General features: G+C 71.1%; 50 protein-coding genes and 1 pseudogene (2 of these 51 running past the window's edge). 31 read left to right on the forward strand and 20 right to left on the reverse strand.

Annotation, left to right across the window (positions count from 1 at the left end; translation table 11 throughout):
* The 4 genes from AZE13_RS02695 to AZE13_RS02710 all read left to right on the forward strand — a co-directional run.
* Nucleotides 1-49, forward strand: partial view of an SPOR domain-containing protein gene (locus AZE13_RS02695; RefSeq protein WP_066926371.1) — the final stretch only. It extends 131 nt beyond the left edge of the window; the window shows 49 of its 180 coding nt (coding positions 132-180); the start codon falls outside the window, past its left edge; the stop codon is at nucleotides 47-49.
* 73 nt (nucleotides 50-122) lie between these two features.
* Nucleotides 123-551: a (deoxy)nucleoside triphosphate pyrophosphohydrolase gene (locus AZE13_RS02700; RefSeq protein WP_181690232.1), complete on the forward strand. Its 429-nt coding sequence runs from the start codon at nucleotides 123-125 to the stop codon at nucleotides 549-551.
* Between the two features lie 443 nt (nucleotides 552-994).
* Nucleotides 995-1456: an ATP-binding protein gene (locus tag AZE13_RS02705; RefSeq protein WP_066926375.1), complete on the forward strand. Its 462-nt coding sequence runs from the start codon at nucleotides 995-997 to the stop codon at nucleotides 1454-1456.
* A 191-nt stretch (nucleotides 1457-1647) separates the two neighbouring features.
* Nucleotides 1648-4371 carry a SpoIIE family protein phosphatase gene (locus tag AZE13_RS02710; RefSeq protein ID WP_079123688.1) on the forward strand — a complete coding sequence of 908 codons (2724 nt, stop codon included), beginning with the start codon at nucleotides 1648-1650 and terminating at the stop codon, nucleotides 4369-4371.
* Nucleotides 4372-4593: 222 nt separating this feature from the next.
* Here AZE13_RS02710 and AZE13_RS02715 read toward each other — a convergent pair whose 3' ends face one another.
* The 5 genes from AZE13_RS02715 to AZE13_RS02735 all read right to left on the reverse strand — a co-directional run bounded on the left by AZE13_RS02715 (nucleotide 4594) and on the right by AZE13_RS02735 (nucleotide 10450).
* A complete protein-coding gene (locus AZE13_RS02715) occupies nucleotides 4594-6051 on the reverse strand; it encodes an amidohydrolase family protein (protein ID WP_066926377.1) in 1458 nt (485 codons plus the stop codon).
* A 7-nt stretch (nucleotides 6052-6058) separates the two neighbouring features.
* Nucleotides 6059-6967, reverse strand: coding sequence for a succinate dehydrogenase/fumarate reductase iron-sulfur subunit (locus tag AZE13_RS02720; RefSeq protein ID WP_258527545.1), 909 nt, complete (start codon nucleotides 6965-6967; stop codon nucleotides 6059-6061).
* Nucleotides 6964-8967: a fumarate reductase/succinate dehydrogenase flavoprotein subunit gene (locus tag AZE13_RS02725; RefSeq protein ID WP_066926378.1), complete on the reverse strand. Its 2004-nt coding sequence runs from the start codon at nucleotides 8965-8967 to the stop codon at nucleotides 6964-6966. Before AZE13_RS02725 ends, AZE13_RS02720 begins: the two co-directional genes overlap by 4 nt.
* 63 nt (nucleotides 8968-9030) lie before the next feature.
* Nucleotides 9031-9858 carry a hypothetical protein gene (locus tag AZE13_RS02730; protein ID WP_066926381.1) on the reverse strand — a complete coding sequence of 276 codons (828 nt, stop codon included), beginning with the start codon at nucleotides 9856-9858 and terminating at the stop codon, nucleotides 9031-9033.
* A 277-nt stretch (nucleotides 9859-10135) separates the two neighbouring features.
* On the reverse strand, nucleotides 10136-10450 hold the full coding sequence (locus AZE13_RS02735; protein WP_066926383.1) for a hypothetical protein: 315 nt from the start codon (nucleotides 10448-10450) through the stop codon (nucleotides 10136-10138).
* Nucleotides 10451-10935: 485 nt separating this feature from the next.
* Between AZE13_RS02735 and AZE13_RS02740 the strand changes: the two genes are divergently transcribed.
* Nucleotides 10936-13524, forward strand: coding sequence for an ABC transporter substrate-binding protein (locus tag AZE13_RS02740; RefSeq protein ID WP_066926385.1), 2589 nt, complete (start codon nucleotides 10936-10938; stop codon nucleotides 13522-13524).
* A gap of 207 nt (nucleotides 13525-13731) precedes the next feature.
* A complete protein-coding gene (gene typA, locus AZE13_RS02745) occupies nucleotides 13732-15639 on the forward strand; it encodes a translational GTPase TypA (protein ID WP_066926387.1) in 1908 nt (635 codons plus the stop codon).
* Between the two features lie 181 nt (nucleotides 15640-15820).
* On the opposite strand, the gene AZE13_RS02750 is transcribed toward typA, so the two are convergent.
* Nucleotides 15821-16246, reverse strand: coding sequence for an ATP-binding protein (locus AZE13_RS02750; RefSeq protein WP_066926389.1), 426 nt, complete (start codon nucleotides 16244-16246; stop codon nucleotides 15821-15823).
* 232 nt (nucleotides 16247-16478) lie between these two features.
* Between AZE13_RS02750 and AZE13_RS02755 the strand changes: the two genes are divergently transcribed.
* The 7 genes from AZE13_RS02755 to AZE13_RS02785 all read left to right on the forward strand — a co-directional run bounded on the left by AZE13_RS02755 (nucleotide 16479) and on the right by AZE13_RS02785 (nucleotide 23548).
* Nucleotides 16479-17363, forward strand: coding sequence for a helix-turn-helix domain-containing protein (locus AZE13_RS02755; RefSeq protein WP_066926391.1), 885 nt, complete (start codon nucleotides 16479-16481; stop codon nucleotides 17361-17363).
* A gap of 10 nt (nucleotides 17364-17373) precedes the next feature.
* Nucleotides 17374-17577: a DUF397 domain-containing protein gene (locus tag AZE13_RS02760; protein ID WP_066926393.1), complete on the forward strand. Its 204-nt coding sequence runs from the start codon at nucleotides 17374-17376 to the stop codon at nucleotides 17575-17577.
* A gap of 137 nt (nucleotides 17578-17714) precedes the next feature.
* The gene (locus AZE13_RS02765) at nucleotides 17715-19340 is read left to right on the forward strand and encodes an ABC transporter substrate-binding protein (protein ID WP_066926395.1); all 1626 of its coding nucleotides are present in this window, start codon (nucleotides 17715-17717) and stop codon (nucleotides 19338-19340) included.
* A 94-nt stretch (nucleotides 19341-19434) separates the two neighbouring features.
* Nucleotides 19435-20358, forward strand: a complete 924-nt coding sequence (locus AZE13_RS02770; protein ID WP_066926396.1) for an ABC transporter permease — start codon at nucleotides 19435-19437, stop codon at nucleotides 20356-20358.
* Nucleotides 20351-21361 (forward strand): ABC transporter permease, encoded by a 1011-nt coding sequence (locus tag AZE13_RS02775; protein ID WP_066926398.1) that lies wholly within the window; start codon nucleotides 20351-20353, stop codon nucleotides 21359-21361. Before AZE13_RS02770 ends, AZE13_RS02775 begins: the two co-directional genes overlap by 8 nt.
* A gap of 14 nt (nucleotides 21362-21375) precedes the next feature.
* The gene (locus AZE13_RS02780) at nucleotides 21376-22422 is read left to right on the forward strand and encodes an ABC transporter ATP-binding protein (RefSeq protein ID WP_066927176.1); all 1047 of its coding nucleotides are present in this window, start codon (nucleotides 21376-21378) and stop codon (nucleotides 22420-22422) included.
* Nucleotides 22409-23548 carry an ABC transporter ATP-binding protein gene (locus AZE13_RS02785; RefSeq protein WP_079123634.1) on the forward strand — a complete coding sequence of 380 codons (1140 nt, stop codon included), beginning with the start codon at nucleotides 22409-22411 and terminating at the stop codon, nucleotides 23546-23548. The genes AZE13_RS02780 and AZE13_RS02785 overlap by 14 nt, the downstream gene beginning before the upstream one ends.
* 16 nt (nucleotides 23549-23564) lie before the next feature.
* Here the strand turns inward: AZE13_RS02785 and AZE13_RS02790 are convergent, their stop codons facing one another.
* The 7 genes from AZE13_RS02790 to AZE13_RS02820 all read right to left on the reverse strand — a co-directional run bounded on the left by AZE13_RS02790 (nucleotide 23565) and on the right by AZE13_RS02820 (nucleotide 32991).
* Nucleotides 23565-23966 (reverse strand): MerR family transcriptional regulator, encoded by a 402-nt coding sequence (locus tag AZE13_RS02790; protein WP_066926401.1) that lies wholly within the window; start codon nucleotides 23964-23966, stop codon nucleotides 23565-23567.
* Between the two features lie 120 nt (nucleotides 23967-24086).
* The gene (locus AZE13_RS02795) at nucleotides 24087-25214 is read right to left on the reverse strand and encodes an ABC transporter ATP-binding protein (protein ID WP_066926402.1); all 1128 of its coding nucleotides are present in this window, start codon (nucleotides 25212-25214) and stop codon (nucleotides 24087-24089) included.
* A gap of 12 nt (nucleotides 25215-25226) precedes the next feature.
* On the reverse strand, nucleotides 25227-26288 hold the full coding sequence (locus AZE13_RS02800; protein ID WP_066926405.1) for an ABC transporter ATP-binding protein: 1062 nt from the start codon (nucleotides 26286-26288) through the stop codon (nucleotides 25227-25229).
* An 11-nt stretch (nucleotides 26289-26299) separates the two neighbouring features.
* Nucleotides 26300-27271: an ABC transporter permease gene (locus tag AZE13_RS02805; protein WP_066926407.1), complete on the reverse strand. Its 972-nt coding sequence runs from the start codon at nucleotides 27269-27271 to the stop codon at nucleotides 26300-26302.
* Nucleotides 27272-27406: 135 nt separating this feature from the next.
* The gene (locus tag AZE13_RS02810; RefSeq protein WP_066926408.1) at nucleotides 27407-29209 is read right to left on the reverse strand and encodes an ABC transporter substrate-binding protein; all 1803 of its coding nucleotides are present in this window, start codon (nucleotides 29207-29209) and stop codon (nucleotides 27407-27409) included.
* Nucleotides 29210-29318: 109 nt separating this feature from the next.
* Nucleotides 29319-30353, reverse strand: coding sequence for an ABC transporter permease (locus AZE13_RS02815; RefSeq protein ID WP_079123635.1), 1035 nt, complete (start codon nucleotides 30351-30353; stop codon nucleotides 29319-29321).
* A 439-nt stretch (nucleotides 30354-30792) separates the two neighbouring features.
* Nucleotides 30793-32991 (reverse strand): prolyl oligopeptidase family serine peptidase, encoded by a 2199-nt coding sequence (locus AZE13_RS02820; protein ID WP_107288221.1) that lies wholly within the window; start codon nucleotides 32989-32991, stop codon nucleotides 30793-30795.
* 367 nt (nucleotides 32992-33358) lie between these two features.
* On the opposite strand from AZE13_RS02820, the gene AZE13_RS02825 reads away from it, so the two are divergent.
* The 9 genes from AZE13_RS02825 to AZE13_RS02865 all read left to right on the forward strand — a co-directional run bounded on the left by AZE13_RS02825 (nucleotide 33359) and on the right by AZE13_RS02865 (nucleotide 43329).
* Complete coding sequence (locus AZE13_RS02825; protein ID WP_066926411.1) at nucleotides 33359-33553, forward strand: hypothetical protein; 195 nt, start codon at nucleotides 33359-33361, stop codon at nucleotides 33551-33553.
* Between the two features lie 236 nt (nucleotides 33554-33789).
* Nucleotides 33790-34818: an N-acetyl-1-D-myo-inositol-2-amino-2-deoxy-alpha-D-glucopyranoside deacetylase gene (mshB, locus tag AZE13_RS02830; RefSeq protein ID WP_066926413.1), complete on the forward strand. Its 1029-nt coding sequence runs from the start codon at nucleotides 33790-33792 to the stop codon at nucleotides 34816-34818.
* A complete protein-coding gene (locus AZE13_RS02835; protein WP_066926415.1) occupies nucleotides 34815-35333 on the forward strand; it encodes a DUF6113 family protein in 519 nt (172 codons plus the stop codon). The genes mshB and AZE13_RS02835 overlap by 4 nt, the downstream gene beginning before the upstream one ends.
* A 248-nt stretch (nucleotides 35334-35581) precedes the next feature.
* Complete coding sequence (locus AZE13_RS02840; protein ID WP_066926417.1) at nucleotides 35582-37972, forward strand: hypothetical protein; 2391 nt, start codon at nucleotides 35582-35584, stop codon at nucleotides 37970-37972.
* Nucleotides 37973-38134: 162 nt separating this feature from the next.
* The gene (locus tag AZE13_RS02845; protein ID WP_066926419.1) at nucleotides 38135-39139 is read left to right on the forward strand and encodes an ABC transporter ATP-binding protein; all 1005 of its coding nucleotides are present in this window, start codon (nucleotides 38135-38137) and stop codon (nucleotides 39137-39139) included.
* Between the two features lie 57 nt (nucleotides 39140-39196).
* On the forward strand, nucleotides 39197-39934 hold the full coding sequence (locus AZE13_RS02850) for an ABC transporter permease (protein WP_066926421.1): 738 nt from the start codon (nucleotides 39197-39199) through the stop codon (nucleotides 39932-39934).
* Complete coding sequence (locus tag AZE13_RS02855) at nucleotides 39931-41235, forward strand: sensor histidine kinase (RefSeq protein ID WP_079123636.1); 1305 nt, start codon at nucleotides 39931-39933, stop codon at nucleotides 41233-41235. The genes AZE13_RS02850 and AZE13_RS02855 overlap by 4 nt, the downstream gene beginning before the upstream one ends.
* Before the next feature lie 94 nt (nucleotides 41236-41329).
* Nucleotides 41330-41935, forward strand: a complete 606-nt coding sequence (locus AZE13_RS02860; protein WP_066926423.1) for a response regulator transcription factor — start codon at nucleotides 41330-41332, stop codon at nucleotides 41933-41935.
* Between the two features lie 227 nt (nucleotides 41936-42162).
* Nucleotides 42163-43329: a PP2C family protein-serine/threonine phosphatase gene (locus AZE13_RS02865; protein ID WP_079123637.1), complete on the forward strand. Its 1167-nt coding sequence runs from the start codon at nucleotides 42163-42165 to the stop codon at nucleotides 43327-43329.
* Here the strand turns inward: AZE13_RS02865 and AZE13_RS02870 are convergent.
* Complete coding sequence (locus AZE13_RS02870) at nucleotides 43296-44156, reverse strand: transglutaminase-like domain-containing protein (RefSeq protein ID WP_066926425.1); 861 nt, start codon at nucleotides 44154-44156, stop codon at nucleotides 43296-43298. The genes AZE13_RS02865 and AZE13_RS02870 overlap by 34 nt on opposite strands.
* Before the next feature lie 295 nt (nucleotides 44157-44451).
* A complete protein-coding gene (locus AZE13_RS02875) occupies nucleotides 44452-45615 on the reverse strand; it encodes a GNAT family N-acetyltransferase (protein ID WP_066926428.1) in 1164 nt (387 codons plus the stop codon).
* Between the two features lie 140 nt (nucleotides 45616-45755).
* Here AZE13_RS02875 and fdxA point away from each other — a divergent pair, with 140 nt between their 5' ends.
* Entirely contained in the window at nucleotides 45756-46076 is a 321-nt protein-coding gene (fdxA, locus tag AZE13_RS02880; RefSeq protein WP_066926429.1) for a ferredoxin, read from the forward strand.
* 258 nt (nucleotides 46077-46334) lie between these two features.
* Nucleotides 46335-47456, forward strand: a complete 1122-nt coding sequence (gene dapC, locus AZE13_RS02885; RefSeq protein ID WP_066926430.1) for a succinyldiaminopimelate transaminase — start codon at nucleotides 46335-46337, stop codon at nucleotides 47454-47456.
* Nucleotides 47457-48226: 770 nt separating this feature from the next.
* Here the strand turns inward: dapC and AZE13_RS39200 are convergent.
* Together AZE13_RS39200 and AZE13_RS02895 are read right to left on the reverse strand one after the other, a co-directional pair.
* Nucleotides 48227-48386, reverse strand: a pseudogene (locus AZE13_RS39200) (ATP-binding protein); the annotation flags it as partial.
* Nucleotides 48387-48717: 331 nt separating this feature from the next.
* On the reverse strand, nucleotides 48718-49650 hold the full coding sequence (locus AZE13_RS02895; RefSeq protein ID WP_066926432.1) for a heavy metal transporter: 933 nt from the start codon (nucleotides 49648-49650) through the stop codon (nucleotides 48718-48720).
* A gap of 40 nt (nucleotides 49651-49690) precedes the next feature.
* On the opposite strand from AZE13_RS02895, the gene dapE reads away from it, so the two are divergent.
* Together dapE and AZE13_RS02905 are read left to right on the forward strand one after the other, a co-directional pair.
* Nucleotides 49691-50791 (forward strand): succinyl-diaminopimelate desuccinylase, encoded by a 1101-nt coding sequence (gene dapE, locus AZE13_RS02900; protein WP_066926434.1) that lies wholly within the window; start codon nucleotides 49691-49693, stop codon nucleotides 50789-50791.
* A gap of 79 nt (nucleotides 50792-50870) precedes the next feature.
* Entirely contained in the window at nucleotides 50871-51620 is a 750-nt protein-coding gene (locus tag AZE13_RS02905; protein ID WP_066926436.1) for a TIGR00730 family Rossman fold protein, read from the forward strand.
* Between the two features lie 15 nt (nucleotides 51621-51635).
* Here AZE13_RS02905 and folP read toward each other — a convergent pair whose 3' ends face one another.
* A complete protein-coding gene (gene folP, locus AZE13_RS02910) occupies nucleotides 51636-52496 on the reverse strand; it encodes a dihydropteroate synthase (protein ID WP_066926439.1) in 861 nt (286 codons plus the stop codon).
* A 92-nt stretch (nucleotides 52497-52588) separates the two neighbouring features.
* Between folP and AZE13_RS02915 the strand changes: the two genes are divergently transcribed.
* Both AZE13_RS02915 and AZE13_RS02920 read left to right on the forward strand, forming a co-directional pair.
* A complete protein-coding gene (locus AZE13_RS02915; RefSeq protein WP_066927181.1) occupies nucleotides 52589-53101 on the forward strand; it encodes a DivIVA domain-containing protein in 513 nt (170 codons plus the stop codon).
* Entirely contained in the window at nucleotides 53098-53703 is a 606-nt protein-coding gene (locus tag AZE13_RS02920; protein WP_066926441.1) for a DNA-3-methyladenine glycosylase I, read from the forward strand. The genes AZE13_RS02915 and AZE13_RS02920 overlap by 4 nt, the downstream gene beginning before the upstream one ends.
* Before the next feature lie 50 nt (nucleotides 53704-53753).
* On the opposite strand, the gene AZE13_RS02925 is transcribed toward AZE13_RS02920, so the two are convergent.
* Nucleotides 53754-54554 (reverse strand): enoyl-CoA hydratase/isomerase family protein, encoded by an 801-nt coding sequence (locus AZE13_RS02925; protein WP_066926443.1) that lies wholly within the window; start codon nucleotides 54552-54554, stop codon nucleotides 53754-53756.
* 324 nt (nucleotides 54555-54878) lie between these two features.
* On the opposite strand from AZE13_RS02925, the gene AZE13_RS33640 reads away from it, so the two are divergent.
* Nucleotides 54879-55046 carry a DUF3117 domain-containing protein gene (locus tag AZE13_RS33640; protein ID WP_079123638.1) on the forward strand — a complete coding sequence of 56 codons (168 nt, stop codon included), beginning with the start codon at nucleotides 54879-54881 and terminating at the stop codon, nucleotides 55044-55046.
* 135 nt (nucleotides 55047-55181) lie between these two features.
* Here AZE13_RS33640 and AZE13_RS02930 read toward each other — a convergent pair whose 3' ends face one another.
* Nucleotides 55182-55865 carry an O-methyltransferase gene (locus AZE13_RS02930; RefSeq protein ID WP_066926445.1) on the reverse strand — a complete coding sequence of 228 codons (684 nt, stop codon included), beginning with the start codon at nucleotides 55863-55865 and terminating at the stop codon, nucleotides 55182-55184.
* 315 nt (nucleotides 55866-56180) lie between these two features.
* Here AZE13_RS02930 and sigE point away from each other — a divergent pair, with 315 nt between their 5' ends.
* Together sigE and AZE13_RS02940 are read left to right on the forward strand one after the other, a co-directional pair.
* Nucleotides 56181-56852, forward strand: coding sequence for an RNA polymerase sigma factor SigE (gene sigE, locus AZE13_RS02935; RefSeq protein WP_066926447.1), 672 nt, complete (start codon nucleotides 56181-56183; stop codon nucleotides 56850-56852).
* Nucleotides 56849-57186: the 5' end (the start) of an anti-sigma factor family protein gene (locus tag AZE13_RS02940; protein ID WP_066926449.1), read on the forward strand. 664 nt of this gene lie beyond the right edge of the window; only the first 338 of its 1002 coding nucleotides appear in the window; it begins with the start codon at nucleotides 56849-56851; its stop codon lies off the right edge, out of view. The genes sigE and AZE13_RS02940 overlap by 4 nt, the downstream gene beginning before the upstream one ends.

Below are 57186 nucleotides of genomic sequence, written 5' to 3' on the forward strand. Positions count from 1 at the left end.
CAGCCGGCAGCTCTACGTGGTCGAGAAGGTCGACCGCGCGACGACGTGAGACGGGCCGGAGGGCGGCCTGAGGGGCGGCGGGCGAGAAGCGGGACGGGAGCGGGGGACGTAGGCTGCCGCGCATGACGACCGTGCGCGTAGTGGTCGGCGCGGCGGTGTGCGACGGCGGGCGGCTGCTGGCCGCCCGGCGCAGCGCACCGCCCGCGCTGGCCGGCCGCTGGGAGCTGCCCGGCGGCAAGGTGGAGGACGACGAGACGCCGGAACAGGCGCTGGAGCGCGAGCTGCGCGAGGAGCTGGGCGTCGAGGCGGCGGTGGTGGAGCGGATTCCGGGGGAGTGGGTGTTGCGCCCCGGCTATGTGCTGCGGGTGTGGACCGCCCGGCTGGTGTCCGGGGAGCCGCGGCCCCTGCAGGACCACGACCGGCTGCGCTGGCTGCTGCCCGGTGAGGAGGATCAGGTCGACTGGCTGGACCAGGATCGCCCGGCGGTCGCCGAGGCGATGCGCCGGCTGGCCGCCAGGGCGGGGGTGCCGGGCATCCTGCCGCAGCGGTAGGCCTGGTGGCCGTGGCGCCGTGAGGCCCGCCCTGGCGCCGCCCTGAGGTGCCGCCCTGAGGCCCCGTACGTGGCCGTCCCCGGGCCCGTGAGGGCGGCGCTGTGCGCGTTCGCCCAGGGGTCGTGCGCCCGCGCGTGCCCGCGCCCCACCGGCGTGCGTTCTTCCGGCGCGTACGGACTCCCGGCGCGTACGGACTTCCAGCGCGTACGGAGGTCCGTCCTCTTCGTCATCCTGGCCCCGATCTTCCCCTATGAGGCATTTGCAGCACAGCACCCCATTTGCTCCACAACGCTCCCTTCTGCGCGGTACTTCGGGCCAGATATCGGGTATGTCCAGATTGACCCTTCCATGCGGGCAATCCATGCGGGCAATCCGTCGGAGATTCCCCGAGTTTCCCGGGTTCCCCGGGTTTCCTGGATTCCCCGAGTTCCCCGGGCTGGGATGTGATCGGCGTGAGCGACAGCGCAGCGGCAGGGGTCCCGCAGACCGGCTCCCGTACCGTCCGCAGGCGCGGCGTGGCCACCGGTTCCCCGATCGCCGAATGGAGCTTTCCGGCCGACCCCGGCGCGGTCCGCACCGCCCGCACCGCGGTCCGCCGCGTCCTGGACGACTGGGGGCTGAACGGCGCCGCCGATGTGGCCGTCCTCCTGGTCAGCGAGCTCGTCACCAACTCCCTGCGCTACGCCAGCGGTCCGATCGGCGTCCGTATGGTGCTGCTGGGCTCCGGCGGACTGCTCGTCGAGGTCTCCGATCCGCTGCCCGACCCGCCGCAGGAGCGCACCGCCGCCCCCGACGACGAGGGGGGCCGCGGGTTGCAGCTGGTCGCGGGCGTTTCACGGCGCTGGGGGACCCGGTACGGAAAGAGCGGTAAGACAGTGTGGTTCGAGCTGTCTGTGGCTGGTTAGCCGGGTCGGTGGCTGGTTAGGAGACAGGTGGGGTCCTGATCGTTGCCGTTCCACCGACATTCCGTCGATGGCCTGCGATCGAGACTGTGCTGTGATCGTGAAGACCGTGTTCCGGACAGTCCGGGTGCTGGATACTCAGGCTGGTCCGGTCCGGGCACGATGAGCTGGAGGGGACGGGGCTCGTGAGCAAGATGTCATCCGGCGGGGCGGAACCCGCGCAGGCCGATGGTCAGGGCGGTGCGGACGGCCCCGGTGACCCGAGTGGCCGTCCGCGGGCAGCCGGCCCGCAGGGTCCGCCCGTATGGCAGAGCAGCCGGCCCGGTTCGATCTACGACTACATCCGGGTGGCCTCCTTCTCCCTCGGCTCCGACGGGCGGATCGACCAGTGGAGCGAGCGCGCCGAGCAGATGCTCGGCATCCCCGCCCGCCGCGCCCTCGGCAAGGACCCCATCGAGGCCTTCGTCCCCAGCGAGTTGCGCGACACCGGACACCGCAAGGTGTCCGAGATCCTCGACGGCCGCGAATGGACCGGCCTGGTGCCCTACCGCAGGGCGGAAGGCGCCACCGCCGACGGCCTCGCCGAGATCTATGTGATGCCCTCGCGCGGCGAGGACGGTGAGCGCGCCGCGGTCTGCGTCGTCGTCGACGTCCGGGCGCTGCGCGGCATCGAGACCGACCTCGCCGCCTCGCAGGCCGTTTTCGGTCAATCTCCCATGGGCTTCACCCTGTTCGGCACGGACCTGAGGCTGCTGCGCGTCAACGAACGCTTCGCCACCGTCTTCGGCGGCCCGGCGAGCAAGTACCGCGGCCGCACCCCGCACGACTTCCTGCCGCGCTCCGAGGCCGAGCGGATGACCGCCGCCCTCGCCCGCGTCCTGGAATCCGGCGAACCGGTCACCGAGCTGCAGCTGGTCGGCGGGGTGCCCGGCGAGGAGGAGCGCCGCCGCTGGTCGGTGTCGCTCTACCGGCTGCACGGCGCCAGCGGCCGCCCCATCGGCGTCGCCGCCCTCGCCGCCGACGTCACCGGCCGCCGCCGGGCCGAACGCGAGGCCGCCAACGCCCGCCGCAACCTCGCCCTGCTCAATGAGGCCGGCGCCCGGATAGGCAACTCCCTCGACCTGGAGACCACCGCCCGCACCCTCCTGGACGTCGCCGTACCGCAGTTCTGCGACCTGGCGTCGGTGGACCTCTACCAGGGCCTGCTCTCCGGCGACGAGACACCGCCCGGCATGAGCGACGGCAGCGCCGAGCTGCGCAGGGTGGCCTTCGCCAGCGCGGTCTCCGACGCCCCGTTCGCCGGCGCCGCCTGCCGCGTCCCCGAGGACGGACCGGACCCGGTCGAGGTCGGTGCCGTCCACCGCTACCCCTTCAACTCCCCCTGCGCGGGCGCCCTGCGCACCGCCCGGGCGCAGATCATCCCGGGCCGGGAGAGCGACGAGGGACCGGAGCTGGGCGCCGTGGTGCACTCCACCCTCGCCGTCCCCATGGTCGCCCGGGACACCGTCGTCGGCCTGGTGCAGTTCTCCCGTACGAAGGGCAGCGAGCCGTTCGGCGAACGCGACACCGCCCTCGCCGTCGAACTGGCCGCCCGTGCCGCCGTCTGCATCGACAACGCCCGCCTCTACCGCCGCGAGCACGAACGCGCCCTGATCCTCCAGCGCAGCCTGCTGCCGCCCGGCGACCCGGAAGCGGCCGGCCTCGACATCGCCTGCCGCTACCTGCCCGGCACCACCGCCACCGAGGTCGGCGGCGACTGGTTCGACGTCATCGAACTCCCCGGCCACCGCACCGCGCTGGTCGTCGGCGACGTCATGGGCCGCGGCCTGCGCGCCGCCGTGGCGATGGGCGAACTGCGCACCGCGGTACGGACCTTGGCGCTGCTGGACCTGGAGCCCGCCGAGGTACTCTCGGCGCTGGACGAGATCGCCCGCGGGCTCGGCGGCACCGGCGGCGGCCGGACCTCCGCCCGGACCCCCGCCCGGACCTCGGCCCGGACCTCGGCCCGGACTGCCGTCCGCGGCCCGTCCGGACCCGCCAGAGGCGCCCTGGAACCCGGCGCCGCCACCCGCACCGCCGGTACCGCCGACCTCTCCGAGGTCTACCTCGCCACCTGCGTCTACGCCGTCTACGACCCGGTCACCCGCCGCGCCACCTTCGCCAACGCCGGGCACCTGCCGCCGGTGCTCCTCCAGGAAGGCGAGGAGGCGCGGCTGCTCGACGTACCACCGGGGATGCCGCTGGGCGTCGGCGGCGAGCCGTTCGAGGAGACCGAGGTCGAGCTGCCGGACGGCGCGCTGCTCGCCCTCTACACCGACGGCCTGGTCGAGTCCCGGCACCACCCCCTCGACGAGGGACTGGACGCCTTCCGGGCCGCCCTGACGGACGCCGACCGCCCGCTGGAGGACGCCTGCGACCACGTCCTGACCGCCCTGGACACCTCGCACGGCGAGGACGACATCGCGCTGCTGATGGCGCGGGTGCACGGGCTGCCCAAGGACGCGGTCGGCGACTGGAACCTGGCGCCGGAGGCCCGTTCGGTTGCCCGGGCCCGCGAACTGGCCCGTGAGCAGCTCACGGACTGGGGCCTGCAAGGCCTGGTCGACACCACGGAGCTGCTGGTCAGCGAGCTGGTCACGAACGCACTACGGCACGGCCACGGTGATATCCGGCTGCGGCTGCTGCTGGACCGCACCCTGGTCTGCGAGGTCTGGGACGCCGACCTCGCCCAGCCGCGCCGCCGCCGCGCCCGCGACACCGACGAGGGCGGCCGCGGGCTCCAGCTCGTCGGCCTGCTGAGCCGGGGCTGGGGCAGCCGCCGCACCCCGCGCGGCAAGACGGTCTGGTTCGAACTCGCCCTGCCGGACGGGGAGTCGGCGGCGTCGGATCCGGCGGAGGCGTTGCTGAGCCTGTTCTGACGGGCCGGCTGTCCACAGGGGGCGCGGGCCGTGGGCGGCGCCCCTACCCTGGATGAAAGGGGGGCCATCGAACCCTTAGGGGACTTCCCGTACGGGACTTCCCGTGGGGGACTTCCCTTAGGGGGCTCTCCGTGGGGGCTTGCCTTAGGGGACTCTCCGTACGGGACCGACCGCCCATCCCCCTCACACCACCGCCCGGAGCCGGGCCGTCGCCCGTCCCCCTCACATAGCCGCCCGGAGCCGGGCCGCCGCGCGTTCCGCCTCGTGGATCACCCGTTCGACGTCCACATGCGGCAGCTCGCCCCCGGACTTCAGCGGACGGCCGTCGACGAAGACCTCGGTGACGTTCGGCGGCTGGCCGTTGAGGACGATCTGGCCGGTCCAGTCGAAGCGCGGGGCGAAATTGAGCGTGCCGGGGTCGAGGACGACGACATCGGCGCGCTTGCCCGGGGTCAGTGAGCCGATCCGGTCCGCCATGCCCAGGCACTCCGCGCCGCCCAGCGTCGCCATCCGCAGCACCTCCGGGATCGTCGGATGGACCGAGGCGTCCTCGTGCCGGGCCCGCTGCAGCCCGACCGCCGCCTTCATCAGCGCGAACATGTCCGAGGTGTCGTTGGTCCCGCCGTCCTGCCCGAGCCCGGCCCGTACGCCGTGCCGGTGCAGCGCGGGCAGCGGTGCGATGCCCGAGGCCAGCCGCATATTGCTCAGCGGGCAGTACGCCACCCGTACGTCGTGCGCACCGGTCAGCGCGACCTCCTCGTCGGTGAGGTGCACCGCGTGGTTCATCAGCAGCCCCGGCCCGAAGGCGCCGGCCCACCGCAGCGCGCGGACCGGCTGGTCGGCACGGTCCGTGCGGCGTTCGAGGACATGGCAGTTGAGCAGCACGCCCAGCTCGCGGGCGAGCTCCCGGCACTGCCGCAGCCCGGCACGGTCGGGCCAGGCGGCCCGCGTCGCCACCTGCGCCGAGGCCAGCGGCAGCGGATCCAGGAACTCGGCCGCGGCCTTGCGGACGAGCGGGAGGCCGGCGGCCGGCTGGTACGCCGCGTAGACGAACCGGGGCCCGGCGTCGGCCAGCGCCCGGACATAGCGCTCGGTGGTTGCGTACGGGATCGGGTGCACCCAGTCGACGACGGTGGTGACGCCCGTCCGGACGACGTCGAGCGCGGCCAGCAGCACCAGGCGGTACATGTCCTGGGCGTCGATCCTCGGCAGCGCCGGGCGGTTGCAGCCGGCCAGCCAGCCGGTCAGGTCCCGGTCCGCGCAGCCGCCGCGGATACCGGCCTGCCACAGGTGGTTGTGCAGGTCCACGAAGCCCGGCAGGACGAGCTTGCCGCGGACGTCGACGACCCGGGCGCCGGGCGGCGCGTCCAGGCGCCGCCCGACGGCGCCGATCCGGCCGTCGCGCAGCAGGACGTCGACGCCGTTCTCCAGCGTGCCCAGGGGGCCCTCGCCGATGGCCGGATCCATGGTCAGCACCAGCGCCGCGCCGCGCAGCAGGGTGGCCGTGCGGCCGCCGGCCGCGGCGAGCGGCGCGTCGTCCCGGCCCGGGCGGGTGCCGGACGCCCGGCCCGCCGTAGGGACGGGCTCGGGCACCCCGGCCGCCGCGGCCAGCGGAAGGCCGCCGATCCCCGCCAGTACCGTGCGCCGGGTCAGCTCCGGGGGAGGGGGAGGGGGAGGCATGCCCGCCTCACTCCGTACGGCGCCGGATCTTGTTCCCGAGCCACACCAGCGGGTCGTACTTCCGGTCCGCGGCGCGCTCCTTCAGCGGGATCAGCGCATTGTCCGTGATCTTGATGTGCTCGGGGCAGACCTCCGTACAGCACTTGGTGATGTTGCAGTAGCCCAGCCCGTGTGCGTCCTGCGCGGTGGTCTTCCGGTCGAGCCCGGACGCCGGCGCCGCGTCGAGGGGGTGCATGTCCAGTTCGGCGATCCGCATCAGGAACCGCGGACCGGCGAACGCCGCCTTGTTCTCCTCGTGGTCCCGCACCACATGGCAGGTGTCCTGGCATAGGAAGCACTCGATGCACTTACGGAACTCCTGTGAGCGGCCCACGTCCTCCTGCCGCATCCGGTACTCACCGGGCGCCAGCTCCGCGGGCGGGACGAACGACGGGATCTCCCGCGCCTTGGCGTAGTTGAACGACACGTCGGTGACCAGGTCGCGGACGACGGGGAACGCCCGCATCGGGGTGACCGTGATCGTCTCCGTACGGTCGAACACCGACATCCGGGTCATACACATCAGCCGCGGCCGCCCGTTGATCTCCGCGCTGCACGAACCGCACTTGCCCGCCTTGCAGTTCCAGCGCACCGCGAGATCGGGCGCCTGGGTCGCCTGCAGACGGTGGATGATGTCCAGCACCACCTCGCCCTCGTGCACCTCGACCGTGAAGTCCTCTAGGCCTCCGGAGCCCGCGTCGCCGCGCCACACCCGGAAGTGGGCCGGATACGCCCCGGACCGCCCGTCCTGCCCGTCGGCCTGCCGCCGCCCGTCCGGCCCGTCGGTCCGCCGCCCGTCCGGCCCGTCGGCCTGCCGTTCGTCCTGCCCGGCGGGCCGCGGCCCGTCCGTGCCCTGTGCCGTCTGTGCCTCGCTCACCGGCTCAGCTCCTCGTCCGTCAGATACTTCGCCAGCTCGTCCTTCTCGAACAGCTCCAGCAGATCGGGCCGGATCGGCGGGGACTCGCGCCGGGACAGCCGGATCTGGCCCAGCGACGGGTCCGCGGCCCGGGAGTCACCCTGCGGATCGGCCAGCCGGCACACCAGATTGATGTTGCGCCAGCCGCGGTCCATCGCCGGATGGTCGTCGCGGGTGTGCCCGCCCCGGCTCTCCTCCCGCTCCAGCGCCGCCCGCGCCACACACTCGCTGACCAGCAGCATGTTCCGCAGGTCGAGGGCGAGGTGCCAGCCGGGGTTGTACTGCCGGTGCCCCTCGACGGTGGCCCGCCGGGCCCGGACCCGCAGATCCGCCAGGCGTTTGAGGGCCTCGTACATCTCGCCCTCCCGGCGGATGATGCCGACCAGGTCGTTCATCGCCTGCTGGAGCTCCTGATGGAGGGTGTACGGATTCTCGACCGGGCCCCGGCCGCCGGCCGCGCCACCATCAGCCCGTTCCGCCGCTTCGGTCACCTCCGCCGCTTCGGTCACCTCCGTCGCCTCGGCGCTGAACGGGCGCAGCGCCTCCGCCTCCGCGGCGTCGATCTGCCGCGGATCGACGGCCGGCCGCTCGGCCAGCCCCGCCGCGTACTCGGCCGCGTGCAGGCCCGCCCGGCGGCCGAAGACCAGCAGGTCGGAGAGGGAATTGCCGCCCAGACGGTTGGAGCCGTGCATTCCGCCGGCCACCTCACCGGCCGCGAACAGGCCCGGTACGCCGGTCGCCGCCGCGGTGTCCGGGTCCACATCCACCCCGCCCATCACGTAGTGGCAGGTCGGGCCGACCTCCATCGGTTCGGCGGTGATGTCCACATCCGCCAGCTCCTTGAACTGGTGGTACATGGACGGCAGCTTCCGCTGGATCACCTCGGCGGGCAGCCGGGTGGACACGTCCAGAAAGACCCCGCCGTGCGGGGAGCCACGGCCCGCCTTCACCTCGGCGTTGATGGCGCGGGCGACCTCGTCACGGGGCAGCAGCTCGGGCGGGCGCCGGTTGTGCTCCGGGTCCTCGTACCAGCGGTCGCCCTCCTCCTCGGTCTCCGCGTACTTCTCCTTGAAGACGTCCGGGATGTAGTCGAACATGAAGCGCCGGTTGTCGCTGTTGCGCAGCACTCCGCCGTCGCCGCGTACGGACTCGGTGACGAGGATGCCCTTGACCGACGGCGGCCAGACCATCCCGGTGGGGTGGAACTGCACGAACTCCATGTTGATCAGCGACGCCCCGGACAGCAGCGCCAGCGCGTGCCCGTCGCCGGTGTACTCCCAGGAGTTCGAGGTCACCTTGAAGGACTTGCCGATACCGCCGGTGGCCAGCACCACCGCTGGCGCCTCCAGCACGAAGAACCGGCCCGACTCCCGCTCGTAGCAGAAGACGCCGGAGACCCGGCCGTCCGTGGCGCGGCTGTGGTCCTTCAGGACCCGGGTGACCGTGCACTCCTGGAAGACCTTCAGCCGGGCGTCGTACGCGCCGTACTTCCGCTCGTCCTCCTGCTGGAGGGAGACGATCTTCTGCTGGAGGGTGCGGATCAGCTCCAGCCCCGTACGGTCCCCGACGTGCGCCAGGCGCGGGTACTCGTGGCCGCCGAAGTTGCGCTGCGAGATCCGGCCGTCCGGTGTGCGGTCGAAGAGCGCGCCCCAGGTCTCCAACTCCCATACCCGGTCCGGTGCTTCACGGGCGTGCAGCTCCGCCATCCGCCACTGGTTGAGGAACTTGCCGCCGCGCATGGTGTCCCGGAAGTGGACCTGCCAGTTGTCGTTCTCGTTGACATTGCCCATGCTGGCCGCGATACCGCCCTCGGCCATCACCGTATGGGCCTTGCCGAACAGGGACTTGCAGATCACGGCCGTCCGCATGCCGGCCTCGCGGGCCTCGATGGCGGCGCGCAGCCCTGCGCCGCCCGCGCCCACCACGACCACATCCCATGCCTGCCGGTCCACATGCGCCATCGGAGGGCACACCTTTCCTAGAAGTCGTCGTCGGTGTGAAGTTGTTGTCTGTGCTGTTGCCGGTCAGAAGAAGCGGGGGTCGTCGAAGGCCCCGGTGGCCAGCAGGAAGACGTAGAAGTCCGCCAGTGCCACGCTGATCAGGGAGGACCAGGCGAGCAGCATGTGCCGCTCGTTGAGCTTGCCGACCCAGCCCCACAGCCGGTAGCGCACCGGGTGCTTGGAGAAGTGCCGCAGCCGGCCGCCGACGATGTGCCGGCAGGAGTGGCAGGAGAGGGTGTACGCCCAGATCAGCACGATGTTGACGAGGAACACCAGGCTGCCCAGGCCCATATGGCCCCAGTGGTAGTGCTCGTCGCGGAAGGTGAGCGCGGTGTCGTAGGTCAGCACACCGGCGACCAGGATCGCGAAGTAGAAGAAGTAGCGGTGGATGTTCTGCAGGATCAGCGGGAAGCGGGTCTCACCGGTGTACTTCTTGTGCGGTTCGGCGACCGCGCAGGCCGGAGGCGAGGCCCAGAAGCCCCGGTAGTAGGCCTTGCGGTAGTAGTAACAGGTCAGCCGGAAGCCCAGCGGGAAGATCAGGATCAGCAGCGCGGGGGACAGGCCCCACCAGCTGCCGAAGATCTCCCAGTTGGGCCCGCCCCGCATCGTCTCGCAGTTCTGCGCCAGGCACGGCGAGTAGAAGGGCGAGACGTAGGGGGCGTCGTAGTAGTCGGCGTTCGCGAACGCCCGCCAGGTCGAATAGACGACGAACGCGAGCAGTCCGGCGGCGGTGCCGGCCGGCGCCAGCCACCAGCGGTCGGTCCGCAGATGGCGGGCGGGGATGGCGGCGCGCGAAGCGGTGTGCACACCGGTCGCGGCCGGCTGCGATGAGGGTTCGGTGCCAGTGGCCAACGTCGGTCTCCGTGAAAGGCACGCTCCGTCCGGAATGCTCCGTCGAGTACGTCGCGTACTCGGTCAAGTACGTCACCTGCTCGTCGAGTACGGCGACGACTCGGTCAAGTAGGCGCCATACCCTGCCAAGTACGGTGACGACTCCGGCGGTCACTCCGTCGGGGCGGCTGCTCGATGCGGCAACGGGGTAGGGGTCTGAGTGGGGCGAGGGCATCCCCTAGGGGACATCCCGTAAGGGCCATCCCCTAGGGGGCATGGCCGTTACGAGGCACGGCAGTTACGGGGCATGGCCGTTACGGGAGCCGAGCCCCTCGTCGTCGGCGTCCCTCCAGAGCTTGGCGTCGTACGGTGCGTCGGGGATCTGCACCACCTCCGGCACCTCCGGTGTCTCCGCGCCCAGACGACCGCCCGGCGGCCCGGCGGCGGCGCTCTGTCTCAGCAGGGCGACGCTTTCGCGCAGATGGTCCGTGTCGGTGCGCACCCGCCGGACGTCCAGGCCCCGCGCGCCGAGCCGGGACTCCAGCTTGCCCACCGACCGGACCAGGTCGTCCAGGTTGCGTTCCACCGCCGTCAGTTCGTCCTGAAGGGACATGTCACGTGCCCTCACTGTTGAAGTGTGGTGGGCGATCTCATGCGCCCGAGAGTGTCGCGCGTCACAGTAGGCCTTGGGAAGGGGGCAGGCGCGATTACGACTCGAACCGGTGCGTTCCGGCAACCGCGCGCCATGGCGCGGATCGAACGACGGTACGGGCCGGAGCGGATGTACGTGCGTACGCGGACTCGTGAACGGGCGCGAACGGAACCGGGAGCGGGCCGGGATTGGGCCGGGATTGGGCCCATGAAGCGGCCCCCGGAGGCGGTGAATTGGGCCGGACGGGTGACCTTGGTGCGGCCCCCGACGTGTCGGGCCGCCGGTCGCTGGGTGGTCGCCTTCAGTAGGGGCCCATAGATGTGATGAGCCGCAAAGTCGGCCGAACGTGGAAAGTCGGCCGAACGTGTGGCGGGCCGGAGCGCACCCGGCGCGCCGGCGAGGGAGCGGACAGCGGCACGAAGCGGGCGAGCCCGGAGGTAACAGCCATGACCGACCACGACAAGCCCGCCCGCCCGGCCCGTGGACGCCGCATCGCCGCACTCGTCGCGGCCGGCGTGCTGCTCCCGCTGCCGGCCCTGGCCGGATGCGGTGACGACGGCGGCCGGGAGGCATCCGTCACCGAGTTCCAGGACATCGCCCCGGCGCCCCGCGGCGACCTCCGCGACGGCGGCACCCTGCGCTGGGCGATCGACGCGATGCCCGGCACCTTCAACGCCTTCCAGGCCGACGCCGACGCGGCCACCACCCGGATCGCCGGTGCCGTGCTGCCCAGCATGTTCACCCTCGACGCCCATGGCACACCGCAGCGCAACGCCGACTACCTGGACGCCGCGGACGTCAGCGCCCGCGACCCCAAGCAGGTCGTCACGTACACGATCAACTCCAAGGCGCGGTGGAGCGACGGGACGCCGATCACCGCTGCGGACTTCATCGCCCAGTGGACCGCGCTGCGCGGCAAGGACAGCGCGTACTGGACCGCCCGGAACGCCGGGTACGACCGGATCGGCAAGGTCGAGCAGGGCGCCGGCCCGCGCGAGGTCAAGGTCACCTTCGCCCGGCCGTACGCCGACTGGCGGTCCCTGTTCACCCCGCTCTACCCCAAGAGCGTGATGGGCGACGCCAACGCCTTCAACGACCGGGCCCGTGAGCGGCTCACGGTCGGCGCGGGGCCGTTCCTCGTCCAGCAGCGGGACGCCAAGCGGGGACGGGTCGTCCTCGCCCGGAACCCGAAGTGGTGGGGCGCGCCCGCCAAGCTCCGGACGATCGTGCTGGAGGCGGTGCCCGGCGACAAACGGGCCGCGGCGCTGGCAGCCGGGACCGTCGACGTCGCCGCGGTCGACCCGGGCGTTGCGCAGCGGGTCGGCTCCGCCGCGGGCGCCGGTACGTCCCGTAAGGCGGGCGCCGGCGACCGGGCAGACGGCCGTACGGGCGCCCGCGCGGCCAAGGACGACGCCGCCAAGAAGGACACAGCCAAGGACGACGCAGCCAAGGGGAACACCGCCAAGGAGGCTGCCGCGCTGCGCGGCTACACCCTCCACAAGGCCCTTGAGCCCGCCTACACCCAGCTCGCCCTCAACGGCAGCAGCGGCCCGCTCGCCGACGACCGGGTGCGCCGCGCGGTGGCCCGGGCCATCGACCGGCAGGCCCTTGCCGACACCGTCCTCAAGCCGCTCGACCTGCCGTCCCGGGCGGTCGGCAGCCATCTGCTGCTGGCCGGGCAGCCCGGCTACGCGGACCACAGCGACGCGCTCGGCGACCAGGACGCCGGGTCCGCCAAGGCGCTGCTCGCGGACGCCGGCTGGAAGGCCGACGACGGGGACGGCCAGCAGGCCGAGCAGAAGTCCGAGGAGAAGGCAGGGGGGAGGGGAGGGGAGACGGCAGCAGAGGAGAAGGCCGGCGCACCGGCACCGGGCGTCTGGCGTGGCGTCGACGACTTCGGGGCCTCCGGGCCCCCCGGCGGCACCGGATTCTCCGGCCACTCCGGTCACTCCGGCCACTCCGGCCAGTCCCGCCACGCCACGAACCCCCGGGACGAGGACGGCGAGGGCTCGTCCCGGAACCGCTCCGGCGGCGCGGCGCACGGCGAACGCTACGGGGACGGCTCCTTCGGCGAGCGCGCCGACAGCGGGCACGCCCGCCATGCCGGACACGCCGGCGCACCCGCCAGGGACGGCCGGTACGACGGCATGCGCCCCGCCGCCGCCGAGGCCCCGCTGTCCTTCACCGGAGCGGTCGGCTCCGAGGTCCAGCAGGCCGCCCTGCTCCGGCAGAGCGCCGGGTTCTACAAGGACGCGGCCGCCCGCGCGAAGCAGAAGGCGGACGGCGACAAGAAGTCCGCCGCGTACGCCAAGTACAAGCGGTACCGCAAGCGTGCGGCACGGGCGCTGCGCGCCGCCGAGCGGATCGAGACCGGCCAGGCCGCGGACCTGCCGGGAGCCGGCGGCCACCCGGGCGCCCGGCACGCCGCCGCCGAGCGCGCCCTCGGCGCGGCCGCGCACGCCGCCCGGCGGCCGGCCGACGACACGGTGGTCCGGGCCGGCACCGTCAAGAAGGACGGCAAGCCGCTCACGCTGCGCTTCGTCCTCCCCGACGGCGCCGGATCCCAGCAGCTGCGCACCGTCGGGCGGCGGATCGCGACCATGCTCGCCAAGATCGGCGTGCAGACCTCCGTCCAGCGGGTCTCGGACGCCAGCTACTTCCAGGACCACATCGCCTCCGGCGACTTCGACCTGGCGCTGTACTCCTGGCCCGGCAGCGCCTACCCGGCGACCGACGCCCGCCCGATCTACGCCAAACCGCAGCCCGCGCCGGACGGCTCGCTGACCGTCGAGCAGAACTACAGCCGGGTCGGCACCGACCACATCGACCAGCTCTTCGACCAGGCCGCCGGGGAGCTGGACGAGAGCTCCGCGCGCACGCTGATGGACCAGGCCGACGCCCGGATCTGGGCGGCCGCCGGATCGGTCCCGCTCTACCAGCGGCCCGAGCTGGTCGCCACCAGGAAGTCGCTGGCCAACGTCGGCGCCTTCGGTTTCACCACCCCCCGCTTCCAGGACATCGGCTACAAGAAGTGACCGATTGGCCAACCGGTTACAAGAAGTAACCGATGCGCTAATAATCGGTAAGAAACCGCAGGTCAGAGGCCCTGGTGAAGGGCTGGGGCGGCCAATGTCGCCCCAGCCACGTACCATGGGGTGAGGCCGTGGCGTCTTCAAGCCCGGCGGGCGCGCGTACGAATCCGTACGCGTCGCCATCCACGATTCCGGGAGAAGCGCCGCAGTATGCCCACGCGCCATGACATTCGTAACGTCGCCATCGTCGCCCACGTCGACCACGGCAAGACGACCATCGTCGACGCCATGCTCAAGCAGGCCGGCGCCTTCGCCGCGCACCAGCTCGACTCCGTCGACGACCGGGTCATGGACTCCAACGACCTGGAGCGTGAGAAGGGCATCACGATCCTCGCCAAGAACACGGCGGTGAAGTACCACCCCAAGGACGGCGGGGCCCCGATCACGATCAACATCATCGACACCCCCGGCCACGCCGACTTCGGCGGCGAGGTCGAGCGCGGTCTGTCGATGGTCGACGCGGTCGTCCTCCTCGTCGACGCCTCCGAGGGCCCGCTGCCGCAGACCCGCTTCGTCCTCCGCAAGGCCCTTCAGCAGCGGAAGCCGGTCATCCTGTGCATCAACAAGACGGACCGCCCGGACTCCCGCATCGACGAGGTCGTCAACGAGACCTACGACCTCTTCCTCGACCTGGACGCGGACGAGGACCAGATCGAGTTCCCGATCGTCTACGCCTGCGGCCGTGACGGCATCGCGTCGCTCACCAAGCCCGAGGACGGCACCGTCCCGGCCGACTCCACCAACCTGGAGCCGTTCTTCTCCACGATCCTGGAGCACGTCCCGGCCCCGTCGTACGAGGAGGACGCGCCGCTCCAGGCCCACGTCACCAACCTCGACGCGGACAACTTCCTCGGCCGTATCGCGCTGCTCCGCGTCGAGCAGGGCGAGCTGCGCAAGGGCCAGACGGTGGCCTGGATCAAGCGCGACGGTTCGATCTCCAACGTCCGCATCACCGAGCTGATGATGACCGAGGCACTCACCCGCAAGCCCGCCGAGGTGGCGGGCCCGGGCGACATCTGCGCCGTCGCCGGCATCCCCGACATCATGATCGGCGAGACCCTCGCCGACCCCGAGAACCCGATTGCGCTGCCGCTGATCACGGTCGACGAGCCGGCGATCTCCATGACCATCGGTACGAACACCTCGCCGCTGGTCGGCCGCGGCGGCACCGGCAAGGGCGCGGACGCCAAGGCCGCGGTCAAGGACCGCAAGGTCACCGCCCGCCAGGTCAAGGACCGCCTGGAGCGCGAGCTGATCGGTAACGTCTCGCTGCGCGTCCTGGAGACCGAGCGCCCCGACGCCTGGGAGGTGCAGGGCCGCGGTGAGCTGGCGCTGGCCATCCTCGTCGAGCAGATGCGCCGCGAGGGCTTCGAGATGACCATCGGCAAGCCGCAGGTGGTCACGAAGCAGGTCGACGGCAAGACCTACGAGCCCGTCGAGCGCCTCACGGTCGACGTGCCCGAGGAGCACATGGGCGCCGTCACCCAGCTCATGGGCACCCGCAAGGGCCGGATGGACAACATGTCCAACCACGGCTCCGGCTGGGTTCGCATGGAGTTCGTCGTCCCGTCCCGCGGTCTGATCGGCTTCCGTACGGAGTTCCTGACCAACACCCGCGGCACCGGCATCGCGCACTCCATCCACGAGGGCCACGAGCCGTGGTTCGGCGAGCTCAAGACCCGTAACAACGGCTCGCTGGTCGCCGACCGCGCCGGTGCCGTCACCGCCTTCGCGATGACGAACCTCCAGGAGCGCGGTGTGCTCTTCACCGAACCGGGCACCGAGGTGTACGAGGGCATGATCGTCGGCGAGAACTCCCGCTCCGACGACATGGACGTCAACATCACCAAGGAGAAGAAGCTCACCAACATGCGCTCCTCCTCCGCCGACTCCTTCGAGGCCATCGTCCCGCCGCGCAAGCTGTCGCTGGAGCAGTCCCTGGAGTTCTGCCGCGACGACGAGTGCGTCGAGGTGACCCCGGAGGCCGTCCGCATCCGCAAGGTCGTCCTCGACCAGAAGGAGCGCGGCCGCTCCGCCTCCCGCGCGAAGCACAGCTGAGGCGCCGTCGCCTGACGCTTGGGCCTACGGGCCCGTTGGGAGAGCCCTGGCCGCCTGCCCCGTGAGGGGCGGTGGTCAGGGCTCTGACGTTCCCGGGGCCCGGTGCCCGCCGGGCTGCCCGCGGTCCAGCGATCAACTTCAGCGCCTGCTCCGGAGCCACGTCCGCATAGTGGCGCATGACTCAGCCCACCAGCCAGTTGGGCTTCGGGGAGACGGTGAACCAGACCGCCTTGCCGGTGACTCCCTCGGTCAGGTCGGCGTAATCGTCCACGCCCCAGTCGTCGGCGCATGTCGCCACCAGGTTCAGCCCCCGGCCCCACTCGTTGTCCGCCTCGGCCGCGACGGGCTCGGGCGTGCCCGGCCCGGTGTCCCAGACGGCGACACGGAGGTTCTCGGGCGTGCGGTCCACGCTGACGTAGGAGTCGGTGCGGGAGTAGCGGTACGCGTTCGCGATCAGCTCGGATACGAGCAACTCCGTCGTGTCCGCGATGCAGTCGAGGCGGGTGGCCTTGAGGATGCTGCGGATGGTGGCTCGTACGACGGCTGCGGCGCGTGCGTCGCGGGGGATGAACAGGCCGTAGGACCAGCAATCTTCGGTGTTGCGCACGGCAACCTCCGGGCGGTGGTGTGGAGGGGAGCGGAGCGGGATACGCCTGCCGGTGGCCTGCCGCCCCGGGTCCTGCGCGCGCAGGGCGGTGCGCTTCCGGCATGGGTGTGGTGCGTGGCGCCGTGTGACTGGCGACACACGCTAAGGTAGCGGATTGGTGGTACGTAGCCAACCTGACTGCTGAGATTGGCAGTTGAGGGATACTGCTGAGGTGCGACTGAGGGAGGGACGCATGGGTCAGAGGGTCAACCCGACGTACCGTCAACGGAGGTTCGGCGCCGAAGTCCGCAAGCTCAGGGAGGTGGCGGGGCTTTCCGTCAGTGAGAGCGCTGAGCTGATGGGAATGAGGCAGTCGCACGTCAGTGCCGTGGAGGCCGGGCGCACGCACTTGTCATCGGAGCGGCTGCGTCGACTTGCTGGCGCGGTAAGTGGTATACGTGCCCCTTACGTTGACGCACTTGAGGAGATGGCTCAGGCTTCCGGTAAGGGGTGGTGGAGCGCGCACAGGGAACGTGTCAGACCTTCGCTACTCGACGTTGCGGAGTTGGAGGCCGGCGCTCAGCGCATGGTCAGCTACGAGCCAACCTTCGTCCCTGTGTTGCTTCAGACCAAGGCGTACGTGGCGGCCAATTTCAAGGGCGGATATGCTCGCGCATCGCCGGAGCGGCGGGAGGCGGAGATCGAATTCCGTATGCGTCGCCAGGACGTGCTGGTCAGTGAGAACCCTCCACGCTTCCACGCAGTAATCCACGAGGCCGCGCTACATCCGACGTTCGGCAACAGGGCCATAATGCGTGAGCAGTTGATTCGGCTCATTGGCGCGTCCCGGCTTCCGAACGTGACGATCCAAGTAGTGCCGTTCGACGGCCCGGTGCCGTTCGGAACGTCCTTCACTCTGGTCGAACCCAAGGTTGCGGAGCTCGGAACCGTTGTCGTACCGCACATCGAGCGGTCGCTGTATCTGGGAGACGCGGACTCACTCGACAGGTACAACGACTGGTTCGCTAACCTGTGCGAAGTGGCTCTGCCTCCGGCCGATGCTGCGGTCCGGCCCGAGGCGCACACGGTGAAGGACTCGCTCGGCCTCATCCAGCGACTCCTGTACCCCTTGCTCTAGGAAGGCGTCTATGTCTCAGCTCAGGTGGCAGAAGTCCAGCTTCAGCGAAGCGGGGTCCGATACCTGCGTCGAGGTGGCTGTCGATGCCGCTGGTGTCCCGTACGTACGGGACAGCAAGCGACCGGAGATGGTCATCAGCACATCCCGGGCCGCGCTCCGCGCGTTCGTCCAGGGCGTGAAGGCGGGGGAGTTCGGCCGCCTCGGCGACGGCTGAGGGAGGGCACACCGGCCGGGTGATCGCCCGGGTGGCCGGTGCCGGGGTGCGGCGCGCCCGGGGCTGGGCTCTTATGTGGGCTACGTGTGGCCACTGTGGCTGCGTGTGGTCCCGGAGTCCGGAGCTGAGGAGGCGTCATGCGTGGAGCGGCCGCGCGCGCGAAGTGGGGGGTGTGCGCCGCGGCTGCCGCTGTCGCTCTGGTGGTCTCCGGGTGTGGTGGGGGGAGTGCCGCGCGGTCCGGGGTGGTGAGCGCGTCCTGGGGGGATCCGCAGAATCCGCTGGAGCCGGCGAACACGAACGAGGTCCAGGGCGGCAAGGTGCTGGACATGCTGTTCCGGGGGCTGAAGCGGTACAACCCCAAGACGGGGGAAGCCGAGAATGTGGTCGCGGAGCGGATCGAGACGGAGGATTCGCGGCATTTCACGGTCAGGCTGAAGCCCGGGTGGAGCTTCAGTAACGGGGAGAAGGTGACCGCGCGGTCGTTCGTGGATGCCTGGAATTATGGGGCGCTGCTGGACAATCGGCAGAAGAACGCGTCGTTCTTCGCGTATATCGAGGGGTTCGGGAAAGTCCATCCGGAGGGTGGGCGGGCTACTGCCAAGACGCTGTCGGGGCTGGTGGTGAAGGATGAGCGGACCTTTGCCGTCACGTTGAACCAGAAGTTTTCCAGCTGGCCGGACACGCTGGGATATTCGGCCTTCATGCCGTTGCCGAAGGCGTTCTTCACGGACCATGACGGGTGGCTGGCGAAGCCGGTCGGGAACGGGCCGTATCTCGTGGACTCGTATGAGAAGGGGTCCGTGCTGAGGATGCGGAAGTGGGGGAAGTATCCGGGGCGGGATCCGGCCCGGAACGGTGGGGTCGACCTGCGGGTTTACACGGACAACAACACCGCCTATACGGATCTGCAGGCGGGGAATCTCGATCTGGTGGACGATGTTCCGGCGTCGCAGCTGCGGAATGTGAAGATTGATCTGGGGGACCGGTACATCAATCAGCCGGCGGGGATTATTCAGTCGCTCACGTTTCCGCTGTACGACCGGCGGTGGTCGCGGCCGGGGATGGAGAAGGTCCGGCGGGGAATTTCCATGGCGATCAACCGGGAAGAGATCACCAAGGAGATTTTTCAGAGGACGCGGACGCCGGCGACGGACTGGACCTCACCGGTGCTGGGCGCGGCCGGCGGCTATCAGGCGGGGCTGTGCGGAGATGCTTGCGTATTCGACGCGGCCGGGGCGCGGCGGCTGATCAAGGAAGGGGGAGGAATTCCCGGTGGGCGGATGTCGATCACGTACAACGCGGACACCGGATCGCACAAGGACTGGGTCGATGCGCTCTGCAACAGCGTGAACAGGGCGCTGCGGGACGACAACGCCTGTGTGGGGAACCCGGTCGGCACCTTCGCGGACTTCCGTAACAAGATCACGGCCAGGACGATGCCCGGGCCGTTCCGGGCAGGCTGGCAGATGGACTACCCGCTGATCCAGAACTTTCTCCAGCCGCTGTACTACAGCAACGGATCGTCCAACGACGGCAAGTACAGCGATGCCGGGTTCGACCGGCTGGTGAATGAGGCCAATGCGGCGACGGACATCGGTGCGGCCGTCAAGAAGTTCCAGGATGCGGAGCGGATCCTGGCCCGGCAGATGCCCGGAATTCCGCTGTGGTACCAGAACGGCAGCTGTGGTTACTCCGAACGGATCAGCAATGTGGCGCTGAACGCGTTCGGTGTGCCGGTTTACAACGAGATCAAGGTGAACTGACCACAACGAGACCACGGTGAACTGACCACAACAAGATCACGGTGAACTGAGAGCACGATCAGCTGAGCGGAGCGCGAGGGAGGCTGGAGACGCCATGGGACGGTATGTGGTCCGGCGGCTGCTGCAGATGGTCCCGGTGTTCGCCGGCAGTACCTTCCTCATCTTCTTCATGGTGTACGCGCTCGGCGACCCGGTCGCCGCGATGTTCGGCGACCGGGCGCCGGACCCCGCCACCGCCGCGCAGATCCGCCACGACCTCTACCTCGATCAGCCGCTGTGGCGGCAGTACCTGCATTACATGGGGCAGATCTTCCAGGGGAATTTCGGCACCGCGTTCAACGGCCGCCCGGTCACCGAACTCATGGCGTCCGCGTTCCCGGTCACACTCCGGCTCACCGTCGTCGCCATCGTCATGGAGATTCTGGTGGGCATCGCGCTGGGGGTGTTCAGCGGGCTGAGGCGCGGCCGGGGCATCGACACCACGGTGCTGATCCTGTCGCTGATCGTGGTGTCCGTCCCGACGTTCGTGAGCGGGTATCTGCTGCAGTTCGTGTTCGGGGTGCGGCTGGTATGGGCCGCGCCGTCCGTCGCCCCGGAGGCACCGCTGAACGAACTCCTCCTGCCGGGGCTGGTGCTGGCGCTGGTCTCGCTGGCGTATGTGACCCGGCTGACCCGTACCGCCATCGCGGAGAACACCCGCGCCGACTACGTCCGTACGGCCATTGCCAAAGGGCTGCCCCGACGCCGCGTCATCAGCCGCCATCTGCTGCGCAATTCGCTGATCCCCGTCGTCACCTTCATCGGGACGGATATCGGCGCCCTGATGGGCGGGGCGATCGTCACCGAGCGCATCTTCAATATCCATGGCGTCGGATACCAGCTGTACCAGGGCATTCTCCGGCAGAATTCGCCGACCGTGGTGGGCTTTGTGACGATCCTGGTCCTGGTCTTCCTCGCCGCGAACCTCCTCGTCGATCTGCTGTACGCCGTCCTCGACCCGAGGATCCGCTATGCCTGAGTCCTACGTCCCCGACGAGTCCTACGTCCCCAAGGAAGCCATCGGGCACGGCGACGGCGGAACCGCCGCGCTGGCCATCGGTGAGGCGGAGTCGCTCGAACGGCCGCCCGGCGCACCGCCACCGGGTGCGGGACCGCCCGCCGGCGTACCGCTGGGCAAGCCGCGCAGCCTGTGGAGCGACGCCTGGCACGACCTGCGCCGCAATCCGGTCTTCGTGGTCTCCGCGCTGGTCATCGTCTTCCTGTTGGTGATCGCGGTCTGGCCGCAGCTGATCGCGACCGGCAACCCGTACCGCGCCGACCTCTCCAGGGCGCAGCAGGGCTCCCAGCCCGGCCACCCCTTCGGCTTCGACACCCAGGGCCGGGACGTCTACACCCGGGTGGTGTACGGGGCCCGCGCGTCCATCACCGTCGGCGTCTGCGCCACGGCCGGGGTGGCGCTGCTCGGCAGCCTGCTCGGCGGGCTGGCCGGGTTCTTCGGCGGCTGGTGGGACACCCTGCTCTCCCGGCTCGCGGACGTGTTCTTCGGCATTCCGGTGATCCTCGGCGGCCTGGTCTTCCTGTCCGTCGTCACCAGCTCCACGGTCTGGCCGGTGGTCGGCTTCATCGTGCTGCTCGGCTGGCCGCAGATCGCCCGGATCGCCCGGGGCTCGGTCTACACCGCCAAACAGAACGACTACGTGCAGGCCGCGCGGGCGCTGGGCGCGGGGAACGGACGGCTGCTGCTGCGGCACATCGCACCCAACGCGGTCGCGCCGGTCATCGTCGTCGCCACCATCGCGCTCGGTACGTACATCGCGCTGGAGGCCACCCTGTCGTACCTGGGCGCCGGTCTGAAGCCGCCCACCGTCTCCTGGGGCATCGACATCTCCACGGCCTCCACCCACATCCGCGGCGCACCCCACATGCTGCTGTGGCCGGCCGGCGCGCTGAGCCTCACCGTGCTGGCGTTCATCATGCTCGGCGACGCGGTGCGCGACGCCCTCGACCCCAAGTTGCGCTGAGGAGACGGCAGATGATGGACGCTACCGGTGCCCCCGGGGATGCCGCGGCGCCGGCCCGTACGGACGCCGCGGACACCGCCCTCCTCGACGTACGCGACCTGCGGGTGGAGTTCCGTACCCGGGACGGCATCGCCAGGGCCGTCAACGGCGTCAGCTACACCGTGGCGCCGGGGCAGACGCTGGCGGTGCTCGGTGAGTCCGGCTCCGGCAAGTCCGTCACCGCACAGGCCGTGATGGGCATCCTGGACTCGCCGCCCGGATACGTCACCGGCGGGGAGATCGTCTTCCAGGGGCGCGATCTGCTGACGCTGCGCGGAGAGGAGCGGCGCAAGGTGCGCGGCGCCAAGATGGCGATGATCTTCCAGGACGCGCTGTCCGCGCTGAACCCGGTCCTCAGCGTCGGGGCGCAACTGGGGGAGATGTTCCAGGTCCATGAGGGGACGTCCCGCAAGGCGGCCCGCGGCCGGGCCGTGGAGCTGATGGAGCGGGTCGGTATCCCCGCCGCCCGGGCGCGGGTGGGCGACTATCCGCACCAGTTCTCCGGCGGGATGCGCCAGCGCATCATGATCGCCATGGCGCTGGCCCTCGGGCCCGACCTGATCATCGCGGACGAGCCGACCACCGCCCTGGACGTCACCGTCCAGGCCCAGGTGATGGACCTGCTCGCGGAGCTCCAGCGGGAGCGCACCATGGGGCTGATCCTGATCACCCATGACCTGGGCGTGGTCGCCGATGTCGCCGACACGATCGCCGTGATGTACGCGGGACGGATCGTCGAGACCGCCCCCGTCCACCAGCTCTACCGGGCGCCCGCCCACCCCTACACCCGCGGCCTGCTGGACTCCATCCCCCGGCTGGACCACAAGGGGCAGCGACTGTACGCGATCAAGGGGCTGCCGCCCAGCCCGGCCGCCATCCCGCCGGGCTGCCCCTTCCACCCGCGCTGCCCGCTCGCCCAGGACATCTGCCGCACCGATCCGCCGCCGCCCCTCTACGAGGCCGGCCCCGGCCGGGCCAGCGCCTGCCACTTCTGGAAGGAGACGCTCGATGGCGCCCGGTGACCTGTCCGAAGCGGACGACCTGCCTGAGACGGATGGCCTGTCCGAGAGGGGTGTCCCGTCTGCAACGGGTGACCTGTCCGACGCGAGGGGGGCGGCGTCCGGCGAACCCCTCCTCGAAGTGCGCGACCTGGTCAAGCACTTCCCGCTCACCCGGGGCGTGCTCGTCAAGAAGCAGATCGGCGCGGTCAAGGCCGTGGACGGGATCTCGTTCGGCCTCCGCAAGGGCGAAACGCTCGGCATCGTCGGCGAATCGGGCTGCGGCAAGTCCACGGTCGCCAGGATGCTGGTCGGCCTGGAACACCCGACGTCCGGTCAGATCCGCTACCACGGGCAGGACATCACCACCCTGTCCGGACGGGCGATGAGATCCGTCCGCCGCAACATCCAGATGGTCTTCCAGGACCCCTACACCTCCCTCAACCCCCGGATGACCGTCGGCGACATCATCGGCGAACCGTACGAGATCCACCCCGAGGTGGCCCCCAAGAGAGACCGCCGCCGCAAGGTCCAGGAACTCCTGGAGGTGGTGGGGCTCAACCCCGAGTACGTCAACCGCTACCCGCACCAGTTCTCCGGCGGCCAGCGCCAGCGCATCGGCATCGCCCGCGGCCTCGCCCTGCGGCCGGAGATCATCGTCGCCGATGAGCCGGTCTCCGCGCTCGATGTCTCCGTCCAGGCCCAAGTCGTCAACCTCCTGGAGCAGTTGCAGGACGAGTTCGACCTCTCCTATGTCTTCATCGCGCACGACCTCTCCGTCGTCCGGCACATCTCCGACCGGGTCGCGGTGATGTACCTGGGGCGGATCGCCGAGATCGGGACCGAGGAGCAGATCTACGACCACCCCACCCACCCCTACACCCAGGCCCTGCTCTCCGCCGTCCCCGTACCCGACCCGGACGCCCGCGCCCACCGGGACCGGATCCTGCTCACCGGCGATGTCCCCTCGCCCGCCGACCCGCCCTCCGGATGCCCGTTCCGCACCCGCTGCTGGAAGGCCCGGAACCTGTGCGCCGAGGTCGTCCCCCCGCTCGACATCCCCCCGGAATTCCGGGAGTCGACCGGCCCGGCGCGCCACGCCTCGGCCTGCCACTTCGCGGAGGAACGCCGGGTCGTCCCGAGCGAGTAGCCGCGACGCACGCCGCTCAGGCGGCTGCGACAGGCTCGACGGCGGCCTCCTCCGGCCGCCGGCCGGCCCGCACCACGTCCAGGTACTCCCCGATCGCGTCCCTGTTCCGTACCAGCGTGGCTATCCGCTCCGTCATCCGGTCCCGTTCCCGCTCCAGCGTGCCGAGCATCTCCGGTGTGGCGTCCGGGAAGTGGATCGCCCGGGGTTTGTCGAGGCAGGGCAGTATCTGCTTGATGATCCGGGTCGGCAGCCCGGCGTCCAGCAGCCCCCGTATCTGGCGCACCCGGTCCACGGACGACTCGTCGTACTCGCGGTACCCGTTGGCCGACCGTCCGGCGACAATCAGCCCCTGCTCCTCGTAGTACCGCAGCAGCCGCCGAGGCGTCGCCGTACGCTCCGCCAGCTCCCCGATGCGCATCCCGCCACGCCCCCTTCGGATCCTGTCTCGTCAACGTACGCACATGACAACGCCGCCGCGACGGGAGACATTCCCGCCACGGCGGCGCGTGTTGCGAACCCCTGCTCCTACCCGTCGCTCCTACTCGTCGGAATCGGTACGTGACTCCTCGATCGCCGCCAGCGCCGGGTCCAGGACGATGTCCTCGTCCCGCGCCGCGGTCGTCGGCTCCTCCGGGAAGTGGCAGGCCGTCAGGTGGCCGGCCGCGCTGCCGGTGATCTGGACCAGCGGCGGCACCTCCGTCGCGCACTTCTCCTGCGCCTTCCAGCAGCGCGTACGGAAGCGGCAGCCGGACGGCGGGTTGACGGGGGAGGGCACGTCACCGGCGAGCCGGATGCGCTCGCGCTGCTCCTCGTCGTCCGTGACGAACTTGGCCTCCGGCACCGCCGAGAGCAGGGCGTGGGTGTACGGGTGGCGCGGCCGGCCGTAGATCTCGTCACGGCTGCCCACCTCGACGACCTTGCCGAGGTACATCACGGCGACCCGCTCGCTGAAGTGCCGTACGACGGCCAGGTCGTGGGCGATGAACAGGAACGCGATGCCCAGCTCGCGCTGGAGCTCCTGGAGCAGGTTGACGACCTGCGCCTGAATGGACACGTCGAGCGCGGACACCGGCTCGTCGGCGACGATCAGTTTCGGTTCCAGGGCGAGCGCCCGGGCCACACCGATGCGCTGGCGCTGGCCGCCGGAGAACTCGTGCGGGAAGCGGTTGTAGTGCTCCGGGTTCAGGCCCACGGTCTCCAGGAGTTCGCGGATCCGCTTCTCCCGGCCGCCGGGCGGGTTGATCCCGTTGATCTCCATCGGGCCGCCGATGATGGTGCCGACCGTCTGCCGCGGATTGAGCGAGGCGTACGGGTCCTGGAAGATCATCTGGATCTCGGAGCGGATCGGCGCCAGCTGCTTGCGGTTGGCGTGCGTGATGTCCTGCCCCGCGTACGTGATCTTGCCGGAGGTCGGCTCCATCAGCCGGGTCAGCAGCCGCCCGGTCGTGGACTTGCCGCAGCCCGACTCGCCGACCAGGCCGAAGCTCTCGCCGGCGTGCACGGTCAGGTCGACGCCGTCGACCGCCTGCACCGCGCCGACCTTCCGTTTGAACGGGAAGCCGCCGTAGATCGGGAAGTGCTTGGTCAGGCTCTCGGCGGTGAGCAGCGGCTCGCCCTGGGCGGGCGCGGCGTCGCGGGGCGAGGGGAGGGTGGCGTTCTTGGTCATGGTGGTCGCTCCCTAGCCCAGCCGGGGCTTGATGTGCTCGGTGAAGAGGGTCTGCTTCTGCTCGGCGCTCAGATGGCACGCGGCGGCGCGGCCCAGCTCCAGCGGCGGCCGCTCGTCGGTGCAGAGGCCGCCGCCGACCTCGCCGGTGAAGCCGCAGCGCGGGTTGAAGGCGCAGCCGGACGGCGGGTTGAGCAGGCTCGGCGGGGTGCCGGGGATCGGGTGCAGCGCCTCGCTGACGTCCGACGAGAGCCGCGGCATGGAGCTGAGCAGGCCCCAGGTGTACGGGTGCCGGGGCTCGGTGAGGATCTCCTTGACCGAGCCCCGCTCGACCGCCCGGCCCGCGTACATCACCAGCAGGTCGTCCGCCGTGTCGGCGACCACGCCGAGGTCATGGGTGATCAGGATGATCGCGGAGCCGAACTCCTGCTGGAGGTCCTTGAGGAGGTCGAGGATCTGCGCCTGGACGGTGACGTCCAGGGCGGTGGTCGGCTCGTCCGCGATCAGCAGCTCGGGGTTGCAGACCAGCGCCATGGCGATCATCGCGCGCTGGCGCATACCGCCGGAGAACTGGTGCGGGTAGTCGTCGACCCGCAGGGTGGGCTGCGGGATGCCGACCTTGGTCAGCATCTCGACGGCGCGCTGCCGGCCCTCGCGCTTGCTGGCGCCGGTGTGCTTGATGAACGGCTCGGCGATCTGCCGGCCGACGGTGTAGTACGGCGACAGCGCGGTCAGCGCGTCCTGGAAGATCATCGCCATCTTGTTGCCGCGGAGCTTCTCCAGGGTCTTCTCCCTGGCCCCGGTCAGCTCCTGGCCGTCCAGCGTGATGTCGCCGGTGATCTCGGTGGTCTTGGGGTTGTGCAGCCCCAGGACCGCGAGGTTGGTCACCGACTTGCCGGAGCCCGACTCGCCGACGATGCCCAGCGTCCGGCCGCGCTCCAGGTCGAAGGAGAGACCGTCGACCGCCTTCACGATGCCGTCCTCGGTGGAGAACCGCACCCGCAGGTCACGAACGGACAGGAAGGGGTCGGACCCGGCCGGCGCGGTGGCGCCTTCGGTCTTGGTGAGTGTGGTCACGTCAGGCTCTCCTAGGACAGGCGCACGCGCGGGTCGATAAAGGCGTACGTCGCGTCCACGATGATGTTGAACAGCAGGATCAGGGCGGCGCTGAAGATCATCACGCCCATGACCATGGGAAGATCCAGGGTGATGACGGAGTCGACCGCGAGTCGTCCGACACCCGCCAGCGAGAAGGTGAACTCGGTGATCATCGCGCCGCCGAACAGCGAGCTGAGGTCCATACCGAGGATGGTCACGATGGGGATCAGCGAACCCCGCCAGGCGTAGCGCAGGAAGACGTACGAGCCGGACATGCCCTTGGCCTTGGCCGTCCGGACGTGCTCCTCCTGCAGCTGCTCGATCATCGTCGAGCGGGACATACGGGTGTACTGCGCGGTGAAGATCGTCGCCATCACGAGCCACGGGAGGAGCAGCCCCATGAACCAGCCCGCGGGGTTCTCGGTGAGGGGCACGTACCGGGGCGAGTCCATGATGCCGCTGTAGACGAAGATGCCGAGTGCGATCGGGCCGAGGATGTAGATCTGCGCCGAACTGAGCACCATCGAGACCGAGGTGAGCACCTTGTCGAGGAAAGAGCCGCGCTTGTAGGCGGCGAGCAGTCCGGTGCCCAGACCCACGGTCAGGAACACCAGGGCGCCGCCGGCGGCCAGCGAGGCGGTGGTCGGCAGCCGGTCCATGAGCGTCGCCCAGACGTCCTGCTTGGTGGCGAAGGAGTAGCCGAAGCAGGGCGCGTCGCAGTGGCCGATGGAGAAGTCGCGGCCGGTGAAGATGCCGACGAGGAAGTCCCAGTACTGCGTCGTCAACGGCTGGTCGAGGCCGAGGTTCTGGCGGATCAGCGCCAGGTTGTCCGCGGTGCAGCTCTTTCCGCAGGACATCATCGCCGGGTCACCGGCACCGAAGAACACGAAGAACGTGAAGGCACTGAGAAGGAGAAGGATGACGGCAGCGCCGAACGTCCGGCGAAATAGGAATTGAAGCATGGCAGTTCGCTGCTCTCAGGACGGCGGCGGCAGTGGGCGTGAGGGGTGGCGGGCGAAGGCCCCGGAGGGCGCGCGTTCCGCCGTGTGCGCGCTCTCCGGAGGCTCTTCGCCAGGTGAGGAAGGTGCCGGAAGGGGCTACTTCTTCACGTACAGCGTGGTCGGGTCGATGTAGCTGACGTCCAGGTTGTAGCGGGCGCCGCCGATGTTCGAGCCGTACAGCTGGAGGGACTTGATGAAGAAGACCGGTGCGGCCGGGTTGACCTTCTCCACGATGTAGTGGTGCAGCTTCTGCCACTCCTCGGTCTGCTTGGCGACGTCGGCGATCGCCTCGATGCGCTTGATCTCGTCGGTGACGTGCTGGTCGCGGATGTGCGCGTAGTTCGTGGCGCCGTCCTGGATCGTGGTGCCGTCGTACGACGGCGGGATCACGGTCGAGGCGTCCGGCCAGTCCTGGCCCCAGCCGGTCATGTAGATGTCGAAGCCGTTGTCGACCTTGCCCATCTGCTGGTACCAGGAGGCCGCGTTGATCTCCTTCTTCTGCACGTCGAAGCCGGCCTTGTTCAGCGCGTCCGCGATGGCGACGGCCTCCCGCTGGCGGATCTCGGTGTTGGCGAAGGCGTAGACCAGCTTCATGCCCGTCTTGCCGGCTTCCTTGAGGAGCTTCTTGGCCTTCTCCGGGTCACCGTTGGGCTTGGCGATCTTTCCGTACGGGTCGTAGCCCTTCTCGTAGCCCGCCACGGTCGGGGCGAGCAGGCCGCCGGCCACCTCACCGCCGTAGGTGCCGCCGTTGATCCGGACGATCTGCTGGCTGGGCATCGCGTAGGTGATCGCGTCGCGGATCTTCTTGTCCTTGAGGCGGTCCATGTTCATGTTCATCTGCCAGACGTAGGGCTGGTAGCCCTGCGTCAGGCGCTTGCTGGCGCTCTTGTCGTTGAGCACGTCCCGGGTCAGGGTGGGGTCGACCGCGTTGTTGAAGCTCACCCCGTTCTTGGCCTCACCCTGGTCGGCCAGCAGACGCTTGGTGGAGTCCGAATACTGGTGGTTGAAGGTGATGTTGAAGCCGTCCGGGTACTGGTGGCGCACCGAGTCCGTCTTCGGGTCCCAGTTCGTGTTCCGCACCAGCTGCATGGACTTGCCGGACTTGAACGACGCGATCTTGTACGGGCCGGAGGTCACCGGCTTGACGTCGTAGGCGTCCTTGGTGTCCTTGTCGCTGTCCGGCACCGCGCTGTAGCCGGGCATCGTCAGCGCGTACGGCAGCTGCGACTGCGGCTTGTCGAAGTGGAAGATGACGGTCTTGTCGTCCGGCGTGTCCAGCACGTTCTTGGGCAGGTGGTCGCCCTTGTACGGACCGTCCGGCAGCGCCTTGCGGTAGCTGGTGCCCTTGCCGGAGAGCCACTGCTGGACGTAGGTCGGGCCCTCGGTGATGAACGGGGCGTACATCCGCTCGATGGTGTGGCGGATGTCCTTCGAGGTGATCGGCTTGCCGTCCTCGAACTTGATGCCGTCCTTGAGCGTGTACTTCCAGGTCTTGCCGCCGTCGGACATCTGGCCGGCGTCGGTGGCGAGGTCGCCCACCACCTTGGTGCTGCCCTTGTCGTCCTGCTTGAACGCGGTCAGGCCGCGGAAGATCAGCTGCGACAGCGACTTCTGGTCGCTGACGTACATCTGGGCCGGGTCCAGGTGGTTGTAGCTGTCACGCTGGTACACGCGGATGGTGCCGCCGGAGCGCGAGCCCTTGACGTCGGCCGCCGGGCCGGTGGAGTCGGCGACGGTGCCGATCGGGATCACCTTGGCCTGCGCCGCGGCGTCCTCGTCCGTCTGCGACTTGTGGTCCTTGTCGGAGCCGCTGCCGCCGCTGCAGCCGGTCAGCGCGAGTGAACCGGCCGCCAGGGCCACGATCACCGCGCGCGCTCTGCGCGTGGAAAGTGGGTTCATGATTGCCAAGCACCTGCCTGTCAGTTGGGGTCTCAGATGTTGCTGTCGAGGCATCCGGGCAGGAAGACCCGGCCGGTGGGGGTGACAGCAAGCCCCCGCAAGCGGACGATCAGCGCCCGGACTTGGGATCGAAGGCGTCGCGTACCGAGTCTCCGAGCAGGTTGAAGCACAGCACGAAGATCACCATGGCCGCGGCGGGGAAGAGCAAGAAGGTGGGGTCGTTCTCGTAGTAGACGGCGGCTGCCTGGAACAGCCGGCCCCAGTCGGGCGTCGGTTCGACGATGCCGACGCCGAGGTAGGACAGACCTGCCTCCGCGGTGACGAAGAGGGGCAGCATGTAGGTGCTCTGCACCAGCACGGGGGTGACCACGTTCGGCAGCAGTTCCTTGCGGATGATCCGCCAGGGCGAGGCGCCGGTGATCCGCGCGGCCTCGACGAACTCCCGCTCCCGCAGGGAGAGCACCTGTCCTCGGAGGAGCCGGGCCAGACCCATCCAGCCCAGGGCCCACTGCACGATGATCAGTGCGCAGACCCGTACGTATGTGGGGGTTTCATCGCCAGGGGAGACGAAGAGCGCCACCACGACGGGCATGAAGGCCACGAAGGTCAGCTGGCTCGGGAAGGCCAGCAGGAAGTCGATCACCCGGCTGATGAAGAAGTCGGACTTGCCGCCGAGGTAACCGGCGGTCACGCCGATGACGATGCCGGTGAGCACGGTCAGGACGGTCACCGCGACGGAGATGCCGAGCGACATCCGGATGCCGTAGATCAGCTGCATGAAGACATCGCGGCCGAGCGTCGGTTCGATGCCGAACCAGTGCTCGCCGGACATGCCGCCGTTGGGACCGGCGGGGTAGGCGAACTCGTCGAGGAGGTCGGGGTTTTCGTTGCCGTAGAGGGTGTACGGGTCCTTGCCGTACAGCGCGCCGATCACCGGGGCCAGCGCCGCGACGACGAAGAAGGCCAGGACGACGATCGCGCACACCACGCCCGTACGGTCGCGCTTGAATCGCGTCCACATCAGCCGGCCGGGGGAACGGCCGGTGAGTTCACCGCCCTTGCCCTTCTTCCCCTTCTTCAGACCTTCCGGCCCAAGTCCTGGAGTGTCGGACTTGGTAGCCGCGGTCTGGGATGGACTAGTCATCGCGAAGTGCCCCCGCGCCGAGTTCTCTTGGAACGTGAAGCGGCACCTGGTCAAGCACCGCTGGATGAGCGGACTTTCGCAAGTGATTTACGGCGGAGTCAAGGGGATCGGGTGTGCTCGGGAACAGGTAGCCCACTTCTTGAGCGAAGATTGCGCAGATCGACGCCCGGGCGTGCTTGACATGGGGGTTCCATATACGGCATGGGTGACATATGAGTACCAACCTCTTTAACATGGAGGCAACTTCACTGTCGCATCACCGATATACGGACGCGCCATGATGAACAACGTACGGCCGTGCGGGTGCCGTAGACCGGCCGGGACGCCAGGCGGCTCCCCGGCCGGTCGTGGGATTTATTGCGTTTTGCCCGGATGTTCGTTCGGGGTGTCCCCTGCTGTCAGCAGGGCCCCTTCGGCCGGGCCGGGCGGGCCTTGACCGTCAGCTCGGCATCCCCAACGACCGCTTGAGGAAGTCGACCTGAAGGAGCAGCAGGTTTTCGGCCACCTGTTCCTGTGGCGTCATATGGGTCACGCCGGAGAGCGGCAGCACCTCGTGCGGACGCCCCGCCGCCAGCAGCGCCGACGACAGCCGCAGCGAATGCGCCACCACCACATTGTCGTCCGCCAGGCCGTGCACGATCAGCATCGGCCGGTGCGGCTCCACCGCCCCGGACAGCCCCTCGTCCGTGACCAGCGAATTCTCCGCGTAGACCGCGGGCTCCGCGTCCGGGTGCCCCAGATACCGCTCCTGGTAATGGGTGTCGTACAGCCGCAGATCGGTCACCGGCGCGCCCACCACTGCGGCGTGGAAGACATCCGGCCGGCGCAGCGCGGCGAGCCCGGCCAGATAGCCGCCGAAGGACCAGCCGCGGATCGCCACCCGGTCCAGATCGAGGGGGAAGGATCCGGCCAGCGCCCGGAGGGCGTGGACCTGGTCGTCGAGCGTGATCTCCGCGATCCGCCGGGAGACCGACTTCTCCCAGGCGGGGGAGCGGCCCGGGGTGCCCCGGCCGTCCGCGACGATCACCGCGAAGCCCTGGTCGGCGAACCACTGCGAGATCAGATGGGCGTTGTGCGAGGCGACCACCCGCTGGCCGTGCGGCCCGCCGTACGGATCCATCAGCACCGGCAGCGGACCATCCGCCTCCGTATACCCGTCGGGCAGCAGTACGGCACACGGAATCTCCCGCTCCCCGGCCCGTACGAGCCGCGGCCGGGCGGTGAGCGACGGCTCCTCGGTATACGAACCGATCGTGGCCAGCGGCTTCTCCCCGCCGTCCGGATCCAGCCGGATCACCTCGACCCGCGTACCGGGCCACTCCAGCGAGGTCTGGGACAGCACGGTCAGCGCACCGCCGCGCACCGCGGAGGACACCGTCGGATACGGACGCCCGCCCACCCTCTCCCAGCCGCCCTGGTCGCCGCTGCCGCGGAACCACGCCCGGTAGACGCCGATGTCGTGCATCTCGGGGCCGCTCGCGGAGAACAGGACGTCGTCCGCGCCGATGTCCAGCACCGCCCGTACGTGCAGCGGCGCCCCGGTCAGCGGGCGGTCGCCGACGAACAGCCGGCGCGCCCCGCCCTCGTCCGCGATCCGCACCAGCCGGCCGTCCGGCGTCCAGGCCGGCACCCCGGGGAACGGCTCGACCCACACCTCGTCCTCGTCGTCGTGCACCGTCCTGGTCGCGCCGGTCGCTGTGTCGACCGTCAGATACCGCTGGTCACGCTGATCCCGCGCCTGGACGAGCAGCAGCGGCGGGCCGGCCGCGGACCAGTGGACCCGCGCCAGGTACGGGTAGCGTCCGGTGTCCCAGCTGACGTCCGTACGCGAGCCGTCCAGGCCGAACAGCGCCAGCGTGACCTCGGCGTTGGCGGTGCCCGCCGCGGGGTAGGCGACCCGCGCCGGCTCACGGTCCGGATGCGCCGGGTCGGAGATCCACCAGCGCCGCACCGGCGCCTCGTCGACTCGTGCGGCCAGTACCGCGTCACTCTCCGGTGACCACCAGAAGCCCCGGTAGCGGCCCATCTCCTCGGCCGCGATGAACTCCGCCAGGCCCCAGGCCACCTCCGGGCCGTCCGGCTCCGCCAGAACCCGGTCCGCCGGCCCGCCGCCTGTCGCGGCCGCGGTCACGGCGCTGTCGTTGTCCGATGTCGCGGCGCCGTCCACCGCCACCACCCGTAGCCGGCCCTCCGCCACGAAGGCGACCCACCGGCCGTCCGGCGAGGGACGGGGATCCACCACCGGTCCCCGCACCGGGACTTCGCGGGTGGTGCCGGCCCGCAGCTCGGACACGAACAGCCGGCCGGAGAGCGTGAACGCCGCCAACTCCACGGTGGAATCCGTGGCATAGCCGACGATTCCGGCCGAACCCTCCCGGCTGCGCTCACGGCGGGCCCGCTCCTCCGGGGGCAGGTCCTCCTCCGCACCGGCCAGCAGGGCGTACGGGTCGGCCGCCGTGAACTCCCGTCCCTCGTTCAGGTCGAGTACCCACAGCTGCTGACTGCGGTCCGTACCGGAGCGGGAACGGAGGAAGGCGACGCGCGCACCGTCGGGCGCGATGGTGTAGCCGCGCGGAGCGCCCAGGGTGAAGCGCTGCGTACGGGCGGATTGCCGCGGAAACGAAGGCTGTCCTGTCATGCCTGTCATGGGCCGAGCTTAGGACGTGTCCGGCAGGTTGGGACTGGCCTGTGGATATCTCGGACCTGCCCGGTGGGCCGGCGTCCGACCTGTGGATCGGGGCCTGTCCCGGAGCAGTGCCGGTCCGGCGGCAGTGCCTGTGGGGCTCATCTTGGTCGCGCCGTGGTCGCACCCGTGAAGATCGTGTGCGCCCCCGTTCTGCTTCCGTGCTCCGACTTATGCCCTTCAACGGAAAGTTATGATCCCTTGCGCACAGTGGGTACGGGGTAAAGAGCCCATGGCATACCCCCGGTGTGCCGGTCCGCGGACAGTGGTCCGCGCACCGCCCAACTCTGTCCGGACCATGGCTACTTGGAGGTGAGCCGCCGTGGCACTCTCGATTTCGGCGGTGGTGCTGCTGGCGATCGTCGTCTTCTTGCTCGTCAAGAAGTCCGGACTGAAGGCGGCGCATGCCTTCGTCTGTATGCTGCTGGGCTTCTATCTCGCCAGCTCGTCCATCGCGCCCACGGTCAAGACCCTGACGACGAACGTCGCCAGCATGCTCGGGGGCATCAGGCTCTGACCCGTCCGCCCGCCCGAGTCCCGGTCCCGACCGCCCCGGCCGCCCGCCCTGGCCTGCTCGCTCCGGCTCGCTCGTCCTGATGTGCCCCGGCCCGTCACGCCCCGGCCGGGACCGGGGCGTGACGAGCCGGGGCCGGGGCCCGGGCGGCAGGCCCGCGGGCGTGCCGCGAGCCCTGGTCCGGGGGTGGCCGGGATCGCCTGATGAGGTCGCGGCGGGCGGCTCGTAGGCTTGTCCGCATGACCGCCCAGCCGCCCCCCGAGCGTCACGCCGAGCCCCCCGCCCGCCGTCTCCTCCTGGTGCATGCCCACCCGGACGACGAGTCGATCAACAACGGCGTGACCATGGCCAAGTACGCCGCCGAGGGCGTGCAGGTCACCCTCGTGACCTGCACGCGCGGCGAGGAGGGCGAAGTCATTCCGCCCGAGCTCGCCCACCTCGCACCGGACCGCGACGACGCCCTCGGCCCCTTCCGCGCCGACGAACTGGCCGCCGCGATGGCCGCGCTGGGCGTCACCGACCACCGCTTCCTGGGCGCGCCGGGCCGCTATCGCGACTCCGGGATGATGGGCGCACCCCAGAACGAGCGGCCGCACGCCTTCTGGCGGGCCCCGCTCGACGAGGCGGCCGCCGACCTGGTGGCCGTCATCCGTGAGATCCGGCCGCAGGTCCTGGTCACCTATGACCCGAACGGTGGATACGGCCACCCCGACCACATCCAGGCGCACCGCGTCGCCATGCGCGGCGCCGAGCTCGCCGCGGAGCACGGTTTCCGGCCCGAGCTGGGCCGCCCGTACGCGATCGAGAAGATCTACTGGAACTGCAACCCCCGCACCGTGGTCGAGGAGGGCTTCGCGCGCCTGCGCGCGTACGGCCACGGCTTCTCCGGAATCGCCGCCGTCGATGAGGTACCGGGCGTGGTGCCGGACTCCGAGGTCACCGCCGCGATCTCCGGCGGCCCCGAGTGCGTCGCCGCGAAGGCCGCGGCGATGCGCGCGCACCGCACCCAGATCGTGGTCGACGGGGCGTTCTTCGCGCTCTCCAATGACCTGGGGCAGCCGCTGTTCGCCACCGAGTACTACCGGCTGGCGCAGGGCGGCCGGGGTGCCGCGACCGGTGGGGAGGAACGGGGCGAACGGGATGAACGGGGCGAGCGCGATCTCTTCGCCGGTATTGGTGGGGGTGCCGGTGTGGGTAACGGTGACGTGGTCAGCTCGGAAATAACGGGTATGGAAGAGAATGCCCGGATCGAGGAGGTGGCGGAATGAGCGCTGCGACAGGTGGTGGCGCCGGCGCGGCCCCCGGCAAGAAGGGCGAGAAGGGTGGCAACGGCGGTGCGGCCCCCGGAGGGAAGGGCGGGAAGGGCGGCAACGGCGGTCCGGTCGCCGGCCGCAGTGCGCCCGCCGCGCCCCTCACGCCCGCTCGGATCGGTATATACGCCCTGCTCCTCGTCGCCGGTGTGCTGGTCGCGTTCGCGGGCGCGCTGCTGCAAGCGGCCTGGTTCCCCGGCGGGTTGGTGCTCGCCCTGTGCGGGGTCGCCGGTCTCTTCCACGGCGGTGCCCGGGCCACCGGCACCACCGCCGGTGCGCTGGTGCCCGGCGCGGCCTGGCTGCTGACCGTGTTCGTGCTGCTCGGCAACGTCCGTCCGGAAGGCGACTTCCTCTTCGGGCCCGGCGCCGGGACGTACGTCTTCCTGCTCGGCGGCATCCTCGCCGCTGTGATCTGCGCCACCGCGGCCCAGATGCGAGCCGCCGGTGTGCGGTACGGCCGAGTCGGTGGATGACATGGTCCCCACGTGGTCCATACCGGGACGGATGCCCCGCAAGTCCGGGTGAACGGCCCCGTAAGTGCGAGTGAACAGCCCCGGAGCAGGGGTATCGCCCGTGGCGGCGGTCTTCGCACGCTCGCCGGGTGGCCGCCCGCGGCGGACAGTATGGTGGTGCGCGCCGTCGCGCCGCCCTGGGGGCACCCCTCGGCCTCGGGCCGGGGATCATCTCTGACGAGCGGCGGAGCCAACCGGGAGAACCTGCTTTGAGTCGTGAATCTGACAGTTCGTCCTCCGGCCTTCAGGGCCGTGGCGCAGCCGCGTACCCGTCAGGAACGCCGCCGTACGGCTCGCCCAGGGGAGACGCCGACGATGCGTCGGCGCCCGGTGCCGCGGAGCGGCCGGAGGAGCCCAAAACCGAGACCACGCTGACCACGCGGATCAAGATCAACATTCCGGGTTCGCGTCCCATCCCGCCGGTCGTCGTGCGCAAGCCCGTCGGCGAGGAGCCCGGTACGAACGGGTCCGCCGCATCCGGTGGTTCCGCCGGTCCCACCGGTCCTGCCGGTCCTGCGGGTTCCCCTGGTTCTGCCGGTCCCGCCGGTTCCCGGGGCACCCCCCGTACCGCCGCAGGCGGTGGCGGCGAGCGGACCGCGGAGCGCACGGGCGGCACCCCCCGGCCGCACGCCCCGGCCGACGAGGCGGCGGCGAGCAGCCGGGCCGAGAAGGCCAGCGACTGGTTCGCACCGCGCAAGGCCCAGGGCGGGCCGTCCGGTTCGACCACCGGCTCCCACGCCGCCCCGCCCGCCCCCGGCGGCAGCACCCCGCCGCACGGCACCCCCAAGCAGCGGCCCGATCTGCCGTACTTCTCCGACGGGCCGGCCCCGGCCGCGGCCACGCAGGGCGCCCCGTCGCCGTACGACGACGGGGCGCCCCCGGCCGGTGCCGCGCCCTTCGAGGGCGTTGCGCGGGACGGAGGCGTCCCGGACGGTGGTGCACTCGGATTCGGCGGTTCCACGCCGCCCGGTGCCGCACCGCGCGGTTCCATGCCGTCGGGTCCGTCCGGTGCCACGCCGCCTGGTTCCATGCCGTCGGGTCCGTCCGGTGCCACGCCGTCCGGTGCGGTGCCGTCCGGTGCGGTGCCCGGTACGGCGCGCGGCGACGAGGCGCCCTTCGACCCCCTCGCGCACAGCGGAACACCATTCGACGCACCCGGCGTCGGCCTGCCGCGTGACCACAGCCCGTTCGACGCCCCGGCCGGCGGCCCCAGCGGTCCGACGACCGGACCGGCCCGCGGCGACTCCGCACTCAACCTTCCGCCCGGCTTCGGCGACCCGCACGCGGGCGCCGCCGGTACGCCCCGGAGCACGCCCCCGGCCCTCGACGAGACCGCCGAGCTCACTCCGCAGCCGCCCGCGCCCCTCACCGGTCCCGGCAGTGGCGTCGGCTCCGGCCGCGGCATCTCCGGCGGACTGCCCGGCTCCCAGAGCGGCGTAGGAGCTGGTGGCCCCGGCGCCGGCCGCCGCGACCGCATCTCCGGCGACACGCTCGTCAGCGGCATCCCGGCCACCCCGGGCACCGACGGCCCGGCCTCGGGCTCGGCCCCGAAGAACGCGCCGTCGCCGTTCGCCGCTTCCCCCGCCGGTACGGGCGAGAGCGCCGCCCCCAAGCCGCGACCCAAGATCCCCGAGCCGATCAACCCGCCCAAGAAGGGCCGCAACAAGCTCGTCCTCGTCGGCGTCGCCGTCGTGGTCCTGGCCGGTGTCGCCTACGGCGCCGGACTCCTGCTCGACCACGCCGACGTCCCCAACGGCACCACCGCGCTCGGCGTGGACATCGGCGGCACCAGCAAGGAGGAGGCCGTCAAGAAGCTGGAGCCGGCGCTCAAGGACCGCCGCTCCACGCCGCTGAAGCTCACCGTCGACGGCAGGACCGTCACCCTCGACCCCGCGAAGGCGGGCCTGGACGTCGATCTGCAGACGACGGTCCGCAACGCCGCCGGCCGGGACTACAACCCGGTCTCCGTCATCGGCTCCCTCTTCGGCGCCGCGCGGACGGCCGAACCGGCGATGGTCGTCGACCACGAGAAGATCCAGGTCGCCCTGCGGAGCCTCGCGGGGGCCGGGAACGCCGCCGAGGGCGGTATCACCTTCGAGAACGGCAAGGCCGTACCGCGCTACGGCACCCCCTACAAGGCCATCGACGCCAAGGCGTCCGAGCAGAAGGTCGCCGACGCCTACCGCGACCGCGTCACCACCGGGGCCGAGACGCCCGTCGTGCTCGCCAGCAGCACCCAGCAGCCGAGGGTCGGCAGGGACGCCGTCGACAAGGCGATGAAGCAGTACGCCGAACCCGCCATGTCCGGCCTGGTGACGGTCCGTACGGACGCGGCGCACGCGGTCTCCTTCAGCCCCCAGAAGTCCATCCCGAAGTTCCTGTCCTTCAAGGTCGGCAGCGGCGGCGAACTCGTGCCGTTCTACGACCGGGCCGCCCTCAAGGAGCTCTACGGCGACACCTTCAACGGCGTCCTGCTCACCAAGGGCGACGGCTCCAAGAAGCCGGTCACCGTCGAAGAGGTGGCCAGCGCCGTCGCCAAGGCCCTACAGGGCACCACCCCGGCCGAACGGATCCAGACCATCGGCGCGGACAACGCCTGACGGACGATGGACATCGCCTGAAGGCCATGGATGAATGGGCCCCAGGGGTGCCCGCTCGGCACAGCGCGAGCGGACCCTGGGGCTCACCCATGACAGATGTCATGCCGCAGTGCGGACAACCGACACTGCCGCACACCCGGCGGATCCCGGAAGCTGAATGGCATGACGATCACCTCGACCACCACAGCCACCACCGCCAGGGGGGCGGCCCGGGCACCCGTGGTCAGCTTCCGTCAGGTCAACAAGCGCTACGGCGCGGTGCGCGCGGTCGCCGACCTGGATCTGGAGCTGCATCCGGGAGAAACCGTCGCCCTCCTCGGCCCGAACGGCGCCGGCAAGTCCTCCACCCTCGACCTGCTCCTCGGGCTGCGCGGCGCCGACTCCGGCACCGTCACCCTCTTCGGTACGACGCCGCAACGTGCCATCCAACAGGGCAGGGTCGGTGCGATGCTGCAGAGCGGCGGCCTGATGGAGGGCGTCAAAGTCAGGGAGCTGGTCAAGCTGGCCCGCGACCTGCACCCGCACGGCTACCCCCTCGACCAGATCCTGGCCACCGCCGGCATCACCGAGATCGCCGACCGGATGGTCGACAAGCTCTCCGGCGGCCAGGAGCAGCGCGTACGGTTCGCCCTCGCCACCGCCGGCGCCAACGACCTGATCGTCCTGGACGAGCCCACCACCGGCATGGACGTCTCGGCCCGCCAGGCCTTCTGGGGTGCGATGCGCCGACAGGCCCAGCAGGGCCGTACGGTCCTGTTCGCCACCCACTACCTCGAAGAAGCCGACGAGATAGCCGACCGGGTCATCGTGCTGCACCGGGGCCGGGTGCTGGCCGACGGTACCGCTGCCGAGATCAAGGCCAGGGCGGGCGCCCGCCGCATCGCTTTCGACCTCGACGGGCCGATCGACCACGGGGCGCTGCGCGGCCTGCCGTTCCTGACCGCGGTCGAGGTGTCCGGACGCACGGTCCGTATCCAGTCCGCCGACGCGGATGCGACGGTGCACGCGCTCTACGGCCTCGGGCTGTACCCACGCAACCTGGAGGTCGCCGGCCTCGGCCTGGAGCAGGCGTTCATCGCCCTCACCACCGCCTCCGAATCTCCCGCTTCCGAATCCGCCGCGTCCGAAGACGTCCACCGCGTCCGAACCGACGTTCACCGCGCCTGAACCGACGTCCTCCGCGTCCGCATCCACCACGCCCGACCACGCCCGGAAGACCACACCATGACCACCCTGATCAAACTCGAAGTCACCCGAGCGCTGCGCAACAAGAAGTTCATGTTCTTCTCGGTGATCTACCCGCCGCTCCTCTACCTGATCATCGCGGGCGGCGCGGACAACAAGCCGATCCCGGGCACCCAACTGAGCATGCCCCTCTACTACATGGTCGCCATGGCGGCGTTCGGTGCCATGACGGCCGTACTGCTGGGCAACAGCGAGGCGATCGCCAAGGAGCGGGCGAAGGGCTGGGTGCGACAGCTGCGCCTGACCGCGCTGCCCGGACGCGGCTATGTCGCGGCCAAGATGGCCGCCGCCGCGACGATCAGCCTGCCGTCGATCCTGCTCGTCATGATCGCCGCCGCTGCGGTCAAGGGCGTACGCCTGGAGGCATGGCAGTGGACGGCCATCCTGGCTGCCACCTGGCTCGGCAGCTTCGCCTTCGCCGCGCTCGGTGTGGCCATCGGCTATCTGGCCAGCGGCGACGCGGTCCGGCCGATCGCGATGCTGATCTACTTCGTGCTGGCGTTCCTGGGCGGCCTGTGGATGCCGCTGACGATCCTGCCGCAGTGGGTGCAGAACATCGCCGAGTGGCTGCCCACCCATGCCTACGCCGCACTGGGCCAGGCGGTCGAGGCCGGCGGCGCTCCGGACGTCAAGGACATCGCGCTCCTTATCGGATACCTTCTGGTCTTCGCGGCGGCTGCCGCATGGCTGTACCGGAAGGACGCACGCAAGGCATGAACGAGCCGGAGACCGAGCGGAACCCGCTGCTGATGGGCAACCGGCCCCGCACCGGCAGGCAGGCACTGGGCAAGGCGGCGTGGATCGCCATCTGGTTCCTGTACCTCATCGGTCCCGTCGGGCAGCTGCTCGACGGCGGGATCCCCCTCGCACACGAGGTGCTGGGCTGGGCCGGTCTCGTCGCCTTCATCGGCGGATACTTCGCTCTGCTCTTCCGGCAGCTGCTCCACCTCCCGCAGAGCGGGCCGGCGGTGCTCTCGGCAGTAGTCGCCCTGGGAGCGCTGGCCGCCACGCTGTCTTTGACGCTCGGTCCCAACTGGCTGGTCCTGTTCACGTTCGTCAACGTCGCGGCGGCGGTGGTGCTGCCCTTCGCCCAGGCGCGGTGGGCGATCCCGGCAGGGACCACCATGGTCATCGCCATCGGGCTGCGCTCCCCGGACATCGCGGCCTACCTGTTCGCCTACGCCCTGCCCTGCCTGGCGGCCGGCTTCACGATGCTCGGAGTGCAGCATCTGATCCGTACGACCAAGCAACTGCGCGAGGCGAGGGAGGAGGTCGCCCGCCTCGCCGCCAACGACGAGCGGCTGCGCCTCGCCCGTGACCTGCACGACCTCCTCGGCCACTCGCTCTCCCTGATCACGCTCAAGAGCGAGCTGGCCGGACGGATGCTTCCCGACCGGCCGGAGGACGCCGCCCGGCAGGTGGCGGACATCGAGCGGGTCAGCAGACAGGCGCTGATCGACGTCCGGGAGGCGGTCACCGACTACCGCCGCCCACAGCTCGCCGTCGAGCTGGCCGGGGCGCGCGCCGCGCTCCGCACCGCCGGAGTCGCGCTCACTGTCGACCCGGCGCTGGAGCGCGAGCACCGGGGCCTGGCGGCCGACGAGGAGGGCGCCCTCGCCTGGGCGCTCCGTGAGGCCGTCACCAACGTCGTACGGCACAGCGGCGCCCGCCGCTGCGAACTCCTCCTCACCGAGGAGTGGGAGGCCGACGAGCGCCACTACCTCCGCCTCTCTGTCCTCGACGACGGCGCCGGCCCGCCCCGCGCCCAGCACGACGGCAACGGCCTCAGCGGCCTGCGGGAACGCCTCGCCCTGGCCGACGGCCGCCTGGAAACCGGCCCCGCCCCGCGCACCCACGGCTTCGCCCTGCACGCCTACGTCCCCCTGCTCGCACCAACCTCCACAAACCCCACAACCTCCACCGACGCTTCCACCCCATCCCCCCCTCCGACCCCCTGCACCCCACCCCCACCAAAATCACAGAACGTAGCAATAGCAGGAACAAATAACTCTCCGTAATCGTTGCCGTAAACAAGGAACCGCGGCCCAGGCACACCAAGCACAGCCCCCCGGCCAAGCAAGCCCCTCGGCCAACCTGGCTAAGCTGGCCCGCATGATCAGACTCCTGCTGGCCGAGGACCAGTCGATGGTCCGGGAGGCGCTGGCCGCGCTGCTGTCGCTGGAAGGCGACCTCGAGGTCGTCGCGCAGGTGGCACGCGGGGACGAGGTGCTGCCGGCCGCGCGGGCGCAGGACGTTGACGTCGCACTGCTGGACATCGAGATGCCCGGCATCAGCGGACTGGACGCCGCGGCCGCCCTCCGCGACGAGCTGCCCGGCGTCAAGGTCGTCGTCCTCACCACCTTCGGCCGTCCCGGCTATCTGCGCCGCGCCATGGAGTCCGGTGCGCAGGCCTTCCTGGTCAAGGACGCCCCGGCGGCCCGGCTCGCGGACGCGGTGCGGCGGGTGCTGCGCGGCGAGCGGGTCATCGACCCCGTACTGGCGGCGGCCGCGCTCGCCGATGGCGCCAGCCCCCTCACGGACCGCGAGCGGGAGGTCCTGCTGACGGCGGCGGACGGCGCCACCAATGCCGAGATCGCTGCCGCCCTGCATCTGTCCCAGGGCACGGTGCGCAATTACCTGTCCACCGCCATCCAGAAGACCGGCGCCCGGAATCGCGCCGAGGCGGTCAGCACGGCCCGTGACAAGGGCTGGCTCTAGGGCGGGGGACAAAGGCCGGTTCTGGGGTTGAGGGACAAGGCCGGCTCTCGGGCCGGCTCTGGGGTTGACGGGCAAGGCCGGCTCTCGGGCTGGGGCTGAGGGGCGAGCGTCGGCTCTGGGGCCGGGGCCTGGGCTGGGGCTGTCGTCTGGGGCTTTGGGCTGTGGCTTTGGGCCGGGGCCTTTGCCCCTGTGCGGTGTGGGGTGGTGTCGAGCAGGCTTGAAGTGTTATGCGAGCCCATCGTGCCCATCGAGGTGCCCATCGAGCCCATCGTCCCCGCTCGTGGGAGAGCGGCCGTCGTACCGCCGCGCTGCTGAGCCTGGCGATCGTCGTGGTGGCTGCGCTGGACGCGACGACCGGGCCGGAGCTGCATATCTCGGCGTTCCTGGGGCTTGCGCCGCTGTATGCCGCGCTGCGCTGCTCGTTTCCGCAGACGCGGCTGGTGGCGGCGGTCTTCGTGGCGTCGCTGACCTACGTCGACCTCTTCGCGGTGCCGGACTGGGCTCCGGCGAGCCGGGCGGTGGGTATCTTCGGCGAGTACCTGGTGGCGGTGTTCGCCCTGGTGCTGTGCCGCACCCGGCTGCAGCGTGAGGCGCTGTACGAACGGACGAGTCTGGTGGCCGACACCGTGCAGCGGGCGATGCTGCGTGAGCTGCCGCTCGTCGCCGGGCCGGTCGAGGCGTACGGCTTCTATGTGTCCGCCCAGGAGGGCGCCCGGGTCGGCGGCGACATCTACGAGGCCATCGAGACCCCGCACGGGCTGCGGCTGATGATCGGCGATGTGCAGGGCAAGGGCATGCCGGCGATCGGCGCGGGCCTGGAGGTGCTGGCGTCCTTCCGGGAGGCCGCGCAGCACCTGGAGTCCCTGGACTCGGTGGCCGAGCGCATGGAGCAGGCGCTGACCCGCTACAACGCCCGCTCCCTCGAGCAGGGCACCGACGAGCGCTTCGTCACGGCGTTGCTGATGGAGGTGTGCGGCCCGGGCGAGCTGGCGCGGGGCCGGATGCTGTCCTGCGGCCACATCCCGTACTACCTGGTGCGCGGCGGCCGGGTCCACGAGCGCCGGGACGGTGAGGGCGGGCTCCCGCTGGGCCTGGGCGCGCTCACCGGCGAGCCGCGCCGCGGCGTCCGGATCCGCCCTGAGCCGGGGGACTGGGTGGTGCTGTGCACGGACGGAGTGACCGAGGCGCGTGGCCAGGACGGCGAGTTCTATCCGCTGGCCGCTCGGCTGGCCGGCTGGACGGATCTGGAGCCGCCCGAGCTGGCCCGTAGGCTCCGCGCCGACCTGGAGCGCTTCACCGGTGGTGAGCTGCTGGACGACGCGACCGTACTGGTGGTCCGGCGGCGCCCGCCCGCCACGGATCAGTTGAGCATGGCGCGGGCCGCGGCGGCCTGACGCCGGACGGCCTTCGCGCCCGCCGGCTCGACGGCCTCCACCACCTGGGCGTACTCCTCCAGCTCGGCCGCTCCGGCGAGGAACTCGCCGCGCTGGACGAGCAGTTGGGCGTGCTCGTGGCGCAGCCGCGCCGGATGCCGGGGCAGGAGGAGGGACAGCTCCAGCGCCCACAGCTGCACCGCGCTGTGCTCGGGGCGGGCCTGCGCCCAGGCCCGGATGTTGTTGAGCACCCGCAGCACGATGTCCAGCGGATCGGCGGGTTCCGTCATCGGCGCGGTCAGCCGCCCGCCGGTCGCCCCCGCCACCAGCAGCGCCGCGTCGTCACCGGTGAGCAGCCGCCCGCCGGCGAACGGATCGGCCAGGACATGGGCCCCGTACGGGTCGCCGAAGCCGACGACGAAGTGCCCGGGCAGAGCCACCCCGTACACGGGGGCGCCGGCCCGCCGCGCGACCTCCATCCACACCACCGACAGCAGGATCGGCAGGCCCCGGCGCCGCCGCAGCACCTCGTGCAGCAGGGAGGACTCCAGCCGCCGGTAGTCGCCGGGCGAGCCGGCGAAGCCGCAGCGGGTGCCGAGAAGTTCGGCGACGTTGCGGGCCCAGGCGCCGGGGCCGCCGGCCGGGTGGTAGGGCAGAAGCCCGGCCAGGCGGTCCAGTTCGATCTGAGCCTCGTCCAGGACGGCGGGGTCCAGTGCGGGATCGGCCTCGGCGCCGATCAGCAGGCACAGCAGCGCCAGGTCCGGCCGCTCGGCGCGGGCGGTGTCGGCGAACAGCCGCCGCCGCTCGGCGCGGGCGTCCTGCTCCGGTCCGGAGGGTTCCGGGGCCATATCGGGTTCCTGATCGGGTTCCTGGGCCATATCGCTGTCCCTCGATCGTCCGGGGCCGGCCGGCCGTGTCAGCTGTCCCGGATCCGTCGTCTGGATCCGTTGCCTGGATCCGTTGTCCTGGGTCGGTCGTTCTGGGGTCGGTCGTCCTGCGTCGGTCGTCCTGGGGCCGGTCGTCCTGCGTCGGTCGTCCTGGGGCCGCCGGCCGGGATGGTCGTCCTGGATCAATTGTCCTGGGTCGTGTTCATTGTCCTGGCCATACCGGCGGGATACCTGCTCAGTGCTCAGCGGTCGGCGATCAGTGGGATACGCGTCCGGTGCCGGCGCCCGTGTGCGGCAGGGGGCGGCGGTAGTGGTAGCCGTGGTGGTCGCTGAAGCCGAGCCGGTCGTAGAGCGCGAGGGCGCCTGTGTTGTCCGCCTCGACCTGGAGGTATGCGGCCGAGGCGCCCTCGTCCAGGGCCCGCTCGGCCAGCGCCGCCGTCACCGCGGTGGCCAGGCCCTGCCGCCGCTCGTCCGGGGCCACCTCTATGGCGGCGAAGCCGGCCCAGCGACCGTCGACGACCAGCCGGCCGATCGCCGCCGTCCCGCCGTCGGCGCCGCGTACCGTCGCGAACCACACCGAGGGCCCGCCGGTCAGGACCTTCAGCGCGGCCGACCCCGACCCCGATCCCGCACCCGACCCCGCGCCCGCGCCTGCGCCCGCGTCCGCACCCGACCCCGCGTCCGCACCCGACCCCGCGCCCGCACCCACGCCGATCCCGTCGCCGATCCGGTTGTAGAGGGCGAGCCACTCCGGACCCGGCTCCCGGGTCAGGGTGACGTGGGTGGAGGCACCCCCGGCAGGGGCAGGGCCAGGGGAAGCGTCAGCGGCGGTGTCGGCGAGCGGTGCCAGCCCGGAGATCAGGACCCGGGTGTGCCCTTCGGCGGCCCAGCCGCGCCGCTCCAGTTCCGCGGCGAGCGCCCGGTCGCCCTCCGTCCGCCCGGTGGCGACCGCGATCACCGGCGGCAGCCCGCGCACCTCGTACCACCGGCCGATGTGCTCCAGCGCCGCGTCCAGGGGGAGGCCGGGGTCGCCGAGCGGCAGGACGGAATTGGCCCGCCGGGTGAATCCGCCGGAGGCCCGTAGCGTCCATTCCCCGAGACGTTCCGTCTCGACGGCGGGCCAGCCGCGGGCCGCGACCTGCTGGAGCTCGCGGGCGGTGGTGGCGGGGACCTTCCTCCGGGCCGGGCGGGTGGGCACGGTCTTGGCCGCCACCAGCGACGACTCCTCGATCTGTACGCACTCACCGGTGCGACGTGTGATGCTCAGCACATCCTCGTCCCATGATGTGAGCACGCCGACCACGTCCGTGAATGCCGGTTCCCCCTCCCCGCCCCCCGTGCGGCGCCGGACGGATACCCTTTTGCCCACGTCAGCACGGGTGATGCGGACCTCCGCGCGACCGCCGGCCAGGAATGCCATCGCTCAAACCGCCCCTCTTGTTCGTCTCATGCCCAGGAACGGAGATACTAGGTGGCGGGCATCGACGACGCCGCGCTCCCGCGCGCCCCGTGGCGGTACCGCCGATCGGTCCGCCGGCCCTACCGAGGAGGAACGACAGCGTGACCTACGTCATCGCGCAGCCTTGTGTCGACATCAAGGACAAGGCGTGCATCGAGGAGTGCCCGGTCGACTGCATCTACGAGGGCAAGCGGTCCTTGTACATCCACCCGGACGAATGCGTCGACTGCGGAGCCTGTGAGCCGGTCTGCCCGGTCGAGGCGATCTTCTACGAGGACGACACTCCGGATGAGTGGAAGGACTACTACAAGGCGAACGTCGAGTTCTTCGACGAGCTCGGTTCGCCCGGTGGCGCCAGCAAGCTCGGGCTGATCGAGCGCGACCACCCCTTCATCGCAGAGCTGCCGCCGCAGAACCAGTAAGGGTCCGGGGCCGGGGGAGGGAGCCGTCCGCTCCCTCCGGCCCCCGACGTCACCAGCGGTCGCACGGCGCCGCCCGGGTCCCGTACGGCGGGTACGCCGTGCGGAACCGACACCGCCCGGTCCCGTACGGCCCAGCCCTACGGGACCGCGGGCTTTTTCGCGCCGGCGTCCGGCAGCCCGGCGCTGCTGAGCAGTCCGGCACCACCGGGAAGCCCCGGCGCCGCCGAGCGGTCCGGCACCACCGAGAAAGAGAGCACCGTGGGCGCAGCCTCCACCCCCCAGCCCGTCTCCCCCCGCGACCGGCTCCCCGTCTTCCCGTGGGACCGGCTGGAGCCGTACAAGACCACCGCTGCCGCGCACCCCGACGGCATCGTCGACCTGTCCGTTGGCACGCCCGTCGACCCGGTGCCCGGGGTGGTCCAGCGGGCGCTGGCCGCGGCCGCCGACAGCCCCGGCTACCCGACGGTGTGGGGGACGGCCGCACTGCGCGACGCGCTCACCGGCTGGGCCGCCGACCGCCTGGGCGCCCAGGGCCTGGAGCATGCGAACGTGCTGCCGGTCGTCGGCTCCAAGGAGCTGGTGGCCTGGCTGCCGACCCAGCTGGGCCTGGGCCCCGGGGACCGGGTCGGCTACCCGCGCCTGGCCTACCCGACGTACGAGGTGGGTGCCCGGCTGGCCGGGGCCGAGCCGGTGGTCTACGACGATCCGTGCGAACTGGACCCCAGCGACCTGAAGCTGCTGTGGCTGAACTCGCCGTCCAACCCCACCGGCCGGGTGCTCGGTGCCGAGGAGCTGCGCCGTACCGTCGCCTGGGCGCGTGAGCACGGCGTGCTGCTCTTCAGCGACGAGTGCTACCTGGAACTGGGCTGGGACGCGGACCCGGTCTCGGTGCTCCACCCGGACGTGTGCGGCGGCACGGTGGACGGCATCGTCGCCGTCCATTCGCTCTCCAAGCGTTCCAACCTCGCGGGCTACCGTTCGGCCTTCCTCGTCGGCGACGCGGCGGTCCTCGACGACCTGCTGCAGATCCGTAAGCACGGCGGCATGATGATCCCGGCCCCGGTGCAGGCCGCCACGGTGGCGGCGCTGGGCGACACCGCCCATGTGGCCGAGCAGCGGGCACGCTACGCCCGCCGCCGGGCCGCGCTGCGCGGCGCCTTCGAGGCGGCGGGGTTCCGTATCGAGCACAGCGAGGCGTCGCTCTACCTGTGGGCGACGCGTGACGAGCCCTGCTGGGACACGGTCGGCGAGCTCGCCGAGCGCGGCATCCTCGTCGCGCCGGGCGAGTTCTACGGGCCCGCCGGAGAGCGGTTCGTGCGCATCGCCTTCACCGCGACCGACGAGCGGGTGGACGCCGCGGTGCGCCGCCTGGCGCAGTAGGGCAGTAGGGCAGTAGGGCAAGTAGGGCGGCAGGCGCGGGTGCGGCCGCCGGGCCTCGGTACGGCTGCGGGGTACGGCGTCAGAGGTACGGCCATGTGACCGGTGCGTGGCCGGAACGCGAAGGGCCCGGGGAGAGGGAGTTCCCCGGGCCCTTGTGTGTCCTACAGGTGGGACGGCGGGTCACTTGCCGCCGAAGGAGCCGCCGCCGAACGAACCGCCCCCGAACGAGCCGCCGAACGGGCCGCTCGGCATCCCCATCGGCGCGGGGCTGACCGGCATGCCGACGGGGAGGCCGACCGGCAGGCCGCCGACCATGGCGACGGGGGCCGCCGGACTCTTCCCCTTCTTGCCGCCCTGGGCCGGGACGTTCTGCACCTTCGCGCTGTGGATCGGGCCGTGCTGCGTCGTGGCTGTCCGGGCCGGCGCGTGCTGCGTCGCGGCCGGAGCCTTGGCCGTACGGACCGGGGCGCCCTTCACCTGGCCGGGGCGGGCCGGTGCGCTGTGCGGCTGCTCGAGCGCGGTACGGGCCTGCCGGTGGAGGACCTTGACCAGGGACTTCGGCAGGGTGTTGGTCGAGACGCCGTCCTTGACGAGCGGCCGGGCCGCGCCCTCCACCTTGCCGACGACCCCGTTGGTGAGCGGCATGGTCTTCTTCATGGCCGGGGTCGCGGTCTCGCCGGCCGCCGGAGCGAGCTTCTGCGTCGCCGCCTTGCTGGTGGCGTTCACCACGTCGACGCCGTCGCGCGTGCCGTGGTTGAGGGACTTGCTGGTGTTCTGGGAGTCCAGGGGCGCGGTCAGTCCGCCCAGGCCGGGCGCCTTGGCGGGCAGTTCCGCGGCGCTCGCGGAGCCGGCCGCAGCGACCACGGGAGCGGCGCCTGCTGCGACGAGCAGGGCGGCTCGGGCGATCCGACGCGTAACGGGGAGGGACATGGTGCTCCTTTTACGGAGAAGGACTCGTACTTCTGACAGATGTGCCATGTCCGCCTGGCGGACGCATTGACTACCGCGTCAGACCCCCGAAGGTTGCGGTGAATTAAGGTAAAGAGTTGGTAACGCATTGCATTATCGGCCGTGCGAAAGAAGGGCAATATGTGCACCGCCGGCGAAGGCTGCGGAGTGTCATGTCCCCACGTACGCAAGGGAATTGACGGGGCGGGGCAGGGCGGGTTTCGGTAACTTCCGCATTTCTGCCGGGAATTGCTCCCTCTTGCATTCCGCCGACCCCGTCCGCGTACCAGCGGGATATTCCGGGGTGATGGAATTACTTGGCGGTGATGATACGAACGTCCCGCTCGGCCGACGCGGCACCATTTCCCGGCCGGCGCTGCCAGCCCTTCTCCGCATCGGCCGCCGACCACATCCGGCCGGCGTACGAGATCTGTTCGATGCGCAGTTCTGCCGCGTGCGCCATCGCCCACGTCGCGAGCTGCCAGCCGCGCCGCGCGGTATCGCCGTCGGCCCCCGCCCCCGACTGCCGCACCGGCACGGTCAGGGTCTGCCCGCCGCCCGCACCGCGCCCGCCGGCGCCGGCCGTCCGCGGCAGCACCGCGGGCCCGAACTCGCGCACCAGCTTCGCCCGCACCGCCGCGGCGCCACCCGGCTCGCTGTCCACCGGACGGCTCTCGGTGCAGGTCATCGCGCCCGGGTCGCGGCCGGTGAGCGCTCCGGTGAGCCGCGCGGCGTTCGCCTCGTGCTTGGCGTACGCCTGCGGATAGCCACTGCGCTGCACCTTCTGCGCGGCGACGGTCAGCGGCAGCCGGGAGTAGCCGGGCACCTTCGCCAGATGCTGGTAGAACTCGCCGGCCGAATAGACCGGGTCCATGATCTGCCGCACGGTGCCCCAGTCCTGGGACGGCCGCTGCTGGAAGAGGCCGACGGAATCCCGGTCGCCGTAATCGATGTTGCGCAGCCCGGACTCCTGCATGGCGGTCGCCAGCGCGATGGTCACCGCCCGTTCCGGCAGCCCTCGGGCGGACGCCACCGCCGAGATCGTCGCGGCGTTCCCGGCCTGCTCCGGGGACAGCTCGTACGCCTCCTCGTCCCCCTCGGCGCGCACCGTGCAGACCGGCGCCCCCGGCCCGCCGGTGATGTACTGCACCAGCAGATAGCCGGCCAGCCCGAGCAGTACGGCGAGAGCCGCGGCGGTGCGCCAGAGGCGTGAGCGGCGGGCGGGGAGAACGGGCTTGGCTGACACGCGCCCACCGTACTGGAGTGCTGCCGATAGGGTCGGATCCATGGAGCGCTCCACACACCCCACCGCCCTCGACCTGTCGCTCGACGCCGCCGCGCTCACCGCGCAGCTGGTCGACTTCCCGTCGGAGAGCGGCCAGGAGAAGGACCTCGCCGACGCCGTGGAGCAGGCGCTGCGCGCCCTGCCGCACCTGACCGTCGACCGGTACGGCAACAACGTCGTGGCCCGTACGCGGCTGGGCCGCGCCGAGCGGGTGGTGCTCGCCGGCCACCTCGACACCGTCCCGATCTCCGACAACCCCCCGAACGTGCCCTCCCGGCTCGACGAGGACGGCGTCCTGTGGGGCTGCGGCACCTGCGACATGAAGTCCGGCGTCGCCGTCCAGCTGCGGATGGCGGCCACGGTCCCCGCGCCCAACCGCGACCTGACCTTCGTCTTCTACGACCAGGAGGAGGTCGCCGCGCACCTCAACGGCCTCGGCCGGGTCGCCGAAGCCCACCCGGACTGGCTCGCCGGGGACTTCGCCGTCCTCCTGGAGCCCTCCGACGGCCAGGTGGAGGGCGGCTGCCAGGGCACCCTCCGGGTCCTGCTGCGCACCACCGGGGAGCGCGCGCACTCCGCCCGCAGCTGGATGGGCGCCAACGCGATCCACGCCGCCGCCCCGATCCTGGCGAAGCTCGCCGCGTACCAGCCGCGCCGCCCGGTGATCGACGGCCTGGAGTACCGCGAGGGCCTCAACGCCGTCCGCGTCGAGGGCGGCGTCGCCGGCAACGTGATCCCCGACGCCTGCACGGTCACCGTCAACTTCCGCTACGCGCCCGACCGCACCCCGGACGAGGCCGTCGCCCATGTACGCGAGGTCTTCGCGGACTGCCCCGTGGACGAGTTCGTCATCGACGACCACTCCCCGGGTGCGCTGCCCGGACTGTCGCACCCGGCGGCCAAGGCCTTCCTGGAGGCCGTCGGCGGCCGGGCGATGCCCAAGTTCGGCTGGACCGACGTCTCCCGTTTCAGCGCCCTGGGCGTGCCGGCCGTCAACTACGGACCGGGGAACCCGCTGCTCGCGCACAAGAAGGACGAACGGGTCGAGGCCGACCGCATCCTGCACTGCGAGGAGCGGCTGCGCGCCTGGCTGACGGCCTGACGCCGGACCTTCACATCGGGGAAGCTCCGATGGATCTACGCTGAAACGGCAAACGATCTGTCTGCGGAGGGAGCACGTCATGGCCAGTCCCCAGGGAGCACCGGTCCCCGAGGAGCAGCGGCTGGGTCCCGTTCTGCGCCGCCACGACCAGGTGCAGCCCGGGACCACGGACCAGCGGCTGCTGGACTCCGCGGGCCCCTCCGAGTGGGTGCACACCGACCCCTGGCGGGTGATGCGCATCCAGTCGGAGTTCGTCGAGGGCTTCGGCGCGCTCGCCGAGCTGGGCCCGGCCGTCAGCGTCTTCGGCTCGGCCCGTACGCCCCGCGACTCCAAGGAGTACGACGCCGGCGTACGGATCGGGCGGGCCCTGGTGGACGCCGGGTTCGCGGTGATCACCGGGGGTGGTCCGGGGGCGATGGAGGCGGCCAACAGGGGCGCCAAGGAGGCCGGCGGCGTCTCCGTGGGCCTGGGCATCGAGCTGCCCTTCGAGCAGGGCATGAACGACTATGTGAACCTCGGTGTGGACTTCCGGTACTTCTTCGTGCGGAAGACCTGCTTCGTGAAGTACGCCCGCGGGTTCGTGGTGCTCCCCGGCGGGCTGGGCACCCTCGACGAGCTCTTCGAGGCGCTCACCCTCGTCCAGACCCGTAAGGTCACCCGCTTCCCGATCGTGCTGTTCGGCACGGACTACTGGAGCGGGCTGGTCGACTGGCTGCGCGACACCCTGATCGCCGAGGGCAAGGCCTCGATGCACGACCTGGAGCTGTTCCGCCTCAGCGACGACGTGGACGAGGCGGTCACCCTGCTGACGAAGGAGGTCGGGCTCTAGGGCCTGTCGTCGGCGTCAGGCCAGGCCGCGGCGGGCGACCGCCGGGGGGCGGTGGCCGGCGATGGAGGCGACCATGTCCAGTACCTGGCGGGTCTCGGCGACCTCGTGGACGCGGTAGACCTGGGCGCCCAGCCAGGCCGAGACGGCGGTGGTGGCCAGGGTGCCCAGGACACGCTCCTTGAGCGGGCGGTCGAGTGTCTCCCCGACGAAGTCCTTGTTGGACAGGGAGACCAGCACCGGCCAGCCCGAATCCACCATCTCGCCCAGCCGGCGGGTGGCCTCCAGGCTGTGCCGGGTGTTCTTCCCGAAGTCGTGCCCCGGATCGATCATGATCGCGTCCCGCCGGACGCCCAACTCCACCGCCCGCTCGGCCAGTCCGAGCGTGACCCGCAGGATGTCGGCCATCACGTCGTCGTACGTCACCCGGTGCGGCCGGGTACGCGGCTCGACGCCGCCCGCGTGGGTGCACACCAGGCCGACGCCGTAGCGCGCCGCGACCTCCGCGAGCCGCGGATCGACGCCGCCCCAGGCGTCGTTGAGCAGATCCGCGCCGGCCTCGCAGACCGCCTCACCGACCTCGTGCCGCCAGGTGTCGACGCTGATCACCACGTCGGGGAAGCGCTTGCGCACCTCGGCGACGAACCCGACCGTGCGGCGGGCCTCCTCCTCGGCGCTCACCTCCTCGCCGGGGCCGGCCTTGACGCCGCCGATGTCGATGATCGCGGCGCCCTCGGCCACCGCCTGCTCCACCCGGGCGAGCGCCGGCTCGTCGTGGAACGTGGCGCCCTGGTCGTAGAACGAGTCCGGGGTCCTGTTGACGATGGCCATGATCACCGGCTCCTGCGCCCCGAACTCGCGATTTCCCAGCCGCAGCATTCCCTGACTCCCTCTCCGTGGTCCGGGAGCGACCCTAACTGTCACACCCGCATGGCACGATCGGTGCAGACACTGAGTCCGGGGAGTTGGTCGTGTTCTGGTTCTTGCTGATCGCGATGGTCGTGGTGGTGGCCGCGGTCACGCTCGTGGTCGTCGGCGGTGACGGCGGTGGGCTGCGGGACGCCGAGCCGGACCGGCTGTACGACCCGCTGCCCGGCGACCGTCCGGTGGCCCGCGCCGATGTGGAGGCCGTCCGGCTGCCGGTGACGGTCCGCGGCTACCGGATGGACGACGTGGACGACGTCCTGGACCGCCTGGGCGCCGAGCTCGCCGAGCGGGACGCCCGGATCGCCGAGCTGGAGGCGGCGCTGGCCGGCGCCCATGCCGCGGCGATGGGCGCGCCGGGGCTGACGGGGAGTGGTCCGGGGCCGGCGGAGGGCGCCCCGGGTCTGGCGGAGGACGGTCCGGGCCCCGTGGTGAAGAGCGGCCCGGGGCCGGCAGAGAGCGGCCGGGGCCGGGATGCGTCCGTCGGGGGCGGCGGTGGGGCGCAGGCGGCCGGAGCCCCCGAATCCGCGCGCCGGCCGGAAGGCGAGGGGCAGGCATGAGCGGTGTGGTGACGGCGCCGGACGGGGTTCCGCGCTGCCCGTGGGGCATGGAGTCGGAGCGGATGGCCGACTACCGCGCGTACCACGACACCGAGTGGGGTCTGCCGGTGCACGGCGACGACGCGCTCTTCGAGCGGATGAGCCTGGAGGCGTTCCAGTCCGGGCTCTCCTGGATCACGATCCTGCGCCGCCGGCCCGGCTTCCGTGCCGCGTTCGCCGGCTTCCGGATCGCGGCGGTGGCGCGGTTCACGGACGCGGACGCCGAGCGGCTGCTCGGGGACCCCGGCATCATCCGCAACCGCGCCAAGATCGCCGCGACGATCGGCAACGCCCAGGCCGCCGCCGGGCTGTCCCCCGGTGAGCTCGACGAGCTGATCTGGTCCTACGCCCCGGACCGGTCCGGCCGTCCGGCGCCGCGCACCCTCGCCGAGGTGCAGGCGGTGACCCCGGAGTCCACGGCGCTCGCCAAGGAGCTCAAGAAGCGCGGCTTCCGCTTCGTCGGCCCGACCACGGCCTACGCGATGATGCAGGCGTGCGGCCTGGTCAACGACCATCTGGCGGAGTGTCATGTACGGGCGGCGGTGGAGGCGGCCGCCGGCTGAGCCCGGCCGGGCGGCGGACCGGGGATGTCGGCATCGGGCGCCGGACGGGGTCAGCGGCCCAGGAAGACCGGCTTCTCCTTCTTCACGAACGCGTCGACCGCGATCCGGTGGTCCTCCGACGCCCCCGCCCGCACCTGCAGCTCGTCCTCCTTGCCCAGCGCCTCGGTGAGGGAGTGCCCGGCGCCGTAGGCCAGCGACTCCTTGATCGCGGCGTAGGCGCCGGTCGGGCCCTGGGCCAGCCGCCGGGCGACGGCCGCCGCCTCCTCCGCCAGCGCGTCGGCCGGTACGACCTTGTTGGCGATGCCCAGCTCGTACGCTTCCTGGGCGCTGACGCTGCGCGGGAAGAGCAGCAGATCGGCAGCCCGGCCGTGCCCGATCAGCCGGGGCAGCGTCCAGGACATCCCGGAGTCCGCGGTCAGCGCGACGCCCGCGAAGGACGTGTTGAAGGACGCCGAGTCGGCGACGACGCGGTAGTCGGCGGCGAGGGCGAAGCCCGCCCCGGCGCCCGCGGCGACCCCGTTGACGCCCGCGACCACCGGCTTGGGCATCCCGGCCAGCGTCGTCACGATGGGGTTGTAGTGCTCACGGACGGTGCTCATGGTGGAACCGGAGCCGGTCGCGCGGTCCTCCGCGAGCAGGCCGATGTGCTCCTTGAGGTCCTGCCCGACGCAGAAGGCGCGCCCGGTGGCGGTCAGCAGCACGGCGCGGACGGCGGGGTCGGCCGCGGCCTCCCGCAGGGTGTCCCGCAGCTGGACCTTGGCCTCGATGTTCAGCGCGTTCATCGCGTCGGGGCGGTTCAGGGTGACCGTCGCGAGTCCGTCGGTCACGTCGTAGAGCACGGTGTCGGCCATGGTCGGTAGTCCCCTCCGTCGCGGCTCGGACTGCCCGGCAGCGGCAGTCCGAGCTCAGGATGCCGGAGATCATCGGCCGTGCGCATGTGACGTACGTCAAAGATTGCGGCCGGGCCGGAGGTCGGGGGAGGGAGGAGTATCGCAGCCCGCTCCCCGAATTGAGTGGGTTTGGGGCAGCGCGTTGCCGAAGGGATGCTCCCCGATGTTGGTCATCGGGTCGTTCGATGCGGGATAATGGCCTGGAAGCAATGTGTTCGATGCCGGTGACACGTGCCTATTCGGGCCGTCGGCTGAGATGAGCTGGTTTCAGGAAGGGGAACGAGCATGGCGGCCATGAAGCCGCGGACGGGCGACGGCCCGCTCGAGGTGACCAAGGAGGGGCGGGGCATCGTCATGCGCGTTCCGCTCGAAGGCGGTGGACGACTCGTCGTCGAGCTGACCCCGGACGAGGCCAAGGCCCTGGGCGAGGCCCTGGAGAAGGTCGCCGTCTGACGACGGTGACACCGGTGGATTCCCGGGGCCGACCGCCCCGGTAGCCCCCACGTCGTACCACCCGGCCCCGGCAGGCGGCGCGCAGCGGATGCGTGCCGCCTGCCGGGGCCGTTCCCTGTGCGGCCGCGCTCGGCGTCAGCCGCGCTTGGTCGCGCAGAGCAGGCCGTCGCCGACCGGCAGCAGGGACGGCACCAGCGCCGTGCTCTCCCGCACGGCCCGTAGCAGTTCGCGCAGCCGCAGCACCTCGGCCGGCTGCACCGCCGAGTCGACCGTGCGGCCGTCGGCGAAGACGCCTTCGAAGCAGACCAGGCCGCCGGGGCGCAGCAGACGCAACGATTCAGCGAGGTACTCCAGGTACTCCATGAGGTCGCCGTCGCAGAAGACCAGGTCGTATCCGCCGTCCGCGAGCCGCGGCAGGACGTCCAGGGCGCGGCCGGGGATGAAGCGGGCGCGGTTGCCGGCGAAGCCGGCCTCGCGGAACGCCTGCCTGGCGCAGGCCTGCCGCTCGGGTTCGCAGTCCACGGTGGTCAGCACCCCGTCGGGCCGCATGCCGTCCAGGAGGTAGATGCCCGACACGCCCGTGCCGGTGCCGATCTCGGCGACCGCCTTGGCGTCCGCGGTGGCGGCGAGCAGGCGCAGGGCCGCGCCGGTACCGGCCGTCACTGTGCGGATGCCGGCTTCCTGGGCGCGGTCGCGGGACCAGCGCAGGGCGGTCTCGGCGGTTCCGTCGAGTGTTCCGGCGCCGTACGCCTCGGCGAATGCCAAGCTCGTCTGCCGGTTGCCGGTAATGGCCCTCTCCTGTCCCCGTAGTTGACGCAACCGTGACTGTATCCGCTGCGCGCGGGAACCCGCAGATGGGACCGGGCGTTAAAGGAGGAGCAGGGGAAAGACGGGGGGATGGCAGTGGTGAACACGGTGCGAGACGGGACTCGCGGCCAGAATCAGGATCAAACACGGGACAGCCGGAAGCAGGACCAAATGCAGGTCAAATCTGCTTATCCGGAGCTAACGGGCGAGGCGGATATGGTAGGGGCTCTACTGGACACCACCAGAGCCACCAGGGGAGGTGCGGCTGCGGCGGGTGACCGAGGAGTGCTGAGGCGCTTGAGAAGGTCGTTCTCCGAGCCGAAATCCGTGACCGACACCGCTGACCGTTTCCGCACGCAATCCGCACGCACCGCGACCTTCGCCGCAGACGCGGATACGCAGGCGTGGACTCCGCCCACCTGGGAGGAGATCGTCAGCACCCACAGCGCACGGGTCTACCGCCTCGCCTACCGCCTCACCGGCAATCAGCACGACGCCGAGGACCTCACCCAGGAGGTGTTCGTCCGCGTCTTCCGCTCGCTGTCGACGTACACCCCCGGCACCTTCGAGGGCTGGCTGCACCGCATCACGACGAACCTCTTCCTGGACATGGTCCGCCGCCGGCAGCGCATCCGCTTCGACGCGCTCGGTGACGACGCCGCCGAGAAGCTCCCCAGCCGTGAGCCCGCGCCGCAGCAGCAGTTCGACGACACCCACTTCGACGCCGATGTCCAGCAGGCGCTGGACACCCTCGCGCCCGAGTTCCGTGCCGCGGTCGTCCTGTGCGACATCGAGGGTCTGTCGTACGAGGAGATCGCCGCGACGCTCGGCGTCAAGCTGGGCACGGTCCGCAGCCGGATCCACCGCGGCCGCTCCCATCTGCGCAAGGCGCTCAAGCACCGCGCTCCGGCGGCGCGCGCCGAGGAGACCCGCGCCGAGAAGGCGCGCGAGCGGCGGCAGCTGGCCGTGGTGCCCACCGGGGAGGTGGGAATCGCGTGAGCCTCAGTGGCGGTCCGTCCCCCGCCGAGCAGCATCTCGGCGACCGCCTCGCGGCCCTGGTCGATGGCGAGTTGGGGCATGACGCGCGCGAGCGGGTGCTCGCGCATCTCGCGACGTGCGGGAAGTGCAAGGCAGAGGCCGACGCCCAGCGCCGGCTGAAGAGCGTGTTCGCCGAGGCGCCGCTCCCGGGCCCCTCCGCGGGCCTGCTGGCGCGCCTCCAGCAGCTGCCCGGCGGCGATCCCGGTGGTCCCGGCAGCCGGCTCGGCGATGGCGGGTTCGGGCGTGACGGCGGCTTCGGGCAGGGGGGTCGCCCCGCTCGGGCGAGGTCCGGAGT

Source organism: Streptomyces sp. NBRC 110611 (assembly GCF_001590865.1).
Lineage (GTDB): Bacteria > Actinomycetota > Actinomycetes > Streptomycetales > Streptomycetaceae > Streptomyces.

Coding starts and splice junctions, on each gene's coding strand:
- AZE13_RS02855 (WP_079123636.1), top strand. CDS start 39,931: ATGAACGAGCCGGAGACCGAGCGGAACCCGCTGCTGATGGGCAACCGG.
- AZE13_RS02715 (WP_066926377.1), bottom strand. CDS start 6,051: ATGCCTCCCCCTCCCCCTCCCCCGGAGCTGACCCGGCGCACGGTACTG.
- AZE13_RS02790 (WP_066926401.1), bottom strand. CDS start 23,966: ATGCGCATCGGGGAGCTGGCGGAGCGTACGGCGACGCCTCGGCGGCTG.
- AZE13_RS02905 (WP_066926436.1), top strand. CDS start 50,871: ATGGCCAGTCCCCAGGGAGCACCGGTCCCCGAGGAGCAGCGGCTGGGT.
- AZE13_RS02925 (WP_066926443.1), bottom strand. CDS start 54,554: ATGGCCGACACCGTGCTCTACGACGTGACCGACGGACTCGCGACGGTC.
- AZE13_RS02835 (WP_066926415.1), top strand. CDS start 34,815: ATGAGCGCTGCGACAGGTGGTGGCGCCGGCGCGGCCCCCGGCAAGAAG.
- AZE13_RS02770 (WP_066926396.1), top strand. CDS start 19,435: ATGGGACGGTATGTGGTCCGGCGGCTGCTGCAGATGGTCCCGGTGTTC.
- AZE13_RS02765 (WP_066926395.1), top strand. CDS start 17,715: ATGCGTGGAGCGGCCGCGCGCGCGAAGTGGGGGGTGTGCGCCGCGGCT.
- AZE13_RS02845 (WP_066926419.1), top strand. CDS start 38,135: ATGACGATCACCTCGACCACCACAGCCACCACCGCCAGGGGGGCGGCC.
- AZE13_RS02785 (WP_079123634.1), top strand. CDS start 22,409: ATGGCGCCCGGTGACCTGTCCGAAGCGGACGACCTGCCTGAGACGGAT.
- AZE13_RS02735 (WP_066926383.1), bottom strand. CDS start 10,450: ATGTCCCTTCAGGACGAACTGACGGCGGTGGAACGCAACCTGGACGAC.
- AZE13_RS02725 (WP_066926378.1), bottom strand. CDS start 8,967: ATGGCGCATGTGGACCGGCAGGCATGGGATGTGGTCGTGGTGGGCGCG.
- AZE13_RS02810 (WP_066926408.1), bottom strand. CDS start 29,209: ATGAACCCACTTTCCACGCGCAGAGCGCGCGCGGTGATCGTGGCCCTG.
- AZE13_RS02700 (WP_181690232.1), top strand. CDS start 123: ATGACGACCGTGCGCGTAGTGGTCGGCGCGGCGGTGTGCGACGGCGGG.
- AZE13_RS02710 (WP_079123688.1), top strand. CDS start 1,648: ATGTCATCCGGCGGGGCGGAACCCGCGCAGGCCGATGGTCAGGGCGGT.
- AZE13_RS02820 (WP_107288221.1), bottom strand. CDS start 32,991: ATGACAGGACAGCCTTCGTTTCCGCGGCAATCCGCCCGTACGCAGCGC.
- AZE13_RS02775 (WP_066926398.1), top strand. CDS start 20,351: ATGCCTGAGTCCTACGTCCCCGACGAGTCCTACGTCCCCAAGGAAGCC.
- AZE13_RS02795 (WP_066926402.1), bottom strand. CDS start 25,214: ATGACCAAGAACGCCACCCTCCCCTCGCCCCGCGACGCCGCGCCCGCC.
- AZE13_RS33640 (WP_079123638.1), top strand. CDS start 54,879: ATGGCGGCCATGAAGCCGCGGACGGGCGACGGCCCGCTCGAGGTGACC.
- typA (WP_066926387.1), top strand. CDS start 13,732: ATGCCCACGCGCCATGACATTCGTAACGTCGCCATCGTCGCCCACGTC.
- mshB (WP_066926413.1), top strand. CDS start 33,790: ATGACCGCCCAGCCGCCCCCCGAGCGTCACGCCGAGCCCCCCGCCCGC.
- AZE13_RS02755 (WP_066926391.1), top strand. CDS start 16,479: ATGGGTCAGAGGGTCAACCCGACGTACCGTCAACGGAGGTTCGGCGCC.
- AZE13_RS02815 (WP_079123635.1), bottom strand. CDS start 30,353: ATGACTAGTCCATCCCAGACCGCGGCTACCAAGTCCGACACTCCAGGA.
- AZE13_RS02740 (WP_066926385.1), top strand. CDS start 10,936: ATGACCGACCACGACAAGCCCGCCCGCCCGGCCCGTGGACGCCGCATC.
- AZE13_RS02780 (WP_066927176.1), top strand. CDS start 21,376: ATGGACGCTACCGGTGCCCCCGGGGATGCCGCGGCGCCGGCCCGTACG.
- dapE (WP_066926434.1), top strand. CDS start 49,691: ATGGAGCGCTCCACACACCCCACCGCCCTCGACCTGTCGCTCGACGCC.
- folP (WP_066926439.1), bottom strand. CDS start 52,496: ATGCTGCGGCTGGGAAATCGCGAGTTCGGGGCGCAGGAGCCGGTGATC.
- AZE13_RS02870 (WP_066926425.1), bottom strand. CDS start 44,156: ATGGCCCCGGAACCCTCCGGACCGGAGCAGGACGCCCGCGCCGAGCGG.
- AZE13_RS02875 (WP_066926428.1), bottom strand. CDS start 45,615: ATGGCATTCCTGGCCGGCGGTCGCGCGGAGGTCCGCATCACCCGTGCT.
- AZE13_RS02760 (WP_066926393.1), top strand. CDS start 17,374: ATGTCTCAGCTCAGGTGGCAGAAGTCCAGCTTCAGCGAAGCGGGGTCC.
- AZE13_RS02865 (WP_079123637.1), top strand. CDS start 42,163: ATGCGAGCCCATCGTGCCCATCGAGGTGCCCATCGAGCCCATCGTCCC.
- AZE13_RS02920 (WP_066926441.1), top strand. CDS start 53,098: ATGAGCGGTGTGGTGACGGCGCCGGACGGGGTTCCGCGCTGCCCGTGG.
- AZE13_RS02860 (WP_066926423.1), top strand. CDS start 41,330: ATGATCAGACTCCTGCTGGCCGAGGACCAGTCGATGGTCCGGGAGGCG.
- AZE13_RS02850 (WP_066926421.1), top strand. CDS start 39,197: ATGACCACCCTGATCAAACTCGAAGTCACCCGAGCGCTGCGCAACAAG.
- AZE13_RS02805 (WP_066926407.1), bottom strand. CDS start 27,271: ATGCTTCAATTCCTATTTCGCCGGACGTTCGGCGCTGCCGTCATCCTT.